This is a genomic window from Vibrio sp. T9 (assembly GCF_003123985.1).
Lineage (GTDB): Bacteria > Pseudomonadota > Gammaproteobacteria > Enterobacterales > Vibrionaceae > Vibrio > Vibrio diabolicus.
Genome location: NZ_NIGY01000016.1, coordinates 1 through 54,773 on the forward strand (window position 1 = coordinate 1; position 54,773 = coordinate 54,773).

General features: G+C 45.9%; 53 protein-coding genes, 1 tRNA gene, 3 rRNA genes, 1 pseudogene and 1 riboswitch. Of the genes and pseudogenes, 40 read left to right on the forward strand and 18 right to left on the reverse strand.

The window, feature by feature from the left end:
- From CBX98_RS22985 to CBX98_RS22995, 3 genes are all read left to right on the forward strand, one after another.
- A 23S ribosomal RNA gene (locus CBX98_RS22985) occupies window positions 1-95 on the forward strand; the annotation flags it as partial.
- Between the two features lie 91 nt (window positions 96-186).
- Window positions 187-303: ribosomal RNA gene (gene rrf, locus CBX98_RS22990) — 5S ribosomal RNA — on the forward strand.
- Window positions 304-373: 70 nt separating this feature from the next.
- A tRNA-Ser gene (locus CBX98_RS22995) sits at window positions 374-464 on the forward strand.
- 811 nt (window positions 465-1,275) lie between these two features.
- Here the strand turns inward: CBX98_RS22995 and CBX98_RS23000 are convergent.
- From CBX98_RS23000 to hemC, 4 genes are read right to left on the reverse strand one after another with little or no spacing between them, the layout of a single operon-like run.
- Window positions 1,276-2,457 carry a heme biosynthesis HemY N-terminal domain-containing protein gene (locus CBX98_RS23000; protein WP_109170337.1) on the reverse strand — a complete coding sequence of 394 codons (1,182 nt, stop codon included), beginning with the start codon at window positions 2,455-2,457 and terminating at the stop codon, window positions 1,276-1,278.
- Window positions 2,457-3,668 (reverse strand): uroporphyrinogen-III C-methyltransferase, encoded by a 1,212-nt coding sequence (locus CBX98_RS23005; RefSeq protein ID WP_074190036.1) that lies wholly within the window; start codon window positions 3,666-3,668, stop codon window positions 2,457-2,459. The genes CBX98_RS23000 and CBX98_RS23005 overlap by 1 nt, the downstream gene beginning before the upstream one ends.
- Window positions 3,669-3,685: 17 nt before the next feature.
- Window positions 3,686-4,414: a uroporphyrinogen-III synthase gene (locus tag CBX98_RS23010; RefSeq protein WP_074190035.1), complete on the reverse strand. Its 729-nt coding sequence runs from the start codon at window positions 4,412-4,414 to the stop codon at window positions 3,686-3,688.
- A 2-nt stretch (window positions 4,415-4,416) separates the two neighbouring features.
- Entirely contained in the window at window positions 4,417-5,355 is a 939-nt protein-coding gene (gene hemC, locus CBX98_RS23015; RefSeq protein WP_005393847.1) for a hydroxymethylbilane synthase, read from the reverse strand.
- A 346-nt stretch (window positions 5,356-5,701) separates the two neighbouring features.
- Between hemC and CBX98_RS23020 the strand changes: the two genes are divergently transcribed.
- A complete protein-coding gene (locus CBX98_RS23020) occupies window positions 5,702-8,230 on the forward strand; it encodes a class I adenylate cyclase (RefSeq protein ID WP_005393844.1) in 2,529 nt (842 codons plus the stop codon).
- Between the two features lie 67 nt (window positions 8,231-8,297).
- On the opposite strand, the gene cyaY is transcribed toward CBX98_RS23020, so the two are convergent.
- Entirely contained in the window at window positions 8,298-8,612 is a 315-nt protein-coding gene (cyaY, locus tag CBX98_RS23025; RefSeq protein ID WP_012841286.1) for an iron donor protein CyaY, read from the reverse strand.
- Between cyaY and CBX98_RS23030 the strand changes: the two are divergent.
- The 7 genes and pseudogenes from CBX98_RS23030 (at window position 8,592) to CBX98_RS23060 (ending at window position 15,932) form a co-directional block, all read left to right on the forward strand.
- Window positions 8,592-8,803, forward strand: a pseudogene (locus CBX98_RS23030) (lipoprotein). The gene cyaY and the pseudogene CBX98_RS23030 overlap by 21 nt on opposite strands.
- Before the next feature lie 61 nt (window positions 8,804-8,864).
- The gene (gene lysA, locus CBX98_RS23035; protein ID WP_006743007.1) at window positions 8,865-10,118 is read left to right on the forward strand and encodes a diaminopimelate decarboxylase; all 1,254 of its coding nucleotides are present in this window, start codon (window positions 8,865-8,867) and stop codon (window positions 10,116-10,118) included.
- 10 nt (window positions 10,119-10,128) lie between these two features.
- Window positions 10,129-10,959, forward strand: a complete 831-nt coding sequence (gene dapF / locus CBX98_RS23040; protein ID WP_006743008.1) for a diaminopimelate epimerase — start codon at window positions 10,129-10,131, stop codon at window positions 10,957-10,959.
- On the forward strand, window positions 10,953-11,684 hold the full coding sequence (locus CBX98_RS23045) for a DUF484 family protein (RefSeq protein WP_006743009.1): 732 nt from the start codon (window positions 10,953-10,955) through the stop codon (window positions 11,682-11,684). The genes dapF and CBX98_RS23045 overlap by 7 nt, the downstream gene beginning before the upstream one ends.
- A complete protein-coding gene (gene xerC / locus CBX98_RS23050) occupies window positions 11,650-12,582 on the forward strand; it encodes a tyrosine recombinase XerC (protein WP_012841287.1) in 933 nt (310 codons plus the stop codon). Before CBX98_RS23045 ends, xerC begins: the two co-directional genes overlap by 35 nt.
- An 8-nt stretch (window positions 12,583-12,590) precedes the next feature.
- Entirely contained in the window at window positions 12,591-13,307 is a 717-nt protein-coding gene (gene yigB, locus CBX98_RS23055) for a 5-amino-6-(5-phospho-D-ribitylamino)uracil phosphatase YigB (protein WP_104969949.1), read from the forward strand.
- 138 nt (window positions 13,308-13,445) lie between these two features.
- Window positions 13,446-15,932, forward strand: a complete 2,487-nt coding sequence (locus tag CBX98_RS23060) for an EAL domain-containing protein (protein ID WP_109170338.1) — start codon at window positions 13,446-13,448, stop codon at window positions 15,930-15,932.
- Between the two features lie 82 nt (window positions 15,933-16,014).
- On the opposite strand, the gene CBX98_RS23065 is transcribed toward CBX98_RS23060, so the two are convergent.
- Together CBX98_RS23065 and CBX98_RS23070 are read right to left on the reverse strand one after the other, a co-directional pair.
- Window positions 16,015-16,620 carry a tRNA-uridine aminocarboxypropyltransferase gene (locus CBX98_RS23065; RefSeq protein WP_109170339.1) on the reverse strand — a complete coding sequence of 202 codons (606 nt, stop codon included), beginning with the start codon at window positions 16,618-16,620 and terminating at the stop codon, window positions 16,015-16,017.
- On the reverse strand, window positions 16,620-18,170 hold the full coding sequence (locus CBX98_RS23070; protein ID WP_109170340.1) for a hypothetical protein: 1,551 nt from the start codon (window positions 18,168-18,170) through the stop codon (window positions 16,620-16,622). Before CBX98_RS23070 ends, CBX98_RS23065 begins: the two co-directional genes overlap by 1 nt.
- 47 nt (window positions 18,171-18,217) lie before the next feature.
- Here CBX98_RS23070 and CBX98_RS23075 point away from each other — a divergent pair, with 47 nt between their 5' ends.
- Window positions 18,218-18,688, forward strand: coding sequence for an EVE domain-containing protein (locus CBX98_RS23075; protein WP_109170341.1), 471 nt, complete (start codon window positions 18,218-18,220; stop codon window positions 18,686-18,688).
- Window positions 18,689-18,741: 53 nt separating this feature from the next.
- On the opposite strand, the gene CBX98_RS23080 is transcribed toward CBX98_RS23075, so the two are convergent.
- Both CBX98_RS23080 and CBX98_RS23085 read right to left on the reverse strand, forming a co-directional pair.
- The gene (locus CBX98_RS23080) at window positions 18,742-19,566 is read right to left on the reverse strand and encodes a Cof-type HAD-IIB family hydrolase (protein WP_005393831.1); all 825 of its coding nucleotides are present in this window, start codon (window positions 19,564-19,566) and stop codon (window positions 18,742-18,744) included.
- A 236-nt stretch (window positions 19,567-19,802) separates the two neighbouring features.
- Complete coding sequence (locus CBX98_RS23085) at window positions 19,803-20,810, reverse strand: alpha/beta fold hydrolase (RefSeq protein WP_109170342.1); 1,008 nt, start codon at window positions 20,808-20,810, stop codon at window positions 19,803-19,805.
- Between the two features lie 65 nt (window positions 20,811-20,875).
- On the opposite strand from CBX98_RS23085, the gene rhtB reads away from it, so the two are divergent.
- From rhtB to CBX98_RS23120, 7 genes are all read left to right on the forward strand, one after another.
- Entirely contained in the window at window positions 20,876-21,493 is a 618-nt protein-coding gene (rhtB, locus tag CBX98_RS23090; RefSeq protein ID WP_109170343.1) for a homoserine/homoserine lactone efflux protein, read from the forward strand.
- Window positions 21,494-21,518: 25 nt separating this feature from the next.
- Window positions 21,519-22,742, forward strand: coding sequence for an EAL and HDOD domain-containing protein (locus tag CBX98_RS23095; protein WP_005393827.1), 1,224 nt, complete (start codon window positions 21,519-21,521; stop codon window positions 22,740-22,742).
- A gap of 155 nt (window positions 22,743-22,897) precedes the next feature.
- Window positions 22,898-23,233 carry a metalloregulator ArsR/SmtB family transcription factor gene (locus CBX98_RS23100; RefSeq protein ID WP_005393826.1) on the forward strand — a complete coding sequence of 112 codons (336 nt, stop codon included), beginning with the start codon at window positions 22,898-22,900 and terminating at the stop codon, window positions 23,231-23,233.
- A gap of 42 nt (window positions 23,234-23,275) precedes the next feature.
- Entirely contained in the window at window positions 23,276-24,277 is a 1,002-nt protein-coding gene (locus CBX98_RS23105) for an ArsJ-associated glyceraldehyde-3-phosphate dehydrogenase (RefSeq protein ID WP_109170344.1), read from the forward strand.
- Between the two features lie 12 nt (window positions 24,278-24,289).
- Complete coding sequence (locus tag CBX98_RS23110; RefSeq protein WP_046874388.1) at window positions 24,290-24,784, forward strand: cyclin-dependent kinase inhibitor 3 family protein; 495 nt, start codon at window positions 24,290-24,292, stop codon at window positions 24,782-24,784.
- Between the two features lie 257 nt (window positions 24,785-25,041).
- Window positions 25,042-26,259, forward strand: a complete 1,218-nt coding sequence (arsJ, locus tag CBX98_RS23115) for an organoarsenical effux MFS transporter ArsJ (protein ID WP_109170345.1) — start codon at window positions 25,042-25,044, stop codon at window positions 26,257-26,259.
- Window positions 26,260-26,534: 275 nt separating this feature from the next.
- Window positions 26,535-27,548 carry an acyltransferase family protein gene (locus CBX98_RS23120; RefSeq protein WP_005393819.1) on the forward strand — a complete coding sequence of 338 codons (1,014 nt, stop codon included), beginning with the start codon at window positions 26,535-26,537 and terminating at the stop codon, window positions 27,546-27,548.
- Here the strand turns inward: CBX98_RS23120 and CBX98_RS23125 are convergent.
- Window positions 27,545-27,874 carry a DUF2500 domain-containing protein gene (locus CBX98_RS23125; protein ID WP_012841295.1) on the reverse strand — a complete coding sequence of 110 codons (330 nt, stop codon included), beginning with the start codon at window positions 27,872-27,874 and terminating at the stop codon, window positions 27,545-27,547. The two genes, CBX98_RS23120 and CBX98_RS23125, sit on opposite strands and share 4 nt — an antisense overlap.
- 328 nt (window positions 27,875-28,202) lie before the next feature.
- On the opposite strand from CBX98_RS23125, the gene CBX98_RS23130 reads away from it, so the two are divergent.
- The 4 genes from CBX98_RS23130 to CBX98_RS23155 all read left to right on the forward strand — a co-directional run bounded on the left by CBX98_RS23130 (window position 28,203) and on the right by CBX98_RS23155 (window position 31,257).
- The gene (locus tag CBX98_RS23130; protein ID WP_005393815.1) at window positions 28,203-28,571 is read left to right on the forward strand and encodes a hypothetical protein; all 369 of its coding nucleotides are present in this window, start codon (window positions 28,203-28,205) and stop codon (window positions 28,569-28,571) included.
- Window positions 28,572-29,653: 1,082 nt separating this feature from the next.
- Entirely contained in the window at window positions 29,654-30,274 is a 621-nt protein-coding gene (locus CBX98_RS23145) for a lysoplasmalogenase (protein ID WP_005393811.1), read from the forward strand.
- 69 nt (window positions 30,275-30,343) lie between these two features.
- Window positions 30,344-30,565 (forward strand): YecH family metal-binding protein, encoded by a 222-nt coding sequence (locus CBX98_RS23150; RefSeq protein ID WP_172606017.1) that lies wholly within the window; start codon window positions 30,344-30,346, stop codon window positions 30,563-30,565.
- A gap of 107 nt (window positions 30,566-30,672) precedes the next feature.
- Window positions 30,673-31,257 carry a YhgN family NAAT transporter gene (locus CBX98_RS23155; protein ID WP_109170347.1) on the forward strand — a complete coding sequence of 195 codons (585 nt, stop codon included), beginning with the start codon at window positions 30,673-30,675 and terminating at the stop codon, window positions 31,255-31,257.
- Between the two features lie 57 nt (window positions 31,258-31,314).
- Here CBX98_RS23155 and CBX98_RS23160 read toward each other — a convergent pair whose 3' ends face one another.
- Window positions 31,315-31,581, reverse strand: coding sequence for a DUF1145 domain-containing protein (locus tag CBX98_RS23160; protein ID WP_005393805.1), 267 nt, complete (start codon window positions 31,579-31,581; stop codon window positions 31,315-31,317).
- A 25-nt stretch (window positions 31,582-31,606) separates the two neighbouring features.
- The gene (gene rsmD / locus CBX98_RS23165; RefSeq protein WP_012841297.1) at window positions 31,607-32,206 is read right to left on the reverse strand and encodes a 16S rRNA (guanine(966)-N(2))-methyltransferase RsmD; all 600 of its coding nucleotides are present in this window, start codon (window positions 32,204-32,206) and stop codon (window positions 31,607-31,609) included.
- Window positions 32,207-32,436: 230 nt separating this feature from the next.
- Here rsmD and ftsY point away from each other — a divergent pair, with 230 nt between their 5' ends.
- From ftsY to glpG, 6 genes are all read left to right on the forward strand, one after another.
- On the forward strand, window positions 32,437-33,663 hold the full coding sequence (gene ftsY, locus CBX98_RS23170; protein ID WP_109170348.1) for a signal recognition particle-docking protein FtsY: 1,227 nt from the start codon (window positions 32,437-32,439) through the stop codon (window positions 33,661-33,663).
- 22 nt (window positions 33,664-33,685) lie between these two features.
- A complete protein-coding gene (gene ftsE / locus CBX98_RS23175; RefSeq protein WP_005393800.1) occupies window positions 33,686-34,360 on the forward strand; it encodes a cell division ATP-binding protein FtsE in 675 nt (224 codons plus the stop codon).
- Complete coding sequence (gene ftsX / locus CBX98_RS23180) at window positions 34,350-35,318, forward strand: permease-like cell division protein FtsX (protein WP_005393793.1); 969 nt, start codon at window positions 34,350-34,352, stop codon at window positions 35,316-35,318. The genes ftsE and ftsX overlap by 11 nt, the downstream gene beginning before the upstream one ends.
- A gap of 177 nt (window positions 35,319-35,495) precedes the next feature.
- Window positions 35,496-36,353: an RNA polymerase sigma factor RpoH gene (rpoH, locus tag CBX98_RS23185; protein WP_005378693.1), complete on the forward strand. Its 858-nt coding sequence runs from the start codon at window positions 35,496-35,498 to the stop codon at window positions 36,351-36,353.
- Between the two features lie 493 nt (window positions 36,354-36,846).
- Window positions 36,847-37,167: a thiosulfate sulfurtransferase GlpE gene (gene glpE / locus CBX98_RS23195; protein ID WP_005378691.1), complete on the forward strand. Its 321-nt coding sequence runs from the start codon at window positions 36,847-36,849 to the stop codon at window positions 37,165-37,167.
- Window positions 37,167-38,009, forward strand: coding sequence for a rhomboid family intramembrane serine protease GlpG (glpG, locus tag CBX98_RS23200; protein ID WP_047010236.1), 843 nt, complete (start codon window positions 37,167-37,169; stop codon window positions 38,007-38,009). The genes glpE and glpG overlap by 1 nt, the downstream gene beginning before the upstream one ends.
- A 58-nt stretch (window positions 38,010-38,067) precedes the next feature.
- Here glpG and CBX98_RS23205 read toward each other — a convergent pair whose 3' ends face one another.
- Window positions 38,068-38,478: a flagellar basal body-associated protein FliL gene (locus tag CBX98_RS23205; RefSeq protein WP_046874381.1), complete on the reverse strand. Its 411-nt coding sequence runs from the start codon at window positions 38,476-38,478 to the stop codon at window positions 38,068-38,070.
- A gap of 161 nt (window positions 38,479-38,639) precedes the next feature.
- Here CBX98_RS23205 and CBX98_RS23210 point away from each other — a divergent pair, with 161 nt between their 5' ends.
- Together CBX98_RS23210 and ubiA are read left to right on the forward strand one after the other, a co-directional pair.
- Window positions 38,640-39,179 carry a chorismate lyase gene (locus CBX98_RS23210; RefSeq protein ID WP_080955994.1) on the forward strand — a complete coding sequence of 180 codons (540 nt, stop codon included), beginning with the start codon at window positions 38,640-38,642 and terminating at the stop codon, window positions 39,177-39,179.
- A complete protein-coding gene (gene ubiA / locus CBX98_RS23215) occupies window positions 39,180-40,034 on the forward strand; it encodes a 4-hydroxybenzoate octaprenyltransferase (protein WP_005393780.1) in 855 nt (284 codons plus the stop codon).
- A gap of 67 nt (window positions 40,035-40,101) precedes the next feature.
- Here ubiA and plsB read toward each other — a convergent pair whose 3' ends face one another.
- Window positions 40,102-42,528, reverse strand: coding sequence for a glycerol-3-phosphate 1-O-acyltransferase PlsB (gene plsB / locus CBX98_RS23220; RefSeq protein ID WP_053807606.1), 2,427 nt, complete (start codon window positions 42,526-42,528; stop codon window positions 40,102-40,104).
- A 368-nt stretch (window positions 42,529-42,896) separates the two neighbouring features.
- Between plsB and lexA the strand changes: the two genes are divergently transcribed.
- Window positions 42,897-43,520: a transcriptional repressor LexA gene (gene lexA / locus CBX98_RS23230; RefSeq protein WP_005393778.1), complete on the forward strand. Its 624-nt coding sequence runs from the start codon at window positions 42,897-42,899 to the stop codon at window positions 43,518-43,520.
- A 7-nt stretch (window positions 43,521-43,527) separates the two neighbouring features.
- Here the strand turns inward: lexA and CBX98_RS23235 are convergent, their stop codons facing one another.
- Entirely contained in the window at window positions 43,528-43,728 is a 201-nt protein-coding gene (locus tag CBX98_RS23235; RefSeq protein ID WP_109170349.1) for a hypothetical protein, read from the reverse strand.
- Here CBX98_RS23235 and CBX98_RS23240 point away from each other — a divergent pair.
- Both CBX98_RS23240 and dinF read left to right on the forward strand, forming a co-directional pair.
- The gene (locus CBX98_RS23240; protein ID WP_005393777.1) at window positions 43,711-44,505 is read left to right on the forward strand and encodes a class I SAM-dependent methyltransferase; all 795 of its coding nucleotides are present in this window, start codon (window positions 43,711-43,713) and stop codon (window positions 44,503-44,505) included. The genes CBX98_RS23235 and CBX98_RS23240 overlap by 18 nt on opposite strands.
- 55 nt (window positions 44,506-44,560) lie before the next feature.
- Window positions 44,561-45,910, forward strand: a complete 1,350-nt coding sequence (dinF, locus tag CBX98_RS23245; protein ID WP_172606018.1) for an MATE family efflux transporter DinF — start codon at window positions 44,561-44,563, stop codon at window positions 45,908-45,910.
- Window positions 45,911-45,967: 57 nt separating this feature from the next.
- Here dinF and sthA read toward each other — a convergent pair whose 3' ends face one another.
- Window positions 45,968-47,398: a Si-specific NAD(P)(+) transhydrogenase gene (gene sthA / locus CBX98_RS23250; protein WP_005389689.1), complete on the reverse strand. Its 1,431-nt coding sequence runs from the start codon at window positions 47,396-47,398 to the stop codon at window positions 45,968-45,970.
- A 263-nt stretch (window positions 47,399-47,661) separates the two neighbouring features.
- On the opposite strand from sthA, the gene fabR reads away from it, so the two are divergent.
- A complete protein-coding gene (gene fabR / locus CBX98_RS23255; RefSeq protein WP_005378632.1) occupies window positions 47,662-48,303 on the forward strand; it encodes an HTH-type transcriptional repressor FabR in 642 nt (213 codons plus the stop codon).
- Window positions 48,303-48,668 (forward strand): YijD family membrane protein, encoded by a 366-nt coding sequence (locus tag CBX98_RS23260; RefSeq protein ID WP_005378634.1) that lies wholly within the window; start codon window positions 48,303-48,305, stop codon window positions 48,666-48,668. Before fabR ends, CBX98_RS23260 begins: the two co-directional genes overlap by 1 nt.
- Window positions 48,669-48,735: 67 nt before the next feature.
- Here the strand turns inward: CBX98_RS23260 and trmA are convergent, their stop codons facing one another.
- Complete coding sequence (gene trmA, locus CBX98_RS23265) at window positions 48,736-49,845, reverse strand: tRNA (uridine(54)-C5)-methyltransferase TrmA (protein WP_033907263.1); 1,110 nt, start codon at window positions 49,843-49,845, stop codon at window positions 48,736-48,738.
- A 184-nt stretch (window positions 49,846-50,029) separates the two neighbouring features.
- A riboswitch (cobalamin riboswitch) is annotated at window positions 50,030-50,230 on the forward strand.
- 55 nt (window positions 50,231-50,285) lie between these two features.
- Here trmA and btuB point away from each other — a divergent pair.
- Genes btuB through murI form a run of 3 tightly spaced genes read left to right on the forward strand, consistent with a single transcriptional unit; the run spans window position 50,286 to window position 53,708 of the window.
- Window positions 50,286-52,121: a TonB-dependent vitamin B12 receptor gene (gene btuB, locus CBX98_RS23270; protein WP_005393711.1), complete on the forward strand. Its 1,836-nt coding sequence runs from the start codon at window positions 50,286-50,288 to the stop codon at window positions 52,119-52,121.
- A 59-nt stretch (window positions 52,122-52,180) separates the two neighbouring features.
- A complete protein-coding gene (locus CBX98_RS23275) occupies window positions 52,181-52,864 on the forward strand; it encodes an ATPase (protein WP_005393709.1) in 684 nt (227 codons plus the stop codon).
- 40 nt (window positions 52,865-52,904) lie between these two features.
- Window positions 52,905-53,708, forward strand: a complete 804-nt coding sequence (murI, locus tag CBX98_RS23280) for a glutamate racemase (protein WP_109170351.1) — start codon at window positions 52,905-52,907, stop codon at window positions 53,706-53,708.
- Here the strand turns inward: murI and CBX98_RS23285 are convergent.
- Entirely contained in the window at window positions 53,671-54,126 is a 456-nt protein-coding gene (locus tag CBX98_RS23285) for an RNA-binding protein (protein ID WP_031780357.1), read from the reverse strand. The two genes, murI and CBX98_RS23285, sit on opposite strands and share 38 nt — an antisense overlap.
- 554 nt (window positions 54,127-54,680) lie before the next feature.
- Here CBX98_RS23285 and CBX98_RS23290 point away from each other — a divergent pair.
- A 16S ribosomal RNA gene (locus CBX98_RS23290) occupies window positions 54,681-54,773 on the forward strand; the annotation flags it as partial.

The window sequence follows — 54,773 nt, forward strand, 5'->3', positions numbered from 1 at the left end:
AGGGTTGTCGTAGACTACGACGTTGATAGGCAGGGTGTGTAAGCGTTGTGAGGCGTTGAGCTAACCTGTACTAATTGCCCGTGAGGCTTAACCATACAACACCCAAGGGGTTTTGATGGACTCAATGTAAGAACATTGAATGTGTATAAATAGAACTTAAAACAGCTTTCCAGATTAAAGAATTTGCTTGGCGACCATAGCGATTTGGACCCACCTGACTTCCATTCCGAACTCAGAAGTGAAACGAATTAGCGCCGATGGTAGTGTGGGGCTTCCCCATGTGAGAGTAGGACATCGCCAGGCTTTAAATATCGTTACCTGTATAAACAAGTAACAACATCACCAGTGTACTAATCTGTTGATGACAATTTGTGGAGAGATGGCTGAGTGGTTGAAAGCACCGGTCTTGAAAACCGGCATACGTTAATAGCGTATCTAGGGTTCAAATCCCTATCTCTCCGCCACTATTAAGAAGCCTCGCTAGAAATAGCGAGGCTTTTTTCATTTCTGACGTTTGATAATTAGACGGGATTTTCATTAAGTTCCAGTTAGTCACAACCCTAGGCTAGGCATCCCCGAACTGGGTCACTACATAGAAATCCCGCTGAAAAATCAGCGGGCTTTCGTCGTTTCTGATGCTTGGGAAGTAGCTTTGAGGCATCTGAATCAACCTCCCAACCGAACACGCTCCAAACTAAGCGCCTTTACTCTTCGTCTATTGAGAAGTCTTGTGCTAAGCGTACCTGAGGCTTTCTGCCATCTTCGCCTCGTAGGGTTATAGAAACTGCTCTCCAGCGAAAGTGATTGAGCTTTCTCCTCGCCATTCCTATCCCTATCCTCTCAACAAAAGAGAGTTTCTACTCGCTGTAGTATTCAATTGTATTAGAGCGTCTGAGCACCTTTTAATACTTACTACCGATGAACATGACTCTTTGCTTTAGCTTTTATAACAAACGCTATCCAAGCGCTGTATGGGGCCTGTTACTTCTTTGGCTATCACTATGCTTTACTGTGCCTCTGAAGGAGTAACCATTTAGAACCAATCGCCCTGTCTTGCATGAAGTGAGCGCAGTTGTTTTACGTGGTTCTTAGTGACACGAAGAAGAGCAGCTTGGAATGAACGACAGAAGCTTTAAAGCTTATTTCTAATCAGGTGTAGGCAGTAGAGGGGTCTCTGCTCTTGGGGGAGCCAGTTGGTTCGATGATAGGGCATGAGGAATTGCAGGCAATAAAAAAGCCGACAGTAAACTGCCGGCTTTCTATTTTCTGAATCGCTTAGTTGTTTTGAACTAGCGTTAGCGCTTTACGAGAGACTTCGTGAGCGGCTTTAGTTAGATTCTGCTTCTCTAGTGTATCTGCTAGGAATGCATAGTCAGAGACGTCAGAGCGAAGCTTTAAGGCGATCTCGAAGTGGTCTTGGGCTTCTTGCCACTTCTCTTGACGGAAATAGAAGTGCGCTAATGCGCTATGCGCAGCGGCGTTATCTGGCTCTTTCTTTACTACTCCCTCTAAGAAAACCACGACAGGGTGGATATCTGGCAGGTTTAGATCTGGCAGTAGTTGATAAAGCTCAGGAGCCGGTTGTTTTTTCAATGCTTCTTTTAGCACAGTAAAGGCTTCAGCATCTGCTTTCCGGGCTATCAACTCACGAGCAAAACAGGCGACTAGGTGTGTGTCTTGTTTTACTTTGCGTGCAAGGCCATTCCAATGAGAGATAAGCCCTTCGCTACCTTGCTGCTGTGCTACTTCATGGAGTAAGCCGCATTGCGCCTTTTGAATCAGCTCTGCGTGTTCTTCTTCCGTGATGAGTTTTGCTTTGGTTAATTGTGGCAAGAGGTCAATAAGAGGTTGCCACAACTTTAGCTGCATGTACGTTGTTTTCAGCAAGTTCAATACAATCGAATTACTCGCATACTGACCTTTTAACGATTGCAAAGTATCGAAAGCAGCCTCGAACTCGTTATCGCGAATAAACTGTTTAGCACGAGTTAGCTCTACTGCAAGATGAGCATTCTCTTGCTGGCTTGCTAGCTCCAGGTAGTGATCACGTTTTGCTTTATCACCTTGACCTTGTGCAGCTTCAGATGCGACTAAGTAACAAAGTAGCGGCATATCGTGATGATTCGCCCAACGAGTCACTTTTTTCTCGGCACCTTTCCAGTCTCCTTCAAGGAGTTTAATAATGCCTTCATTGGTGTATCGACGGGAATGGCGCATTTTGCGCACACTGAAGTAGTTCCATGTTGTAGAACTTGCGTAAACTAGCTTTTTAATTAGGTACTCAAGTAGAAAAAGACCTGCGAGTGCTGCGATAACGAATACGACCAATGTCGTTACGCTCATCTCGATCGTTTTCTCAGCGATGGAGATGAGTACATAGCCTTGCTGACCAGAAAATTGAGTGCCAACAAATAGTCCTGCACCTAGTACAACAAATAGGAAAATAAGACGAAACATTACTTATCCTCCATACCTGTCATCGTTGTGACTTCGCGACGTAGGCGCTCACGGATGACATCTGATAGTTGAGACTGACTTTGCAGTTTCGTTGGGTATTCCACTTGAATGTTTTGCTGGCTTAACTGGTTAACAGTTTTGTTGAACTCTTTAACGGAATTATCGTCTTGGTTGAAGAAAGCTAATGCCCATTTGTCGGCCGTTTTTAGAGACGTGGTGTAAATTTCACCTTGCTCTTGGTACACCGCTTTTATTGCGGTCTCCAATTTGGCTTTGATGTTTTCTTTTAGGTAAAAGTGTTGCTCAGGAGAAAGCAGTGGAATGACGTTACCATCGCGCGTGCGGAAGGTAATGAAGTTTTCTGAAAAGTCTTTCAGAGATGTCATTAAGTTATCTTGCCAGTTTGCAATATCTTCTGACACTTCCGTGTTCTCTACGGCTTCTGCTTCTGGGAGTAGTGCATTGGCGAGAGGTAGCTTGTCTACTTGCTGTTGCAGAGCAGTTAAGCGTAGTACCAATCCATCACGGTCAATCAGCGGGATAGTACGAAGTTTGGTGATATCGTTCGCCATTGCTTTGCGTAGTTTGACGAGGCTAGGGTCATTCAGTGCTGCAATGCGTTGATCAGCACTTTCCATTAGTTGAGTTGCGCTTTCTACGTCATGCTCTAAGAACAGTTTACGACCTGCTAATTTGACGAGGTAATCGGCTTCAGCAAGTAGCCAGTCGTTTGGTCGGCGACCTTTCACATCGGCAACGGCAAGCTGTAAGCTTTCAATGCTCTTCTGTTGCTGTCCAAGTACCACTTCCGCTTTGTGTGTCACGGTCGTTGCTTTCTCGATGGTTTCTTCTTGTACCCGGCTGAGCTCTTGCTTCATGGAAGCTTGAGTGCTTTCTAGCTGACTTTTTAGTTGGGCGATCTGCGCTTGGTAATCGGCTTGCTGCTGATGCAGCTTGTATGCGAGGCCACCGCCAAAAATAATCGATAAGATGATAGCGACCGTGCCTAGTTTAACTCCGCGCTTGCCTTGTTTTTCTTCAAATTCGACTTTGGCTGGCTCGGCTGTTTTTGGGGGCTCGGCCACTTTTGGCTGTTCTTTTTTAGGGGCCGCATCCTGCTGCGATGTGCTTTTTTCGGCTATCGGTGCCGATGAGGTTTCTTCGGAAAGGTTTTTATCGTTATTTTTTTGGTCGTTATTTTTACTTGTCATGCCTATATCCTGTGTAGCTAGGGCTGGAGAGCCGCCAGTAATTCTTGGTTGGATGCGCTTCCCGTGCATCTCACCCGAGTGAACCCCCTTTGAAGTGCGATGTCAGCGATACGCTGACTGGGGATATACAACTCTTGTTGATTAAGCCAAGTCAATTGCTCTGACGTCAATTGGCTGCACAAATAATCCAGTTGCTCACCACTGGTGACGATGATCTGGTCAATTTGTAGGGTTTTCCATAGTGAGACACAGCTTACTGGATCGAATGGGATGAATTCTCTCTTGTAAGTCTCACTATAGTGAACTTTTGCGCCACGTCTCACCAATGCATCTTTGATCAGCTCTCTTCCACCGTTCCCACGAAGGATAAGAACCTGTTGTTGGGCCACATTATTGAGCTCTGGCAGTCGCAATAAATGTTCACTATCACTGACTTGGGGATAGTGTACTTTCTGTTGGGTACATTTGCTTAAATAGTGTGCTGTTTTTTGACCAACGGCAAGGTAAATGGCTTGTTTCGGCCATGATGTCTCGTTGCTGGCTAAGATTTGCTGTGCACATTGCACGGCATGTCGACTAACAGCGATAACAATTTGAGCTTGATGTAGGTGTTTAGAGAGGTGCGTGTCCGTGAGATCGGCGACAATGTCGATCAGAGGATGGTGATATGCAGAAATGCCGTGCCTTTCGAGCAGAGAGCAAAGCGCGCTGCCTTGCTCTCCCGGCCGAGTGACCAACACTGCCATGATTATTCGTGATCTGCGTACAGCTTAGTTAGGATTTCACGAGCGCCGTTATCCAGTAGTTCATTGGCTAACTGCACTCCTAACGTTTCGCCGTCTTTACGATGACCACGGATTTCACCACGAACAATTTCGCTGCCATCTGGTTCGCCAACTAATGCGCGTAGCCAAATATTATCGCCATCTAGCAGGGCATAGCTGCCGATAGGTACCTGACAGCCGCCTTCTAGCGTCAGGTTCATTGCGCGCTCACACAAAACGCGGTCTACGGTGTCTTGGTGGTTAAGTGGCTCAAGTAGTTTAAGCAGCCTTTCATCGTCAAGGCGGCACTCAATACCGACAGCACCTTGGCCTACCGCAGGTAATGATTGCTCTGGCTCGATAAAGCTACGAATGCGTTCTTCAAGCTTCAATCGTTTAAGGCCAGCCGCAGCAAGAATGATCGCATCGTATTCACCCGCATCTAGTTTACCAAGGCGAGTACCCACATTACCGCGAAGCTCTTTAATGATGATGTCTGGACGATATTCTTTCAGTTGGCATTGACGGCGCAAACTGCAAGTACCAACCACTGCACCTTGAGGGAGTTCATCAATGTTGCTATAGGTATTGGAGACGAAAGCATCACGAGGGTCTTCACGTTCACAAATGGTCACGAGGCCAAGACCTTCCGGGAAATCGACGGGCACGTCCTTCATTGAATGAACGGCAAGGTCTGCACGGCCTTCTAGCATTGCGACTTCAAGCTCTTTTACGAATAAGCCTTTGCCGCCAACTTTTGCTAGCGGTGTATCTAAAATCACGTCACCTTTGGTCACCATGGTTACTAACTCGACTTCCAAACCAGGGTGAGCGGCTTGAAGGGCGTCTTTGACAAAGTAAGCTTGCCATAAAGCAAGAGGGCTTTTTCGAGTTGCAATGCGAATAGGTGTGGATTGTGTCATGATCTTCTCAATGCTGTTTGGATTTGGGTTTATCCTACCATTCTCATCAAGAAATGCTTACTGTTAGTTCGTTATCTCTGAAGGCTATGAATGGAATTACATGACGTTATGAAAATAGTGTGACTGGATTCTCAATTAGACTAAGGACTATTATTAGTAATAGGTAATAAGAGCGACACTACCGCGCGATTAATTTTGTGACTAAAGTATGGTTTTGCATCCTGAGTGGTGCGTGGGCGTGAAACTTTACCCGCACCAATAAAAGTGTTAAATTGATCACGTTTTTAGGCCATTTTGGTTTAAAACGTCAGCAGATTTTCGTGATTGTTCAACCAAGGAATTCCCCTTGCAGGCTTACACCCAAAAAATCATTCAGCGACTAGATAATTTGAATCAGCAGCGAGTTGATCGCGCGCTGGCGCTTATGGATTCGCAAAGCCAGCAAGTCTTCCACTTGATTCCTGCCTTGTTGAACTACAACCACCCTGTGATTCCTGGCTATTACGATGCCGATGTCCCGTTTGGTGTGCATGGGCTGGCGCTAAATAGCATTCAGCAGCAATTCATTGATGACATTCAACTCGCGATTGGTCAGCCACTTAAGACGGCAGAGAAGCCGGCTATCTTGGGCTTATACACCATGGGTAGTACCTCATCAATTGGTCAAAGTACTTCTAGTGATTTAGATATTTGGGTGTGTATTTCGCCAGATATGGATTGTGACGAGCGAGAATTACTGACCAATAAATGCTTGCTGATCACCGACTGGGCACAAAGCCAAGGGGTGGAGGCGAACTTCTTCTTAATGGATGAAGAACGCTTTAGAAGCAACCATTCTGAAGAGATGACGGGTGATAACTGTGGCTCATCTCAGCACTTACTTTTGCTTGATGAATTCTATCGCAGCGCGGTGCGTATTGCTGGACAGCGTTTATTATGGCAAATAGTGCCGCCAGAAATGGAAGAGTGTTACGACGAGTACGTTTCTCAATTGTGCAGTGAAGGTTACATTGACTGTAGTGAATGGATCGACTTTGGCAAATTGAACCGCATTCCTGCTGAAGAGTACTTCGGCTCGAACTTGTGGCAGCTATACAAAAGTATCGATTCTCCCTACAAATCGGTATTAAAAGCCATTCTGCTTGAAGCTTATTCGTGGGAATACCCGCATACGCAACTGCTAAGCATCGACACCAAACGTCGTTTCTTTGCCCATGAGCCAGACCTCTATGGCATGGATGCGTACTACTTAATGCTGGAAAAAGTGACTCGCTATTTAGAGCGAATCCAAGACGACACTCGTTTGGATTTGGTGCGCCGTTGCTTCTATCTCAAAACCCATGAAAAGTTGTCGCGTGAACCGGATGTCGGTTCAGTGGCTTGGCGCCGTGAAGCGCTGAGCGACATGATTGCAAAATGGGATTGGGATGCCAGCGTTGTTGCTGAGCTTGATGATCGCCGCAACTGGAAAGTTGAACAGGTAAAAGTGGTGCATCATGCGTTGCTGGATGCGTTGATGCAGAGCTACCGTAATTTGATTCAATTTGCGCGTCGCAACGACATTACCTCCGCTATCAGCCCGCAAGACATCAGTATTTTGGCTCGTAAGCTTTACGCCGCTTTTGAAGTATTGCCGGGCAAAGTGACGTTGCTCAACCCGCAGATTTCCCCTGATTTGCATGAACCGGATTTAAGCTTCATCGAAGTGAAAGATGGCGGTGTGAACAAGTCTGGTTGGTATCTCTATAAACAACCTCTGATCGCGCACCGCATTTTGGGGCAGCCATACTTAGAACATCATGAATACTTGAGCAAGCTAGTCTCTTGGGCATTCTTTAATGGTTTAATCACCGAGTCGACTCGTTTGCACGCGGTGGTGCGTGAAGCGCAGCTGGATATCGATAAGTTCTACCAAATGGTGAGCGACTTACGAAATACCTTTGCGCTGCGTAAGCGCCGTCCGACGATGCAGGCATTAGCGAGCCCATGTGAAATAAGCCAGCTAGCGATGTTCATCAACTTTGAAAACGATCCTACGTCAGAGCTTTCGGGCCGTTCACTGAAAGTGGATGTAAAAAATACCGATATCTTCAGTTTTGGTCCGGAACATAAAAACTTAGTCGGCAGTGTCGACTTGGTTTACCGTAACTCCTGGCATGAAGTGCGTACGCTGCATTTCAAAGGGGAAACGGCGATGCTGGACGCACTGAAAACCATTCTGGGCAAAATGCACCAAGACGCGTTGCCACCAGAATCGGTGGATGTGTTCTGTTATGCGAAGAACATGCGTGGTGTGATGCGTAATATGGTCTACCAGCTTTTAGCGGAATGTATCGACTTACGCTTGAAGCCAGTAGAGCAAGAAAAACGCCGCCGCTTTAAAGCGATGCGCCTTGGTAACCAAACTTACGGGTTGTTCTTTGAACGTCGTGGTGTGTCGGTGCAGAAGTTAGAAAACTCAATTGATTTCTATCGCAGCATTTCTACTAACAAACTTAAAGGCTCGCCGCTATTAATGCTCGATCGTGAGCAAGAGTATCAAATGCCAGAAGCGGTGGATGGTTTTGCCAGTGAAGGTCTGGTGCAGTTCTTCTTTGAAGATAATGAAGATGGCTTCAATATTTATGTGTTGGATGAGTCAAACCAAGTTGAAGTGTATCACCAATTCAGTGGCTCCAAAGACGAGATGATTTCGTCCGTGAACAGCTTTTACACATCAGTAAAAGACGACAGTCGTGTTGCGTCGAAATTTATCAACTTTAACCTGCCGCAGTACTACCAGATTATCCATCCTGAAGAGGGCAATGCTTATATCATCCCTTATCGCAATGATGGTTGCTCGCCGCATCGTCCGACGAAAGCGGTGAACGCGTAATTAAACCCGTATCAATAAACAAAAGAGCACTTCGGTGCTCTTTTGTTTTGGTGACGATTGACCAGCATTATGCCCAATCAATGGCTTCGCCCGCGTGCTTTTCACACTCTTGCTTCACCATTTCAAATAGCTCCATGCCCGTTTTTGAGCAGGTCCATTTATCTTCAATAAGTTTGAAGTGGAAACCACCAGATTTGGACGCTAGCCAGATCTCATGCATCGGCTCTTGGCGGTTAATGATGATTTGGCTGCGGTCTTCAAATTCCAATGTCATTACGTTGCCAGTGACTTCGTAATCAATGTCTGCGCCTGAATCATCGATGGATTCTTCGATGATTTGCATCTGCGCATCCACCAGTTGATGAAATTCAGTATCGTTCATCCGTCTATCCTATTGCTTTTCCTGAGTGTGGTGCGATTATAGGGGGCATTGATTCAATAATCACGATATGCGAAATGAAAAAATTAGTTACTGTGTTGTTTGTGATGGTTGCCGCGACGTTAGCGGGATGTGGCCAGTCTGGCTCACTATACATTCCAGATGACACTCAACAGAATGAGCAATCACAATAAATAACCGCGCCTTAGGGTGAAATTAGGGTTCAGCAGTCGAATAAAATAAGGGAAGCGAATTTTGGATTACTTCAACTATCAGGATGATGGCCAGCTTTGGGCCGAAGACGTCCCACTTCAAGCTCTTGCAGAGCAATATGGCACTCCTCTTTACGTATATTCTCGAGCCACGCTAGAGCGCCACTGGAAGGCGTTTGATAGTGCTGTGGGTCAACATCCTCATCTAGTTTGCTACGCGGTGAAAGCGAACTCAAACCTAGGCGTATTGAACGCACTGGCGCGTTTGGGTTCGGGCTTTGATATCGTATCAGGTGGTGAACTTGAGCGTGTGATTGCCGCAGGCGGTGATCCGAAGAAAGTCGTCTTCTCTGGTGTTGGGAAAACACCTGCAGAAATGAAGCGTGCTCTTGAGCTGGGTATCAAATGTTTCAACGTTGAATCTGAGCCCGAGCTAGAACGTTTGAATAAGGTTGCGGGTGAGCTTGGTGTGATTGCGCCAATTTCTCTGCGTATCAATCCAGATGTCGACGCGAAAACACACCCTTACATTTCGACTGGTCTTCGCGACAATAAATTCGGCATTGCATTTGATCGTGCGCCAGATGTTTATAAATTCGCGCAAAGCCTGCCGAACTTGAATGTGCAAGGCATCGACTGCCACATTGGTTCTCAGCTGACCAATATCGACCCATTTATCGACGCGACAGACCGTTTATTAGCTCTGATTGATGATTTAAAAGCGCAAGGCATTAACATTCGTCACCTTGATGTCGGCGGTGGTTTGGGTGTGGTCTATCGTGATGAGTTACCACCACAGCCTTCAGATTACGCCAAAGCGTTACTAGGTCGTCTTGAAAATCACCAAGACTTGGAGCTGATTTTTGAGCCGGGCCGAGCAATTGCTGCGAATGCAGGTATCTTGCTAACGCGTGTTGAGTTTTTAAAACATACTGAGCACAAGAACTTTGCCATCATCGATGCGGCAATGAACGACTTGATGCGTCCTGCACTATACCAAGCATGGCAAGATATCGTGCCAGTTTCGCCGCGCACGGGTGAAGCACAGACTTACGATTTGGTTGGCCCTATTTGTGAAACCGGCGACTTCTTGGGTAAAGATCGCGCACTCGTTTTGCAAGAAGGTGATCTACTCGCGGTTCGTTCAGCAGGTGCCTATGGTTTTGTGATGTCTTCGAACTACAATACTCGTACCCGAGCGGCAGAAGTAATGGTGGATGGTAAACAAAGCCACTTAGTTCGCCAGCGTGAGGAGCTGACCAGTTTGTGGCAGCTGGAACAGATTCTACCGGAGTAACACACAACAAATGCATTTCCACTTTTCCAAAATGCACGGTTTGGGCAACGACTTCATGGTCGTCGACTGTATTACCCAGAACGTGTTTTTCTCGCAAGACCTGATCCGCCGTTTGGCGGATCGTCATACCGGCGTTGGTTTTGACCAATTGCTCGTGGTAGAAGCCCCTTACGACCCTGAAACTGATTTCCATTATCGGATTTTCAATGCCGATGGTAGTGAAGTCGAGCAGTGCGGGAATGGCGCGCGCTGCTTCGCGCGCTTTGTTCGCTTGAAAGGGTTGACCAATAAATACAGTATCAGCGTGAGCACCAAAAAAGGAAAGATGATTCTCAACATCGAAGATGATGGAGAAGTGACGGTCAACATGGGTGTGCCAGAGTTTGAGCCGAACAAAATTCCTTTCAAAGCCAAGCAAAAAGAGAAAACCTATATCATGCGCGCTGGTGAAAAAACGCTGTTCTGTGGCGCGGTAAGCATGGGTAACCCGCATGTGGTGACGGTGGTCGATGACGTGGATACTGCTGATGTCGATACATTAGGCCCGCTGCTTGAGTCGCACGAGCGTTTTCCAGAGCGCGTCAACGCTGGCTTTATGCAGGTGGTGAGTCGTGACCATATTCGTCTTCGAGTTTACGAGCGAGGCGCAGGTGAAACACAGGCTTGTGGTAGTGGCGCATGCGCGGCGGTAGCGGTAGGGATTCTTCAGGGTCTGTTGGATGAAAACGTTAAGGTTTCTCTACCAGGTGGTGAACTGCGAATTGCGTGGCAAGGTCCGGGTAAGCCGTTGTTTATGACCGGACCTACAACGCATGTATTTGATGGTCAATTGTCTTGCTAGTAGAAGAAAAAGGAAACGGTTTGTCTCAAGTAGAAGCAGATGCCTTAACGGCTGAAGTGGTGGCCGAGTACCTCAAAGATCATCCCGATTTTTTTGTGCAGCGTCCAGAGCTTGTGGATCGTCTATCTTTCCCACACTCAGACTTGGGTGCGGTGTCTTTGGTGCACATACAAATGAATCGCCAACGTCAGCGCATTGAAGAGTTAGAGGAAGAGATCACCACACTGATGTCGCTTGCGGCGAACAACGATCGCACCTTTTACGAATTTATGGATTTGCAGGGGCAGATTCTAAAGTGTGGTGACTTTAAACAAGTCATTCATTCTATTGAAGAGAAAGCTAAAGCACTTGGCTTACGCGCGTTTGTTCGATTGTTTAGTCAATGCGACGCATCGATTCAATTGAGTAAGGAAAGTTATCAACGTTTTGCGACCACTCACTTAAATGGCAAAGATGCGTACTTAGGGCGTCTGAGAAAAGTGGATCGTGAAGCTTTGTTTGGCAATATGGATGTGCCGGAAATGGGGTCCTATGTGGTACTACCGCTCGTGAAACAGCAAACACTGGGCGTGCTTGCGTTCTCTAGTGAGGATGGCGGTCATTTTCAACCAGATATGGATACCTTGTTTTTGCGTCACCTATCATTAGTAGTGGCACATCTCGCTCAAACATTGGTATGGCAAAGTTACGATGACGACAACTCCCAACACTCCTCTGCCAAATAGTCTGCAAAAGCCTCTTGAGCGCTTCTATGAATTCTTACGAAGCGAAAAGGGGCTCAGCCTACATACTCAACGCAATTACAAACAGCAGCTAGAAACCATGGCGCAGCACTTGGCTGAAATGGGACTTAAAGATTGGTCTCAAGTGGATGCAGGCTGGGTGCGCCAATTAGCAGGTAAGGGCATGCGGGAAGGCATGAAAGCCAGCAGTTTGGCGACGCGCCTCTCATCGCTGCGTAGCTTTTTCGATTTCCTTATTCTGCGTGGCGAGATGTCAGCTAACCCTGCCAAAGGGGTTTCAGCGCCACGTAAAAAGCGCCCGTTGCCGAAAAACCTCGATGTTGATGAAGTGAGCCAACTGCTTGAGGTCAACGAAGACGACCCGTTGGCTGTGCGTGATCGCGCCATGATGGAGCTGATGTACGGTGCAGGCTTGCGTTTGGCTGAGTTGGTGAGTGTGGATGTACGTGATGTACAACTGCGCAGTGGCGAGCTTCGTGTTATCGGTAAAGGCGATAAAGAACGTAAAGTACCATTCTCTGGCATGGCAACTGAATGGGTTGCCAAGTGGCTGAAAGTCAGGGGCGACCTTGCTGCGCCAGGTGAACCCGCCTTGTTTGTGTCTAAACTCGGAACGCGTATTTCGCACCGTAGCGTGCAAAAACGTATGGCAGAATGGGGACAGAAACAGTCTGTGGCGAGCCATATTAGTCCGCATAAATTGCGTCACTCGTTTGCGACACATATGCTCGAATCCAGCAATAACTTACGTGCGGTGCAAGAGCTTTTAGGGCACGAGAACATTTCGACGACCCAAATCTACACGCACTTGGATTTCCAACATTTAGCGCAAGCCTACGACCAAGCCCACCCACGCGCACGTAAAAAGAACGGGGAGTGAGCCGAAGTATGAAATTTTATCGCCGTATCGAGCCTATTAAGGCCATGACCTTCGATCTTGATGACACGCTGTATGACAATTACCCGGTGATTATCCGTATGGAGCGTGAGTTGTTGGCTTGGTTGCAGCAAACACATCCTGCCGTGGCGCACATGGATAAGGCTGATTGGATGCAGGTAAAAAAACATGTGCTCCAGCAGAGACCGGATCTCAGAAGCGATGTGACGCTTTGGCGTTTAGTGCAGCTAAAGCATGGTTTTCTTTCAGTTGGCTATGATGAAGCGCAAGCTCAAGCCGCAGCTGAAGAGGGTGTGCAGCTCGCTTTGGATTGGCGCAGTCAGTTTGAAGTGCCCCAATCAAGCTTAGATGTTTTGACCCAACTGGGAGAGCGAGTTCCGCTCGTGGCGATCACAAACGGCAACGTCGATGTAGATAAAATTGGCTTAACGCCGTATTTTCAATGTGTACTCAAAGCGGGGCCAGATGGGTTAGCGAAACCCGCCACCGATATGTTTACTAAGGCGAAACGGTTCTTGGATATTCCAGCAGAGAATATTCTGCATGTCGGTGATCACCTAACCACGGATGTGCATGGTGCAAAGTCGGCTGGTTTTGCGGCTTGTTGGTTCAATGATATGAATAAAAATGTCATTAACCATTCAAAAACACGTACTTTACCTGATATTGAAATCAATAGTTTGCAGCCGTTACTCACACTTTTTTAATTGCTTTCGCATTAATCCATTCTAATCTCATTTTGTGTCTAGAAAATCAGCGTAAAGCCACGTAAATTATTCACTATTAAGTAAAAAGAGTAACGCCACACGTCGTGGTGAAGATAGTGTTACGGCAGTGGTAGGCGCATGCGAGCTTTTTCAAAACTGGTTTATGATGTCAGTCAGTTAAATGACTTTTTAGTCACTTCTCAGTTCTCTTCAAGTAAACAATATTTGGTGCAAATATTGTCGACTCAATCACGCGACTTTACGACCACACTTGCGGACGCTGTTTTATTGTTGCTGCCGAATGCTCATGTCATGGGGCATAGTACGCGTAATGTCATTCTGGAGGGGGAGATATTTACCTCTGGCTGCCTGATCAGTGTGACTGAGTTCGAACAAACCACGCTTACTTCTGCCGTCCAAACCTACTCTTACTCCCCCGATATTGATGGTGGAGAGCTCAAACGCTCGCTTCTGTTGCAGCACAATTCGCAAGTGATCCTCAGCTTTGCTGTGCAAATTGAACGACGTGACTATCCCTTGTTTCAAACGTTCGCTAGTGAAGAAGTCGTGATCTCTGGAGGGTTGGCACAGAGTATTGATGATGGCTGTTGGGTGCTATATCAAAACCGAGTTTACGATAATGCCGTGGTCGCCGTAGCTTTGCACAGCGATACCTTGAAGCTATGGACGGATGCGTATTCGGAATGGAACCCGATTGGCATGCCACATAAAGTCACCCATGCAAAAGGAACGCGCTTGTATTGCTTAGGTGAACAGAAAGCATTGGACGTATACAAGCGTTATTTGGCGGATGGCCATGATGTGACGCTGAGTCAGTTGCTCAGCTTTCCTTTGTATCGAGAAAGTTTGGGGCGCAAGGAAGTTTGTACGGTAACGGAGCTACACGCTGATGGCAGTATGAGTTTCGACAGGCCTTGGTGTCTTGGTGACGAAGTACAATTTTGCTATAACCACCCCTCATTAACGCTCGAACAGGTGCGACATGGTGTGGTTGAGTTAGCCATGCACCAACCTGAAGTCGTGATGATTTTTAACTGCGCGTCACGGTTAGACTTTATTGACAGCAGCGACGAAGTCCAAGCCTTCAAAGATATCGCGACGACGTTTGGTAGTTATTGTATGGGGGAACTGCATGGCGGTATTGGACAGCCAGAAATTCTTCATCACAGTCTGACGTATTTAGCGATGCGAGAGGGAGACGAAGTACAAGCATTGAACTTGCCTAAGTCGCCCGTTAGCTCCTCTATTTCACCATTGTTTAGCTTGATTCGAAATGCGATTGGCGACCTCAACCATATGAACGCGCATATGGGGTATCAACTCGATCGCCAAACGCGCAAGTTACAAGAAAGCTATCGGCGAGATAGTCGCACTGGATTACAAAACCGAGTCGCGCTGCAAGAGCGGCTGAGTAGCATTGATTTGGATGAGCACTTGCTGACTCTAAAGCTACTTAACTTCAGCCATATCAATGAAAAATACGGTTATAGAGTAGGGGATCAGCTACTTAAAGACCTCTCAATGCATTTTACAAATCGACTGCGAAAGCGTTTTGGCATGCCAACGGCTTTACAGCTCTATAGTATTGGGGTAGGTGAGTGGGCATTCATATTTAAAGCTGACCAAAGCAGCGAAACCATAAAACAGCACTTTACTCGTTTTGCCGACGCGGTGGAGCAAACTAATTTTGAGCCAATTGGTCTGCGCGAAATAGATTATCTTTCTATCTCGCTGTGCGGTGGCTTAGTGAGTCGTCGAGATTTTCCATCAGCTTCTGCGGATGAGCTATTGCTCAAAGGCATTGAAGCGAGGCGTTCCGGTGTGCGCAGTAATACCCATATCTGCAATGCGAAAGACATCGAAGTCAGTGAGGATGTACGTAAAGAGCAACTTGGATGGTTGAGTTGCGTCAGTAAAGCCATTCTCAAACAGAACATCATCACTTATAGCCAGCCGATAGTGCATGCGGATAGCCATAAATTGGCTAGCCAAGAATGTTTGGTTCGCATTTTGGAGGAGGATGGAACGGTGATTGCGCCAGGGCGCTTCCTGCCTATTATTTCCGATACGCATCTTTATACTCGATTGAGTCGGCACATGATCCATTCTACGTTACATTACATGCGAGATAGGCAAGGTGACTTTTCTATTAACTTATCGCCGCAAGATTTGCTTAGTGATAAAACTTTAATGCTTTTAGAGCATGAAATTTGTCAGCTCAATGACCCTAGGCGAATTGGTTTGGAAGTGTTGGAATCTGAGCAAATCAAAGACTACGGTCGGATGATCGAAGTATGCAGTCATTTTAGAAGCTTAGGAGCGCGTATCATTGTTGATGATTTTGGCTCAGGTTATTCCAATATTGATGAAATCCTAAAGCTGGAGCCGGAAGTCATAAAGCTCGATGGCAGCTTGATCCGTGATATCGATAAAGACTTAAAGCAGCGCAAAATAGCTTCCCAGTTGGTACGTTTATGTCAGGTGTTTAATGCGGAGACGGTGGCGGAGTTTGTCCACAATCGAGAGGTGTGCAAAATCGCGCAGGATATGGGCGTCGACTATCTGCAAGGCTACTACTTGGGTGAACCTACGCGTTTGTTTTAGTTGTGTTTCACGTGAAACAATTCCAATAAAAAACGCAGCCTTGGCTGCGTTTTTTATTTTGAGCCATTCGGTTTTAGTTGAGTTAGCTCGGTGATTGCTTGAGAGCGTGTCCACTTTTTTCGGCTTGAAATAGTGCAAGGTAGTGAGCAAAGAATGTGAGCATTTTTTGCTGGTTATTTTGCTCGCCTAGTTGTCCGAGTAAATGTGCGGCGACTTCAAACGTGCACAAATTGCCTTGTTGTTGGTTGCGTCGCAGCTGATATTGCGAGTCCGCCGATGCAGACAGCGCCATAGTAGGGATACTTTCTAACCAACGGCTCTTGTTGATCATCTTGCGCGCCTCTTGCCAGGTAGCGTCCAAAATAATAAACAGCGGATTTTTGGTTTGTTGCTGGCTTTGGAGCGCCACATGTTCGAGTGTGACGCTTTCTTCACTTGGGAATAGAAGCACTGGATACAGCGACGGATCAGCTAATCGAGCGAGCAAGTCTGCTGGTGGTTGTTTTCGATCCCAGATTACTCGCTCAATATTGAGTTGGCACTGCTCTAGTAGCTGGCCGGTATTAGTATCACGCGTCAGTTCATTCGGATGCATCAACAGCAAGATGTTGTGCTCGCTGGTAAGTTTCGGCACCAGTGAGCACATACAGTTGAATTGAAAACCACAATTTGGACACGGTTGCGACATTACAGACGAACTCCTTCGCGCACAGGGCTAACCCCATCCGAGAACAGACGCACGCCACTGATTTGGTTTGGCGTTGCCGTTGGTGCCATGCTTGGGTTGAGTGGGTAGCTAACCCCACTGTATTGCATCACGTGTTGGGCTGCCTTAGATCCGCCACCGCTGACATTAAAAATAAGATCTCGCCAGCCATGAGAGGTTTGTTGGCCGAGCATAATCGGGCTTTGTACCAGTGTGATGCGGCTATTGAAGCGCCACTCTTTTTCGTGATGTTCAAATATCAGCAATGTACAGCCACCGGAACCACACCAATCCAGCTGTACTAATAGCTCTTCGTTACCATCGCCGTTGAGGTCGTAAGTTAGCCAACGGTATTGGTTGTTGTTGGGGTTAGTTTGGTGAATGAAGAAGTAGTTGCGCACGGCGGCATCTACTTTGGAGTCAAACTCCGCACTAGAAGGTACGTCTGCACTGCTGATGGGCTTGTTGGCGCGTTTCTCGGCTGGTTGCATCATGCCCTCATCACGAACGGTGGCAGGGTAAAGCACTAAACCACCATCGGCGATTGGGTATACCAAGTTTCCGACTTTTTCTTTGGTCGCTTTGAGCTGATTGCCTTCTCGCGTAAACAGTCGCTCTGACATCAGTCTTTGTTGTTGATGATGCGTCATGACGACTTGAACCTGAGACGGACTTAATTGTTGCCAGTACCCACGCTCAATTAACGGTGCCTGCCCATTGGCGTAACTGTATTTTGTTGTGGCGCTGTGGTCTGGGTTTAAGGTCATTTGCACCTCAAAACCTTGTGATTGGGTTGAAGTCGCGACATAGGTATTGGCCCAGCTAAGCGTAGCGTCCACGTTTGCAGCCGTACCGCAACCTTGATAAGTGTCGCCATCATGTTTTAGCGTCGCTTTCCAGCCATACAAAGAATCACTCATCGTATCTGAGCAGAGGTTTTCTGTTAGGAGAAGCTCACCATCTTGTAGTTGATATGTGCGCTGGCGAGGTTGAAGTTGACTGCTCTTAATCGCTAATTTTTTGGTTTGTTTGCCGATTTGCTGGAATGTCAGTCCATTAGCCTCAAAGCTTGCCGACCAAGAAGGCTCATTACCAAACACGCGAGTTGGTTTGTTTGGTTGCTGACAACGGTTTGGGTTTTCCGTTGTCAGGAAGTTCACTTGTTCCACGACAAAGTTAGCATCGAAATCGGCAGAAAACCCATCGATGCCCGGTGGGTTGAGATGGCCGATAACCTCTCCATACATGGTCTGGTAAGGCTCGTTATTTAACTGAATTGCTCGTTGCATTTGCTGTGGTGACAGTTGTAACCAATATTGCTTGTCGCTGCCACAAGGCATGATGTATTGGCTCTCGTGACCGACGATCACTTTTCCACGTAGCATAAAGGTTTGAGGTTGAATGGTGTCAGGCTTATCTAAGGTGGCTGGTGGAGAAGCTGGGTCGGCAGCGCCAGATTGTGGCGGCTGCGAACTACATGCTTGCAGAACCAGCAGAGTGGCAAGCGCCACTGGGTTTTTCAAAGCCTTCATGTTATATCTTCCTCATTATTGTTACTCAATCGGCATCGGATGGCATTATGGCATATTGGTTATTTAAAACTGAACCAGATACCTTTTCTATTGACACGCTTCGAACCCAAAAGGTTTCATGTTGGGAGGGAGTTCGTAATTATCAGGCGCGCAATATGATGCGTGACCAAGTGAAGGTGGGCGATTTAGTCCTGATTTATCACTCTTCTTGCAAGAATGTTGGCGTTGCCGGTATTGCTAAAGTCGTGAGAGAAGCCTATCCCGATCATTTCCAGTTCGATCCTGAAAGTGATTATTTCGACCCAAAGTCAGACCCAGACAACCCGCGTTGGATTATGGTGGATGTCGAATTCGTGCGTAAAACGGCGCGAGTGATTCCGTTATCGGTGATGAAAGCGATGCCAGAACTTGAGAACATGCCATTGGTGAAACGTGGAAATCGCTTGTCGATCATGCCAGTGACAGAAGAAGAGTGGGAAGCGATCCTTGGCAAAGAGAAGTTGCCAAGTCAGCGATAAAAGAAAAGGGCTGCGAATGTGCAGCCCTTTTTTATTGTTTGGAGTATTGCAGCTTACAGCAAGTGATCTTGTAGGTAGTGTGCAACCGCATCTTCTGCATTGCTGCCAATCACTTCGTTATTTGGCAATGCTTTCATCACTTTCTCGTGTGATGTACCCATGACCAATCCTTTACCTGCCATCGACAGCATTTCTACGTCATTCATGCCATCACCAAATGCCACGCAATTTTCTAACGTGAGGCCGAGTTTTTTCGCTACCGCTTCAAGAGCATGGCCTTTAGACACACCTGCACTCATTACTTCCAAGCACCATGGTGTTGAAAACGCAATATTCAGCTTATCGCCAAATTGTTCACGTAGTTTGTTTTCAAACACCACCAAGCGTTCGTGGTCTTGTGCTGGATGGGTGAAGAAGATTTTCGCAATACCGTCAGTTGGCGCTTGGTCTTCATCGAATAAGACGTATGTGAATTCGTCATGGAAATCACGCAATGTTTCGTCGTCTTTGTTCATCAACCAACTGTCATTTTGATACATGTGGATAAGTATTTCTTGATCGTGCTTGATCGTGTCGATCACGCCTTGAACCAGTTCTGCAGGGACATTCTCGCTGTACATCAGCTGATCTTCCTGGTCATGCACACGGGCACCGTTCGAGGTGATCATGTAAGCCGGAATTCCGACCTGACGACGGATGCTCGCAACGTCTACGTGGTGACGGCCTGTTGCAAAGACAAAGGTGTAACCCTTTTCATGCAGCGCTTTTAGCGTCTCTTTTGAGTAAGCACTGAGCTGATGGTTTGGTGCGAGTAACGTGCCATCCAGATCAGAGGCAACGATTTTAGTGATCTCTTTGCAAGGTAGCGATGTGCTCATGAAGTCCTCGTAAACGGTTTGGATAGTGTGGAACAGGTGATTGCAAACGGAGTACAGCAGACTGACTAGATCATGCTGCTCCGAATGCGGGGGAACTTTGGTCGGTTGCATCTGCATGGTTCAACGCAGCCAGACCCAAGCAGTGTACGTCAAAATGAGGATGAAAAAGAGGGTAAATCAATGTGCAGACATTTCCTCTTTAATCATGGCCGTGAAATGGTCGCCTAGAGTTCTTATTATGTTTTTTCGTTTGGCGATGATTTCGGGTCATTCATAAAGCGGAAGATTGCATCGAGTGCTTGATTACGATACTGGTCGGTCTCGAATAAGATCTCATGCTGAGCGTCTTCGATAGAAAGTAGCTCCGCATGTGGGTTGGTTTTACGCAATTTATCGATAAAACGTTTTTGTGCCAGATTGCTGACAATACGATCGTTCCCAGCTTGAATCAGGAGCACCGGTACTTTTACTTGGCGAGTCAATAAAAAGCATTGTTTTGCTGCCATTAGCCCTTGCCATACCCATCGTGTGCTCGGTCCACCGACTTGCAGTTCCGGTTTTTCCGTATAGAGATTTCGGAACCATTGGTAGCGACCATAGCTTTGGCTGAGCGGGTTATCTTCAAAGGGCTTAGGAAAGTAGGCCTGATGTCCTGGCGCATAACGTGGCAAAGTCGATACCGCTGACATAATCTGTGTCACTGGAATCGCTATTGGCGATAAGTACCATGGCAGATTAATACCAAACATAGGCGCACTGAGAATCAAACCAGTAAAGGGATGTTCTGGGTGAGTTTGCAGATAACGTGTAGCGATTGCGCCGCCCATGGAGTGGGCAATGATGAAACATTGTTGATAGTCGCTAAGGTCGTGTTTGTTTACGACCACGTCCATATCGTCAATATAATCAGTAAAGTCATAGACGTGACCCATATCTGAGTCAGACAATAGACGATCTGATAAACCTTGTCCGCGGTGGTCAAAGGAATAGACGTCGAAGCCTTGGCGATAGAGATCGTAAAACAGTTCTTGGTATTTCCAGGAAGACTCAATGCGCCCATTAACGATGAGCACGGCTTTTTTATGTTCTGGGTTGGTCAGTTTGCACCAGTAAATGTTCTTTTTCTCAGTTCCTTTAACAAAGCCTTCTTGGCGAGTTTGCCAAAGTGCCGCGATCGGACCACCAATTGCTTGCTCAAATAATGACTCTTGAGTATAAGTCAAAGGTGAATGGTTAGTAGCCATTAGTCGATTACCTGAAGATACGTTGTTTACGCGATGTATCATCGAAGAATTAGTGAGGAAATGCAATGGATACCCACGTCTGGTTAGCTTATGTAGTAACTGCAATCGTTTTTAGTTTGGCTCCGGGGTCTGGCACGGTGAACTCAATCAGCAATGGTTTGAGTTACGGTACTCGCAAATCTTTGGGGGCTGTGATCGGTCTCCAAATTGGTTTGGCTATTCACATTGCGTTAGTTGGGGCAGGAATTGGTGCGCTAGTCGCACAATCGGCAACTGCATTTTCTGTCATTAAATGGGTTGGCGCGGCTTATTTGGTTTGGTTGGGTATCCAGAAATGGCGAGACACTTCCAGCTTGGTGGCGGCTGAGAGCCACAAAGACATGTCTGGCATGGCACTCTTGTACAAAGCTATTTTGATTAACCTGACGAACCCTAAATCGATTGTTTTTCTGGTGGCGTTGTTTCCACAGTTTATTGACCCGGCACAAGACCAACTGACGCAACTGTTGGTGCTTGGTATTACGACTGTTGTGATCGACGCGTGTGTGATGTTGGGTTACACCACCTTGGCGGCGCAAATGGGACGTTTTATTCGCTCCGATAAAATCATGGGGAAAATAAACAAAGTCTTCGGTTCAATGTTTATGGGTTGTGGTGCATTATTAGCAGCTGCAAAGTCATAAGCCATTTAATAGGTCCTTCTTTAGCATGAATACAACGTATGTTGCTCGCCAGCCGATCTTTAACCGCAAAAGACAGACGCTGGGTTATGAATTGTTGTTTCGAGATGGGGAGAGTAACGCATACCCTTCGCATATTGAGTCAAACCGAGCAACATACCGATTAATTGTCGAGAATTTCCTATCACTGGGCACTAACCCAGTGATTGCTTCTTCGCGATGCTTTATTAATTTTCCTCATCAAAGCTTGGTGCGCCGCTTACCGCGCAGCTTGCCAAAAAACAAAATCGTCGTCGAAGTCCTGGAAACTTGCCAGCCGACCGATGATCTTCTCGATGCGATTCGCGAGTTGTATCGAGAAGGTTATTTGATCGCGCTGGATGATTTCACCTTAACGCCGGAGTGGCGTCGCTTCTTACCTTACGTGCACATCGTTAAACTCGATATCATGGCAATGGGGCTGGAAAAAGCGTGTGCGTTGGTCAAAGCTCACCTTGCTAAACGCGTCAAGTACCACTTTTTGGCGGAACGTGTTGAAACCGCAGAAGAGTTTGAGCAAGCCAAAGCGGCTGGCTTTAAGTTTTTCCAAGGCTACTTTTTTAGTAAGCCATTAGTTTCGCAAACAAAATACGTGAGCCCTGAGCAAGTGTTAGCGCTACAGCTTTTTCGTGAAGTCTGCTCACCAGAGCCAGACTTTACTCGTATTGAAACCATCATTACGCAAGATGTCGCGTTGTCGTACAAATTATTGCGCTTTGTAAATACGCAAGCGCCAAACCTCGCTGTCGAAATCAGCTCGTTTCGTCAGGCCTTGATCTACCTTGGTCAGGATAATCTTAAGCAGTTTGTCTCCTTGGTCGTGGCGTCGTATATCTCTAGTAACAAGCCTCGAGAGCTGTATCACCTTTCATTACAACGAGCGCAGTTCTGCCAATTAATGTCGCGTTATCAGCCATTTTCCCACCTCAACGAACAAGGGTTTATGGTCGGTTTATTATCGATTTTAGATGCGATGCTCGATTTGTCGGTGGAATCTTTAGTCAAGCAATTGCCACTTAGCGAATCCGTACAACAAGCCTTATTACATCGCAAGGGAGTTTATGGTGCGCTGATTTCTCTCGAAGAGTGTTACGAGCGTGCCGACTGGTCAGGCGTTGAAAAAATCACGACGCAGTTGGGATTGTCTTTGGAAGAGGTCAAGCTTTCGTTAGGCGAAGCGGTTCGCTGGAGTCAAAACGTCGCAACTGCGTAAATTTCTGCCGTATCTTTATTCTCTCTAACCGTTCTTCTCTCAATCTTTATTGGCTGTTTCGATGTGAAACTTTTATGACGATGATGGGATCACTCTTGACGACATTTCAGAGTTAAATAAATATATACGCATATCCATATATAGGTATGTTTATTATGCTTCCACATCAGTTTTTCAAGCTGTTATCTGATGAAACGCGCGTACGTTGTTTAATGCTGGTGGCCCGTGAAGGCGAAACTTGCGTGGGTGATTTGGCGTTTGCGTTGCAAGAGAGTCAGCCGAAAGTTTCTCGTCATCTTGCTCAGTTACGCTCCAGTGGCATCTTGGTGGATAAACGCCGAGGGCAATGGGTGTACTACGAGTTATCGCAGCAACTACCAGGTTGGATGCGTAAGCTGATTGAAGACTTAGTGGCATCAAACTGTTTGAAGCAAGAGTACCAAGACGACATCACACGCTTGCACGATAAAAGTCGTGAGGCTTGCTGTTAATAGCAAACAGAGATTCAAGGTAGAAGATTAAAGGGTAAAACTATGACAATTAAAGTAGGCATTAATGGCTTTGGCCGAATTGGTCGTTTAGCACTGCGAGCGGCATTCGACTGGCCAGAGTTAGAGTTTGTGCAAATCAACGATGTCGCAGGTGATGCAGCGACGCTTGGCCACTTATTAGAGTTCGATTCAGTGCAAGGTCGTTGGCACCATGAAGTGCAGGTTGAGGGCAATGAAATCGTCATCAATGGCAAGCGCATCGCCACGACTCAGCAACGTGATATCGACGCTGTGAACTGGTCTGGCTGCGATGTTGTGATTGAAGCGACAGGTGTACACCGCAAAACCTCGTACCTAGACCAATACCTCGATCAAGGTGTGAAGCGCGTGGTGGTGAGTGCACCAGTGAAAGAAGAAGGTATTGCGAACATTGTAGTTGGTGTGAATGACCACATCTTCGATCCTGAAAAACATCGTATCGTGACAGCCGCTTCGTGCACAACAAACTGTATAGCGCCTGTGGTGAAAGTTATTCATGAGAAGTTGGGCATTGAGCAATCCTCTTTCACGACAATTCACGATTTGACCAATACGCAAACCATTTTGGATGCGCCACATAAAGACCTGCGTCGTGCTCGTGCGTGCGGCATGAGTCTTATCCCGACCACTACCGGCAGTGCGACAGCAATTGTGGAAATTTTCCCAGATTTAAAAGGCAAGATTAACGGCCACGCGGTACGTGTACCATTGGCGAATGCGTCATTGACCGACATCATCTTCGATGTAAAACGCGATACCACAGCAGAAGAAGTGAATGCTTTGCTGAAAGAGGCGTCGGAAGGGGAGCTAAAAGGCATTCTTGGCTTTGAGGAACGTCCGTTAGTGTCGATCGATTACAAAGGCGACCAACGCTCAACCATCGTTGATGCACAATCCACCATGGTGGTTGGCTCACGAATGGTGAAGATTTACGCCTGGTACGACAATGAAATGGGTTACGCAACGCGCACCGCAGAATTGGTTCGTAACGTTGGTCTGGCATAACAGGAGCTCACAATGTCTCATCCTACATGGCAATTAGATTTGGACTCTGGTGCATTAGTCCTAACACCGTGCCCGGGTACCAAAGGCGTCGAGTTGAAAGCGTCGTTGGAACAGTTGAAGGAGCAGGGGGTTCAAGCGGTCGTTACTGCATTGGACGATAGCGAGTTAGCAGCGAAAGACGTTGCGGCTTTGGGTGACACCACTCAGCAACTGGGCATGAAATGGTTCCAGATCGAGATTGAAGATGACTGCGCACCAAGTGAAGAATTTGCGGCGAAGTGGCACCAAGCCAGTCCGGAACTGCATGCGATTCTTGCTCAAGGTGGCAAAGTCGCGATGCACTGCATGGGCGGCTCGGGTCGCACAGGTTTGTTTGCGGCTCACTTGCTGCTAGAGAAGAAATGGCAGTTAGAAGATATCGTGCGAGAAGTGCAGGCTCTTCGCCCTGGTGCGTTTACAAAACCGGTGCAGCTTGAGTACATCGAACGCGTGGCGCAAGACGCTTGATCAGCTTAAATAGCTTTTGGAACATCATGATCCAAAAGCTATGTTCCAGTTTATATAATGGAAAATAGGTCAGCAGTAAAACTAAAAAGTTCAATTTAAGTTTTTGTTTTTTATTGGTTATCTTTGTCCATTTGTAAATTTCGGTGTGTTTGTTAATTCGAACTAAGGTTGTATCGCCTTATGGTTGGTGTACATGTTAATAAGCATTTGGCACATGATGATCTAAATGCTTCTATCGCTGTACATAAGAGGTCAATATGATTTCTCAATTGAGCAAAAGTATTCGTCAGCACATGTTAGTGACGTTTAACTATTGGAACTTTACCGTGACCGACGGAGCGCTGCGTATGCTGGTGGTGCTCTATTTTCACGACTTGGGTTATTCCACGTTAGCTATTGCCTCACTGTTCCTTTTCTATGAATTTTTTGGTGTGGTGACCAATTTGATTGGTGGTTGGTTGGGCGCAAGGTTAGGCCTGAACAAAACCATGAATATTGGTTTAGCGATGCAAGTGTTTGCGTTGTTGATGCTGGCAGTACCCAACGCATGGCTGACGATTCCTTGGGTGATGGCGGCGCAAGCTTTGTCGGGGATTGCCAAAGACCTCAACAAGATGAGTGCTAAGAGTGCGATTAAAACGCTAGTGCCAGACGAGCAGCAAGGCGCGCTTTACAAATGGGTGGCCATTTTGACGGGCTCGAAGAACGCGCTCAAAGGAGCGGGTTTCTTTGTCGGTGGCTTGTTGTTGTCTTGGGTGGGTTTCCAAAACTCGATGTTTATTATGGCGAGTGTGCTTGCATTGGTGTTTGTTTGCAGCATGATCTGGCTAGAAGCTGACATGGGTAAAGCAAAGAGCAAACCTAAGTTTCGCCAAATTTTCTCCAAATCCGAATCTATAAATATTTTATCTGCGGCACGTATGTTCTTGTTTGGGGCACGTGATGTGTGGTTTGTGGTCGCTCTGCCTATTTATCTCGGCAGCGTGTTTGGTTGGGATCACTTGTGGGTCGGTGGCTTTTTAGCCGCATGGGTCATTGCTTATGGGTTTGTGCAAGGCTTTGCGCCGCGTATTACTGGTAAAGCGCAAGGTCGCGTGCCTGATGGTAGTGCAGCATTAGTATGGGCAGGAATTCTTGCGTTAATTACGGGCGGTATTGCTTATGGTGTGCAAATCGGTTGGCAGCCTGAGTTGGTGATTGTTGTGGGGTTAATGATTTTTGGCGCTGTGTTTGCCATTAACTCTTCACTTCATTCGTATCTGATTGTGAGCTATGCCAAAGGCGATGGTGTGTCTCTCGATGTTGGCTTCTATTACATGGCCAATGCGATGGGACGTTTGATTGGCACGGTATTATCGGGTTGGATCTACCAAGAGGCTGGTCTTGCGGCGTGCTTATGGGTCTCCTTTGCTTTCTTGGCGCTGACGACGTTGATTTCGATTAAGTTGCCAAAAGCTAACGTTGCTACTGCGTAACTATTCCCAGTATTGCTATCTGTAGATGGTATAAATGGCTCCAAATCGGAGCCATTTTTGTTTCTTATGCGCCGTTGATGTAATCAAACTGTGTGGGTTTGGCATCGAGAGTGAATGCTGATGTTTGGTTCTCGTTAATTGATTAGAGTGGTGATGAAATCCCCGTTGTAGGTCATTGTTGCGTTAAAAATAAGCAAAAACAGATTGTTAACCATTTCACTGGCTGAGATTTACCCTATGCTATAAACGATAAGCGACTCAAAGTAGGGAAAGGTATGAGAGAAAGGGTTCTGTTTTTTGATTTATTGCGCTGCTTTGCTGCGGTGGCAGTGATCGCCATTCACGTCTTGGCCCCTTATCGAAATGAGTTAGGAGTGATCCCGTTTGACCAATGGTTGACGGCGGTAGGCGTTAATAGCGTTACCCGCTGGGCGGTGCCAGTTTTCATTCTGATCACCGGAGCGTTGATGCTCAGTGACACTCGACCATTTGACGGTAAGTATTATATCAAAAGGCGTTTAGGCAAAGTCTTAGTCCCATTTCTTATTTGGTCGATGTTTTATGCATACCTCTCTGGCTGGACGGCTCAAGGGTTTGACTTTGAAACCGTAAAAGAGGTATTGAGCAATAGCCCATTCCACGCGACGTATTACCACCTAGGGTTCTTCTATTACTTTATACCGCTGTATTTTGTGATTCCGTTGTTCCAATGGATGGTACGCAACGTTGATGACAATGTATTGTATACCTATCTCGCATTTTGGCTTTTCACCAGCACGCTGTTTTTGTTCAAGATTGATGGTCCGTGGAGTAACCAAATGTGGCTCTACATGGGTTACCTTCCTCTGGGTTATGTTCTATTTCAAAAAGTGCCTTTGAACCGCTCTATGGTGACCTTATTTACAGGGTTTGGCCTCGTCGCGTTGGCTGTGACATTTACTATGGTCGTGACGAACAGTTTAGAGGCGGAGAAGTACACGGTTGGACGCTGGCTTTCTTACAAAACACTGAATGTCATTCTAGCGGCTTCGATGATTTTCATGATCGGTCGTTACTTTGGGGAAGGCTTGTCACCAAAAGTACAAAAAGTGGTGAGTGTGATCAGTCAGCACAGCTTGGGGATTTACTTACTTCACCCAATTTTCTTATGGCCGATGAAAGCGTTTGGTTGGTACACCGGACATCCCGCATGGGTGATTCCAGTCTGGATCATTATCAGTGGAGCTGGAGCCTTGGCGATGAGCTATCTCTTTTCTCGCTCTGCCAAGACTCGTTGGTTACTGCCTTAACGTTTGATGGCGAAGTGAAGGAATTTGTTACCACGATAGGTTAGCGTTCCTTTATCTCCAGGGTTGAGTGCATGGTAGTAGTGCACTCCAATTTGGAACTCTCGTTTAGGGCCAATAGAACCGCGTTGGACATAAATCCAATATTCTTGGTCGTCTTGGCCTGGTGGTGCATCTGGGACGTCGATAGCTTGCTTATCTAAAATAGTTACCTGTGCACTTTGTTCTGGAGCGTCTTCGCCCACATAGTGCTTGCTATAGAAACGAAAAAATACCCATGCGCCCAAAGCAATAAGGGCGAACAGGGCGACAATAAGTGAGATTGGCATGTTAACCTCCGATGTTTCATTGAGCTCTATTCTACAGAACTCACTGATGAAACGATGAGTTGAGATAACTTATTCATAATCTAATGAAAGGGACATGAATTTTATTCGGCGCACTTCACGGTTTACCTCAATGGGCGCGCGATGAAATCGTTGCTTCATCTGCAAGCTACGTCACTAAAGCTGAACTAAGCAGCTTTCACTTGTCTGGCTATATGCGCTCAAGGGCACAAATTGAAAGTAAAATTGCACTTAACGGCTCGAAAAAGCTCTAAATTTATAGAAGAATAAAAATAACGAACACGGGAAGGGTCTGGTAAGGAGGGTTACGATGTCAGATATTGAAAAAGTAGTCATGCGTACCCGAACGATCGAAAAACTTTTGCGTACTCAGTACCATGCAGAAGGGAAAGGGTTACACCAACTTATTAATAGTTGTGAAGAACGTTTACCACATGACGTGATAGCGAAGCTTCGTTTTATCGCTACTGTGCGTAATAAAGTGGTTCACGAAGACGATTATAAGCTGGATGATCGGAAAGGCTTTATGGCGGCATGTGACGCTTGTGAAAAAGAGCTAACGCCAAGAAGCTCTCGTTTTATTTGGCGTGCAGCAATTTTGCTAATGACGTTGATTACGCTCGCCGCTCTTGGTTTCTACTATATGCATTGGGATATCTTGTCCAAACACATACAGTAGAAAAATACAGATAAATAAAAAAGGACGCATTTGCGTCCTTTTTTATTTTTAATCAGTAGGTTAGTACATCATTGGCAGTGTCATTAAACCCACAACCACTGCAATCATTACCAGCCCTTGTTTTTGAGAAGATGAAATCATAACACTACCCCTTAATCTTTGATGAACTCGATGAATTTAATATAGCACTGTTTTTGGGGTTTGATCAACATATGCTCGATAATCTTTTCAAAAAATACACTTAACTTGTCTTTTTTTACGTGTTTTTGACTAATGAAACTGTGTTTTTTGTGTTGTATTTAAAATGCTCGCATTGTGTGATTGTTGTTCGTATTTTGTTTAAGTGTATGATTTTAAAGTGTCAATCTTGGTTTGTTGTTGGCTTGGAAATTGTTTTTTGTTTCGGTTGGTATGTTGATTGCCGATTTTGTCTGTGTTTCTCAAAAATTGAGAAAATAAAAAGATGTGCTATGGAGGTGCATCATTGAGTTGAGGTGTGGAAGGGGAATTTTCTTATCTAATGAGAAAATATGGGCTTAAAAAGTGTTTAGTGATTTGATGGTTTATGAAGTCGGTGTTTTCGATGGTTATTGAGAATGTGGCTTTATTTATCATTAGCTTACGTTCGTTATTTGATGTTTTTGTTATTGAGTTAAGTTTGATTTTTCATGTTGTTCTAATCTGTTCATCGGTGGTTTCTACTATCTTAGCTCGCTACCAAGACGATTTTCTGTTTTGTGTCTGTTATTTATTCTTGTTGCCTGTGATGTATACAGTCTGATGGTTTAGTCATCAGTTTTTGACGTGATGGGTTACCAAGGCCATTGGGCTGCTTTTTAGTTAAATGGCCTGACTAAGCGCGGGTTATTGTGCCGTGTGATTTGATGAACTTGGCTCATGGGATAGGGCTCTGCCCCATATTTATGGCCGTCATTAAGGCTCATCGACTTAATTGTTGTGCAGACTGAGGGTTACAAAATGTTTCGAATCGCTAGCGAGATCCAACTTTCGCAGATTGTGTCTTTACATCAAAACTGGTCTACCTAGACTAGCGGCGAGTTTAAGTAAAAGGTGTATACGGCATGTGGAGTTGGCTGGCGATAGGGCTATCAGGTGTGTATTCCGTGTTGGGAGCAAAACAAGCTAACCCGACACAATCCCTCGTGTTTAAAATCTTTACTCTGCTACTTCTTCTTGTGTTGGTGTTAACTCAAGGCGCATCCGCAACATATACCTACTGGATTGCGGGTGGGCTTATTGTGTCTATGGTGGCAGATACGCTGCACTCGTTTAAAACTCGCAAGCTAATTTACTTTGCTGCGTATTTGCTTGCTCAGGTGTGCTACAGCAAGTCATTTTGGGTACAGCTTAATGGTGAGATTGTCTGGTGGCTGTTGGCCCTACTGCTCGCAGCGAGTATCGTGGCGTTCTTTTTGTTGCTACCTCAACTCGACTCTCTGGTGTTTCCCGTTGTGATCATGGGGATGATGCTGGTTCAGCTTGCTTGGGCGGCGGGTGAAGTTTGGTTGCAGGCCCCGAGCTATGCCAATGCTATCGGTTTCAGCGGAACCCTAGTTTTGATCTATTCGGCGTTGGCGTATGCGATACACGGTTACCGAAAACCGATGAAACACGCCTATCTGTGGGTAAGTGGCAGCTACTTCTTTGCCCACGCCCTCATTGTTGCCTCTATCATTTACTAATTTAAGTCAAAGCAGCTCACGAAGATTTCAGTAAACTGGACGTATTGTTCTTGATGACTGGAGTCAATAATGAGTGAAATCCATGCCCACGAGCTGCTAAAGCTACTTCGAGAAACGCCAATGGATCGCGAAGCGCTGGCACAGCACTTTGGCAACACCGTTCGCTTTCACACCTGTAAACTGAATGATCTAGACTTAGATGCATTGCTAGCATTTTTGCTCAAGCGCGACAAAATCCGTGAGCTTGAAGGTAAGTTTGTGGTCAATATGGCGCGTGTCTGCAATCACTAAGCGGCGGCTATGATGCGAGGGTGAATATGCTGTTTTCGCCCTCAACCATGTACTCACGTTGTCAGTTTGCTATACACTGGCCGCCATTTTTTAGGTGAGGCCAGAATATGGACATTCTTTCTGCAGCGACCATGCTGTTTCTAATCATGGACCCTCTCGGTAATTTGCCGATTGTGTTGTCTATTCTCAAGCACATCGATCCTAAGCGTCGCCGTAAGGTATTGATTCGTGAACTACTGTTTGCCTTACTGATCTTGATGTTGTTTCTGTTTGCAGGACAAAGCATCTTAAGTTTTTTGCATGTCCAGCCAGAAACGCTCAGCATCTCAGGTGGCATTATTCTCTTCATTATCGCGATTAAGATGATCTTTCCGAGCGCTGGCAGTATCACTGGACTGGCGGCAGGGGAGGAGCCCTTTATTGTTCCGATGGCCATTCCTATGATCGCGGGCCCTTCAGTGATTGCAGCATTGCTTTTGCTATCTTCACAGCATCCAGAAAAAGTGTTGGAAATGTCCGCATCAGTTGTGATTGCGTGGGGCGCAACATTTTTTATTCTAATGTTTTATGGCTTCTTTAATCGTTTGTTGGGCGAGCGTGGTCTAAAAGCGGTAGAGCGTTTAATGGGCTTGTTGCTGGTGATGATCTCCACTCAAATGTTTTTGGATGGTGTTAAGAGTTATCTTGGGTGACGGAATAAACGCAATAAAAAAGCCGCTCTTGAGAGCGGCTTTTTAGTATTTGGGCGATTACATCATGTGTTTACGACGAATATCGAGCAGGGCAAAAATACCAAAGATCAGGATGGAATATTTTTCCCAACTGCTCATTTTAATTTTGTCGCCAAATGCGCCAATGAAGATGGCCATTTGTAAACCGTGCATGATGAACAAAAAAGCGGTCATGATGTACAGCGCAATCGCGGCATTACCGGGAAACGGCATAAAGATATTGAGGATCAATACTAACCAAACAAAGGCGATAGCCGCTTTGGCCAGCAGAATTAATGCTTTCATTTAAGTGTCCTTTTAAATCGAGGCGTTATGCGGAGGTACGTTCATACAGACGGTAACTCACTTGGCCTGCTGTTTTTTCTCGATGTAACTGCCAGTTTTCTGGTAAGTCGGCAATATTGAGTTCTTTTTCTGTTTCAATATAAATCATCGCGTCTTCCGCGAGCCAGCCATTTTGTTCTAGCAGAGCCACGGTTTCATCCAATAGTCCCTTACGAAACGGTGGGTCAATAAACACCACATGGTGCGCAGTACCCGGCTGTTTTAAAAAGCTCAGTGCGTCGGTATTCACTACTTGGATGTTGTTCGCGTTGAGAGACGCCACATTCTTCTGTAACTGTTGGAAAGCTTGTGGGTTCAGCTCGACCATGGTCACTTGCTCTGCTTGGCGCGAAGCCGACTCAAAGCCTAAGCCGCCGGAGCCGGCAAATAAGTCGAGACATTTTGCTTGCGGCACATCTTGAGCCAGCCAGTTAAATAGCGTTTCTTTGACGCGATCGGTCGTTGGGCGTAAGCCTTCAGCATCGTGTACAGGAAGTTTTCTGCCTCTCCATAAGCCACTAATAATGCGAACAAAGCCCGTTGTTGGCTTTTTTTGTGATGAGTTTTGCTGGCGACGTCTTACCATAGATTTTTTGACCGCTAATAAAGTGATACTATATCTAATCGCCCAAGCCGTGAGCTTGGAGCTTGGATACAGCCCAGAATATTCAAGATGACAGAGTGTAACACTAATAAGATTAGAATTACCTAATCGGAAAGTTTTCACAACTTTGTCATTAGCCTTTTTTAGACAGATAATAATCTTGTCAAAAAAGAGTCATTAATAGATAAAAGAACAATCTAGGATAGCCCCAGATGACGGAAAAAAAGAAGCGCGGATTACTTTCGTGGCTAGGTTTTGGTGACGAAGAACAAAGCCCAAAGCCAAAAACTGAAGAAACAGTAAAAGAAGAAGCAGTGGAAGCGCCTTCTGAAGAGCAGCAAACCGACGCGGCTGCTGAGCAAGCGGAAGCAACGCCAGAACTTGAAGAAGAATCGAAAAAAGCGGAGGCTGCAGAAGCAGAAGCAGAAGCAGAAGCAGAAGCAGAAGCAGAAGCAGAAGCAGAAGCAGAAGCAGAAGAGCCTGCTGCACCTCGCGTTCAAGAACAAGAAAAGCCAACAGAGAGCTTTTTTGCTCGCCTCAAACGCAGCCTAAGCCGCACAAAAGCAAACATCGGCGCTGGCTTCTTCGGTCTGTTCAGCGGTAAGAAAATCGATGAAGACTTGTTTGAAGAGCTAGAAGAGCAACTGCTTATTGCTGATGTGGGCATGAATACCACAACAAAAATTATCAACAACCTGACAGAAAAAGCCACACGTGGCGATCTGAAAGACGGCGAAGCCCTTTATGGTTTGTTGAAAGAAGAAATGGCTGAGATTCTTTCTAAAGTCGAGCAGCCACTAGAAATCGATAGCAACAAAACGCCTTACGTTATCTTAATGGTGGGTGTAAATGGCGTGGGTAAAACCACGACCATCGGTAAGCTTGCCAAGCAGTTCCAAACTCAAGGCAAAAAAGTGATGCTAGCGGCGGGCGATACCTTCCGTGCGGCGGCGGTTGAACAGCTACAGGTATGGGGTGAGCGTAACAACGTTCCTGTGATTGCCCAGCATACTGGTGCAGACAGTGCTTCTGTTATTTATGATGCGATTGAAGCGGCAAAAGCACGTGGTGTGGATGTTGTGATTGCCGATACCGCGGGTCGTTTACAGAACAAAGCGAACCTAATGGAAGAGCTGCGTAAGATTGTACGTGTGATGAAGAAAATTGATGACTCTGCACCACACGAGATCATGCTGACGCTAGACGCAGGTACAGGGCAAAATGCCATTAGCCAAGCGAAACTTTTCAGTGATGTTGCCCCTCTAACCGGGATTACCTTGACTAAGCTGGATGGTACAGCCAAGGGCGGCGTAATTTTCGCTATTGCTGACCAGTTTGGTATTCCAATTCGTTACATCGGTGTGGGTGAAGGTATCGAAGACTTGCGTCCATTTGAAACTCAAGAGTTTATTGACGCACTGTTTAGTCGTGAAGAATAAAAAGAGTTAGAGGAAATCAACGGTGATCAAATTTCAGCAAGTGAGCAAAGCTTACCGAGGTGGTCGACAAGCACTGCAAAAAGTCGATTTTCACCTGAGGCGCGGTGAAATGGCGTTTTTAGGCGGGCATTCCGGGGCTGGTAAAAGTACCTTGCTGAAATTGATTTGTGCGATAGAGCGCCCGACCGATGGAAAAATCCATTTTAATGGTCACGATATCACGCGCATTCCAAGCAAAGACATCCCTTTTTTGCGCCGCAATATTGGCATTGTTTTTCAAGACCATCGTCTATTGATGGATCGCAGCGTATACGACAATGTTGCTCTGCCGATGCGTATCGAATCGATTTCTGAAAACGAAATCAAACGCCGTGTTTCTGCGGCGTTAGATAAAACAGGCTTACTCGATAAAGCTCGTTGTCTACCTAGTCAACTCTCTGGTGGTGAGCAACAACGCGTCGGTATTGCCCGTGCTGTGGTCAATCGACCAACGTTGCTGGTGGCTGATGAGCCGACAGGTAACCTTGACCCAGAATTATCCAACCGTGTGTTGCGTCTATTCGAAGAGTTTAACCGTGCGGGCGTGACAATCTTACTTGCCACGCACGATGTGGGGTTAGTAAACACTCGCCCACAGTATCGTCATTTTGAATTGAACCAAGGCTTCCTAAGTGAGGTAGAAGACTATGGCAGGTAACAAGCACTCCCAAAAGAAGGGGAAAGGCCGCAGTGCCAAGCGTGCAAATACCGATGGTTTTTTCTCTGTCCACGCAAAACAAGCAAAATCCTCTTTTAGCGCCTTATGGCAACGACCACTAGGCAACATTCTGACCCTAGCGGTGATCTCCATGGCACTTGCCATGCCAGCTTGTTTGTATCTACTGGGCAAAAACGTCGCGGGTGCCGCGGAAGATGTGGCATCTCCCTCGCAAGTTAGTGCTTACTTAGTAGAAGGCATGCCGGATGCACGTGTGATGGTTCTCAAAGATCAAATTGAAACTTGGCCTTTGGTAAAAGAGGTGGAATATATTTCACCGCAACAAGGTCTATCTGATTTAAGCCAATATGCAGGATTCGATCAGGCTATCAGCCTTTTAAGTGGCTATGCGCTACCCGGTGTGTTGGTGATTACGCCAGCCTCGGAGCTAAAAAGTGATATTCAGTCATTAGCCAAAGACGTTCGAGAGCAACAAGACGTGACCGATGTGAGACTTGACGAAGACTGGCTGGCGCGTCTTGATGCGATCAAAACTCTCGCGAGTATTATTGTCATTACTCTGACAGTGTTGATGCTCGGTGCGGTATTTTTAATCGTTGGCAACACGTTGCGATTTAATGTGCTGGCGAATAAAGAAGAGATTCAAACCATGAAACTGATCGGTGCAACGGACAGTTTTATTCTGCGCCCTTATTTGTACACGGGGATGTGGTTTGGCGTATTAGGTGCCACCATCGCGTGGTTGGTAACGGCTTTAGTGACCATTGTTATGAATAGTGCGGTGGAAGATCTTGCTGCATTGTACGACAGCCAGTTTCGCCTGATTGGTCTAAGCTGGGATGAATCTTTGCTATTAATCATCATTGGTAGTCTTTTGGGATGCATTGCGGCGCGCTTTTCGGCGCAACGACATTTAAAAGAAATTGAACCAGTTTAAGTGATGAAGGTCTTACTACTTGGATTTTATTAGCACTAGCTAATCTGGATCCCTTGTTTAGACCGAATGTTTATGGATAATTGCTTCCCCTTCTTGAAACTTGTTCATTTTGAGTTCAAGATATCGAAGCTAAATTTGCAATGTAATGCTCCAGATCAGAGATTGATGAGGAATTGAATGACAAAAGAAGCGTATCCGATGGCTCTAGTCACGCAAGATAGCCTTGATAGCTATATTCGCTCAGTAAACAGCTACCCAATGCTGACTGCAGACGAAGAGCGTGAGCTGGCAGAACGATTACACTACAAAGGTGAGATTGAGGCTGCAAAAGGTCTAATTCTTTCGCACCTACGATTCGTTGTTCACGTTGCTCGTGGTTACTCTGGCTACGGTTTGCCAATGGCGGACCTTGTGCAAGAGGGTAACATCGGTCTAATGAAAGCCGTTAAGCGTTTTAACCCAGAAGTAGGGGTTCGCTTGGTGTCTTTTGCTGTCCACTGGATCAAAGCAGAGATCCACGAATACGTGCTACGTAACTGGCGTATCGTGAAAATTGCGACCACTAAAGCGCAACGTAAGTTGTTCTTCAATTTGCGTAAGTCGAAAAAGCGCTTGGGTTGGTTTAACAACGGTGAAGTCGAAACCGTTGCGCGTGAGTTAGGTGTTGAGCCTTCTGAAGTTCGCGAGATGGAATCACGCTTAGCGGCGGTGGATTCAACCTTTGATATGCCAACTGATGAAGACGACAGCTCAAACGCTTACACAGCGCCGATGCTGTACCTAGAAGACAAATCGTCTGATGTGGCTGACAACATCGAAGCTGCAAACTGGGAAATGCACACCAACAACCGCTTGGGTCATGCATTAGCGAGTTTGGATGAGCGTAGTCAGCGCATCGTGCGTTCTCGTTGGTTAGATGATGAGAAAGCAACATTGCAAGACTTAGCTGATGAGTTTGGTGTTTCTGCCGAGCGTATTCGTCAGCTAGAAAAAAACGCAATGAAGAAACTAAAATTGGCTGTGGGTGAATTTTAAGTTCTACTGCTAATTGAAAGTAAGATTTTCATAGAAAGCCGAGATCATGTGATCTCGGCTTTTTTATTGTCGATCGAAAATCGATAGCGTTTGCGATCCATATTTTATGTGCTACCTGTGTATAACTCTGTGAAGTAATTATTTATCAATTGTTCGAAACCCGGGCAAAATAAGGGATTCAAGCACTTTTTCATCTGGGGATAGTTATAGATATACACACAGTTAGATCAGGATCATCACTACATATTGTGGATCAAAAGATCCAAATACACTTTATCAACGCAATTCACAGCTTTATCCACAAATGGTTGGAATGTGTACACTTTTGAAAACCCTGATTATCCATGTGTCTAAGTTTGCCGTTGGATAGGTTACAATAGCGGCAGTATACCCAAGCAGCTTCAAATATGGATTTTATGCTGTACCACGGGTGCTGATTAGTACGTTAGGTTCGAGGTTGCTTGGGTATATTAATAAGACAATGAGAAAGTAAATGGATCAGTTTAAGCATATCGATGTACAAGGTGCGCAAGCGCTGCTCGAGCAGGGTGATGCGAAGCTTGTAGATATCCGTGACCCTCAATCGTTTGCCGTTGCGCATGCGGAGTCCGCGTATCATTTAACTAACGATACGATCGTTGCGTTTATGGATGAAGTGGAGTTCGAACAACCTATTCTAGTGATGTGTTACCACGGCATTAGTAGCCAAGGTGCGGCGCAATATTTGGTTAACCAAGGCTTTGAACAGGTGTACAGTGTGGATGGTGGCTTTGAAGCCTGGCATCGAGCAGAACTACCGATAGTGAGAAGTTAATGAAGAGATTGGTAACGTTAAATAATCCACGTATGGCGCAAGCCTTTATTGATTATATGGCCTCTCGCCAAATTGACATCGAAATGATGCCAGAAGGAGATGGGCAGTTTGCGCTGTGGCTGACTGATAGCCAGCATGAAATAGAAGCGGAAGCCGAACTTAAGCAGTTCCTTGCTAATCCGTCTGATTCAAAATACAGCGCCGCCTCGTGGGACGTTGCCGATACTCGTAAGAGCACATTTCATTATTCCAGCCCGAGTATCATGAGCATGGTCAAAGCGAAAGCTGGCCCCATAACTTTGCTGATCATGACAGTCTGTATCATCCTCTACTTGTTACAAATGTTTGGCTTTGGCAATGGCGTGTTTAAGTTGTTGCACTTCCCGGCTTTTGAGGGGCAACAATGGCAAGTGTGGCGATGGCTAAGTCATGCGTTACTGCACTTTTCAGTGACTCACATCGTGTTCAACTTACTATGGTGGTGGCAGTTGGGGGGCGACATCGAACGTCGTCTCGGTTCCGGTAAGCTATTGCAACTCTTTGTAGTATCAGCAGCGCTTTCTGGGGCTGGCCAATTCTATGTTGAAGGGGCAAACTTCGGTGGCTTGTCTGGCGTGGTCTATGCACTGCTTGGCTATTTGTGGATATTGGGTTACCGCTTGCCACATTTAGGCCTTACGCTACCCAAGCCAATCATCGTTTTTATGTTGGTATGGTTAGTTCTTGGTTTTGTGCAGCCGTTCATGGCGATTGCAAACACCGCTCACTTAGTGGGTTTACTATCGGGGATGGCGATTGCGCTGTTTGATTCAGGCAAGATGAAGTACCAACAGCAAGCCTAAATCTGAAATGAAAAGACCGCTCAAGAGCGGTCTTTTTTATGTTCAAAACGATTTGGGTTTATTGGTAAAGGTATTTTGTAAACAACAAATCGGCAATGATGGTTTTACCTGTTTCGGGCAAAAGTGTTTCGTTGAGGGTCGTCACTAAGGTTTTGCGCAGATCTTCTCGGCCAGAAAGGGACTTAATAGTATCTTCTGTTTGCTTACCCAGTAATTCAATTACTGCATCGCGAATCAAAGGTTGGTGATGCTCAACAATCGATAAATCTTGTTGGCTCATTACCATGATATCGATGCGCACTTGCACATAACCTAACTTTTTGCCTTTGGTGTAAAAGTTAGTCGTGAGATCAGGCTCAAGGGTAAAGTATGCCAACTTAGGTCCAGCTTCTTCCGTTTCAGCCCAACTTGGTGCGGCGAACAGTATGGTTAACGCAAAAATAATTTGGGCTATATAACGTTTGTACATATTTCTAACTTTTCTTTCTCTGGATCGCGATATTCGAATCGCTTCAGTCTTGATACAATGGGCCGTCTATAACAAATAACGGAACTTACGGTTACATACATTACTATGGACGGTAAGTTGTTGCTTTATTGTACGCATAAAGCCTCCAATTGAATACTAGTATGAATCAGCCAACATCACTCTATCTTGCTTCTTTATTGGAAGTAGAGTGGCAAAACCCCGACGAATTCGAATTTCCAAATGAATTTGCCAAGCACTGGCTTGAAGAGCAAGGGTCTTTGTCACGTCGTTTAAAGCAACACTGCCAAGCATTAACGGTAGAATTGCTACAAAATCAGATCGTCACTGCGGCGACGTTAAAACAGGACGAAAGCCAGTTATTGTCCGAACAAGATTGCTTACTGCGAGAGGTAATTTTGTGTGGTGACAATGATAACTGGGTTATCGGACGGACATTGATTCCTCGCTCAACCTTAGTTGATCAGCAGTATGATTTGGCTCAACAAGGGGATATCCCATTAGGACTAACAGTGTTCAGCGCAGACAACGTTGAGCGAGATTCTTTGCAAATGGGATGGGTAGCCGTACCAGAAGGACGTTTGTTAGCGCGACGCTCAAGGTTGTGGATGAATCACAAACCGATGCTGGTCGCCGAGTTATTCTTATCTAATTCACCAGTTTACGCTAAGGAGACAGTGTAAATGTCCGCAGAAAAAGCCAAAGCATATTGGCAACTGATGCGCATGGATCGCCCGATTGGTTCACTGTTACTGATGTGGCCAACGATTTGGGCGCTGATTATCTCAGCCCAAGGGATGCCGAGTTGGGATGTATTTATCGTGTTTGTATTGGGTGTATTCCTAATGCGTAGCGCGGGGTGCGTGATTAATGATTTTGCTGACCGCAAAGTCGACGGCCATGTAAAACGTACCAAACAACGCCCACTGCCATCAGGGAAAGTGACAGCAAAAGAAGCGATTGGATTATTTTTGGTTTTGGGTATCAGCTCATTCTTGTTAGTGCTGACCATGAACCCGTTGACGATTCAGCTATCCTTCGCTGGCATCGTGTTGGCGTTCATTTATCCATTTATGAAGCGTTATACTCATATTCCACAACTCTTTTTAGGCTTAGCTTTTAGCTGGGCAATTCCAATGGCGTGGGCTGCACAAACCGGGGAGCTACCACTGATAGTTTGGTTTGTGTTTCTGATTAACGCTTTATGGACCATTGCTTATGATACTCAGTATGCGATGGTCGATCGCGATGATGATTTAAAGATTGGCATTAAATCGACGGCAATTTTGTTTGGTCGTCATGACAAACTCATCATTGGGGTATTGCAACTGATTACGCTCGCGATGTTGGTTTGGTTAGGGCAGTTCTACCAATTGGGACAAAGTTACTACTGGACCCTTTTGATTGCAGCGTCGTTGTTTGTTTATCAGCAGCACTTAATTCGTCACCGTGAGCGGGAGTTGTGCTTTAAGGCTTTCCTCAACAACAACTATGTTGGCATGGTGATAGCGATAGGGTTATTGGTCGCATTTTGGTAAGCGAAGAAATAGAAAAAAGGCATCCGATTGGATGCCTTTTTTCTTATTTTGGAAGAAGGTAAAACGGTTACGACTGAAGTTGATGAATACTCTCTTCGATCGTCAGTTTCACTTCTGGATAAAGCAGAGTGAACAGTAGTCGTGCAAATTGCTGCGTTTTCTTTGTGTCACAGTTACCATCGTTATCGAGGTATTTTTGCTGTTTGAGCGTATTGAACATAGCAGTAAACACACCTTTATCGAAGAATTCTGGCGCATTAATACCGTGTAAGCGTCCTAAACGTTGAGCAATATCTTGGCTCTTCTGTTCTAGGTCCGATTTACCGAGCTCAGGGTAAGCAACAAGCAAGTTCATCGCGATAGAGTAGCGCTGCAGTGTTTCCGTGATTGTACGACCTAACAGAACCAAAGGCTGGTTGTTCGACTGATTGATCTCTAGCTTATCACCATCGAGGCTAATCATTTTCTGATCGGCAAACTCATGCAGTGTTTTAACGACCAATTCATCCAACTCGTCTTCTTGATAGCTTAAGAACAACTCTTTCTTCAAGAATGGGTAGATTTGCGCCACATTCGCTTGAATCTTTTCTACCGAAAGGTTGCGCTGACGAATGATCATCTGAGCAATTAATGATGGCAGAGCAAACAAGTGGATGATGTTGTTGCGGTAGTAGGTCATCAGGATCGATTGGCTACGATCCAGCGAAATGATGTCACCCATGCTATCGGTTTCAATCACGAACTTATCAAGTGAAATCGCATGATCGACCAACTCCTCGGCACTTTCGGTAGGGATAGTGGAGGTGCTTGAGTAAGGATTGTTTTTGAGTAGCTTTAAGTAACACTCGATCTGATTGATCAGCGAGTCACGAGAAAGTGCACGTTGACGAGAAGCAAGCAGTGCGGTTGCACACAAGGTCAACGCGTTTGCCGCCGCCGCATCATTGATGTGCGTCATCATCTTATTAGCAAGGTCGTTCACCACAGGATTCATCCACTGTGGTTTGTTACCACCCATGCTGTCGATGTCTTTCGTCCACTCAGGAGCATGCTCGTTCAAGTATTGGTTGAGCTGAATTGGCTCACCGAAGTTCACATAGCCCAAACCAAAGTTACGCAGTTTACGCAGAGTACGCAGTACAAGCCCTGCGTTTTCTTTCTCTTTGCGTTTGCCACGCAACTCTTTCGCGTAAGTGCCTACTTCCATTACGTGCTCGTAACCGATGTAGACCGGCACTAGTGTTACTGGGCGGTTTAGACCACGTAGCATTGCTTGGATGGTCATAGCCAGCATACCCGTTTTCGCTTGCAGTAAGCGACCTGTACGTGAACGACCACCCTCACTGAAGTACTCGACTGAATAGCCTTTGGCAAACAGCTCAGCTAGATACTCGCGGAAAATGGTTGAGTACAGTTTGTTACCTTTAAAGCTACGACGAATAAAGAACGCCCCACCGCGACGGAAAAGAGGACCTGCCGGGAAGAAGTTCAGGTTAATGCCTGCCGCAATGTGCGGAGGCACCATGCCTTCATGGTATAAAACGTAAGACAACAGTAGGTAGTCCATGTGACTACGGTGACACGGAACGTACACAATTTCGTGGCCGTCTTGCGCTAAACGACGCACAGTCGAGGCGTTATTGATGTGCAACCCTTGGTACAGCTTTGTCCATAGCCAACTCAGGATGCGGTCGCCGTTTTTCACTAGACCGTAGGAGAAGTCGGCGGCGATTTCATCCATGATGTCGTGGGCTTCTTTACGTGCCTTATCAATCGAGATATTTTTGCTCTTGGCTTCGTCAGCGATCGCCAGTTCAATAGCTGGAGATTTTAATAAACGAGCAAACAACACTTGGCGTTGTGGCAGGTTTGGGCCTGAAGCCGCAAGTTTTTGGCGAGAGAAGTGGATACGCGCCACGCGAGCCAATTTGTGCGCAATTGCGCTGTCGGTACCGTGAGAGTCTGCCATATAACGCAGAGATACCACGGGACTAAAGCGAACCAAGCAGTCGCGTCCTGCTGCTATTACCGCTTTCGCCTTTTGCGGGCCATTCATTGGCTGAAGGTAAGGCTTTTGGTTTTCTTCTTTACCTGGTTTACGACCCCAAAGCACGGTTGCAGGGATCATTTGAACGTCCAACTCACTATCCAGCTTATGCAGTTCCAGTAAGTCAGAGAACAGAGAGACAGAGTCGGTTGGGACATCATTATCGTTGTTCATCACAGTTGGACGCGCAGCGATAAAGACGAAACGGTTCAGCGTTTTGCCATTGATTTCCAGCGGACTGAGCGGGTCAGGCAGACCAAGGCTCATGGCTTGTTTTTGCAGTGTCAGCAAATCCACGTTCGAGCGGAACGGTAGGGCATATACAATCGGCTTAGCGAGGTCGATATTCAGATCTTCAATCGGGTTCGACGGGATTGTGGTGCCCTTTACCAGTACCGATAAAGGTAGTTTTAGTAATGAACGTGAAAATGATTGTCCAGAAGACATAAAGTTCACAGCCTCAATAGGTATTCAAACAGGCCTAACCTTATTTCAGTGTCCGCTTTGCATGTCTTCTATAGAAAAAGAAATGAGTACGGCAAAAGAAATAAGCCTAGGCGATAAAATTTAAGCGCAGCAAGGATACCAGAAACTGGTCAAACCTTTTAATTTTATTGGCTGTAAATTAGTCGAACTCCTAAGTTGTTGCTTTACTTTGATTAACTGAAAAGGCGATGTTTTAAACGCATGAATAATGAACTTGGGCAGCAAACGAAGTGCACTCCACAAATAAATTAAAAAACAACCAATTGGGTTTTCATTTGAGCATTTACTGGATATACTCACAGTTAACTGTATAAAAAGACAGGTGAGACATGAAGCCGTTAACGCCACGCCAACAACAAGTCTTCGATTTGATCAAAAGTAAAATCGATGACACCGGAATGCCACCAACTCGTGCAGAGATTGCGCGTGAGCTTGGCTTCCGCTCTGCGAATGCCGCAGAGGAACACCTAAAAGCGCTTGCTCGTAAGCAAGCAATTGAAATTATCCCAGGTGCATCGCGTGGGATTCGTATCCTACTTGATGACTCTGCCGCTAATGACGAACAGGGCTTGCCTTTGATTGGTCAAGTTGCTGCGGGTGAGCCCATATTGGCTCAGGAACACGTAGAAGCGCATTACCAAGTCGATCCTGCGATGTTCAAACCGCAAGCGGATTTCTTACTTCGTGTAAATGGCGAAAGTATGAAAGACATCGGGATTATGGATGGTGATTTGCTCGCGGTGCATAAGACCCAAGACGTGAGAGATGGTCAAGTTGTCGTTGCGCGTGTTGATGATGATGTGACTGTGAAGCGTTTGGAGCGCAAAGGTTCAACCATATTACTGCATGCTGAGAATGAAGAGTTTGCCCCAATTCAAGTGGACTTAACGTCTCAGCACCTTACGATTGAAGGCTTAGCCGTTGGTATTATTCGCAATACCGATTGGATGTAAGTGTGTTTTAGCAGCCCAGTTCTTCTGGGCTGTTTTGTCTTTTCTCTTCTCTTTGTTCTACTTCCTCCAAAAGCTTGCTTATCATCTTGACCTTGTTTGTTTTGAGCAATTTATAAGCTTGATAATGTAATTGATATTCATTATCATCTTTATTAATGTCTATGTTTTCTCTCTGGCGCAGGAAATGCCCATGTCTCAGTCTAAACATCAAGTTCCTAACCATTTATTAAAGCCACTGTTATTGCGTAGCCGTGAAAGCATGGTCGACAATGGCTTGGTGTACGATCCGATAGCTGCTAAAGCGTGTTTGAGCTGTAAAATGGCGCCGGATTGTTTGAGTGGTGATATTGCGCAGAAGCAATTGCTGCACGTGACGCTGACCCAGCTTTGTGACCAGCAGGTTAGTCACTTCTTACAGCAGTATCCCGATGCTTGGATTATCAATGTCGGAGCTGGGCTGGATACCCGCTTTTATCGTTTGGATAATGGACGCTGCCATTGGATAGAGCTGGATGTGACGGAAAATTTGGTATGGCGTCAGCGCTTGTTCCACAAAAATGAACGCTATGAACATCGCTGTGGCAGTGTGGATGAAATGTCGTGGCTAGAGACGTTAGCCATTCCAGAGCAAGCACCGGTACTCATTTTATGTGAAATGGCACTGCTCGATTGCACAGAGCGTCAAGTCGCGAAATTTATTCAAACCTTGGGTCGACATTTTGTCTCTGCTGAACTGTGTATGGTGCTGGCAGGAGATTTAACGGAAACCAAGTGGGGACAAAAGCTTGGTTCTGATCGTTATGCTCATGGCTTTGAAGCGCCTGCAGAACAGATATTGCAATGGTTACCATGGGCACAGTGGGTGAAAGCTTTCTCGCCATTCGATAGATTCTGTTCTCGTTGGAAAGCTTGGCAGCGTTGGCTTAATAAGATTCCAATGTTGAAGCATCGCCTCACGCCAGTACTCGTTCATATCAAGTGGTAATTGGCTAGTCGTTAAGCGCTCAGGTACACTCGTCGATCTTACTGATGAGGTGCCTGTGACAAATTCAATCTTCTCTCCTTTATCTAACCCAAAAGTTCATCGCCAAGTCTTAGCTTTAGCGATACCTATGGTGCTGTCGAATATTACTGTTCCATTGCTCGGTTTGGTCGATGCTGCGGTGATTGGTCATCTAGACCACGCTTGGTATTTGGGCGGTGTTGCGTTGGGCAGTACCATGATCAGCGTGACATTTTGGCTGCTTGGTTTTTTGCGTATGTCGACTACTGGGTTGGCGGCGCAGTCCTATGGCGGTGAAGACCGAAAGCAACTTGCCTTGGTGTTCATGCAAGGCTCACTCATGGCGCTGCTGTTTGCGTTAGTCTTTCTTATTGCCCATAACCCGATTGCTGATTTGATCTTTGGTTGGAGTGACGCCAGTGCTGAAGTGAAGCACTACGGCATGCAATATTTCTCTATCCGAGTATGGAGTGCCCCCGCTGCGCTAATGAACTTTGTGTTGTTGGGGTGGTTGCTCGGAACGCAAAATTCCAAAGCACCAATGTGGATGGTGATCATCACCAACGTGACTAATATTGCCCTCGATTTGTTGTTTGTGATGGGTTTGGGGTGGAAAGTAGAAGGCGCTGCGCTGGCATCGGTGATTGCTGACTACTCAGGCATGGGTTTTGGTCTCATGTGTGTCTGGAAAACCTGGCGAGAGAGGCAATTACCATCACCTCAAAAGCTGCTAGCCAGCACTCAACATGGGTTCGGACGCTTCGTGAAATTGAATCGCGATATTTTCTTACGCTCTTTGTGTCTGCAAGCGGCTTTTAGCTTTATGACGTTCCAAGGCGCAAGCTTTGGTGATGAGGTTGTCGCTGCAAATGCGGTACTGATGAGCTTCCTGATGATTATCTCGTATGGCATGGATGGCTTTGCTTATGCAATGGAGGCCATGGTCGGGAAGGCGATTGGCGCCAAAGATAGGCAACAATTGAGTGCATCACTTGTCGGTACTTTTTTTTGGAGTTTGGTTATTTGCTTAGGACTGACCGCGCTCTTTGGTTTGGCGGGATCGCAGTTGATCGCCATGATCACTTCAATTGAGGCTGTACAACAGCAAGCAGCGGTGTATCTACCTTGGCTGGTGGTGATGCCACTTGCGTCGATGTGGTGCTTTCTATTGGATGGCATTTTTGTCGGTGCAACCAAAGGCAAAGACATGCGCAATAGTATGTTTGTCGCGACCAGCAGTTTCTTCGTTGTCTTTTACTTGTTCGCCGAGTGGGAAAATCACGCTCTGTGGTTTGCAATGTCGAGCTTTATGTTAATGCGGGGTATTGGTTTAGGGGTTATCTTTCTCTACCAATGGCGCAAGGATACCTTCCTCGCACAATGTTGATATAAAAACAGCAGGTCAGAGCCTGCTGTTTTTCTGTTTGCTATCAAGAAGCATAGATTAGAACAAGCGGTTCAAACCATTCAACGCAGCGACACGATACGCTTCGGCCATCGTCGGATAGTTGAAGGTGGTATTGACGAAATACTCGATGGTATTCGCTGAGCCTTTTTGCTCCATAATGGCTTGACCGATGTGGATAATTTCCGCGGCACGTTCGCCAAAGCAGTGAATCCCTAAAATTTCTTTGGTTTCACGATGGAACAATATCTTCAAGCTACCGATGTCTTTCCCTGCGATCTGTGCACGAGCTAGATGCTTGAACGAAGAGCGTCCTACTTCATACGGTACTTTCGCAGCTGTTAGCTCTTGCTCGGTTTTACCCACAGAGCTAATCTCTGGGATGGTGTAGATACCCGTTGGAATATCATCAATCAGATAGTTTTCTGCCTGACCTTTCGTAATGGCTTGTGCGACAAATCGCCCTTGGTCATAAGCGGCGCTTGCAAGGCTAGGGTAACCGATGACATCGCCTACAGCGTAAATGTGCTCAATATCGGTTTGGTAGTTACGGTTTACTTTTAGTTGTCCGCGAGAGTCCGCTTCCAGACCCACAGCACCCAAATTCAATTTATCGGTGTTACCTGTTCGGCCATTCGCATACAACAAGCAGTCCGCCTTCATCTTCTTGCCAGATTGTAGGTGAATAATCACGCCATCTTCTGTGCCTTCGATTTTTTCATAGGTCTCATCATTACGAATTACCACACCGCTGTTCCAGAAGTGGTAAGACAGCGCATCTGACACTTCGTTATCCAAAAACTCCAACAAGCGGTCTCGGGTATTGATAAGGTCGGTTTTCACTCCAAGTCCGCGGAAGATAGAAGCGTATTCACAACCGATAACGCCTGCACCGTAAATGATGATATGGCGAGGGTCGTGTTTCAGGCTCAAAATGGAATCACTGTCGTAGATGCGCTCATGCAAGAAATCAACGTCGTTAGGCTGATACGGACGAGAACCCGTCGCGATGACAAACTTATCCGCAGAATAGATTTCTTCTGTACCGTCGCTTTGCATCACTGCAATAGAGTAGTTATCGATAAATCGCGCGGTTCCGAACAAAAGTGTGCATGAGTTACGGTCATAAAAGCCCTGACGAAGTCGAGTTTGCTTATCAATGACCGATTTAGCATGACCTAAAATGTCAGAAAATGTTGCATGAACGCTGGTGTTGTTTCGACAAAATAGCGGGTTGCTATTAAATTCGATGATGCGGCTAACGGCATGACGCAGTGCTTTTGATGGAATGGTACCCCAGTGAGTACAACCGCCGCCGACACTGCTTTCTTTCTCGACAATGGCAACATTCAGTCCCGCTTTGGTTAATCCCATTGCAGCCCCTTCTCCGCCAGGGCCACTACCGATTACGATCACGTCATAGTGATTAACATGCGCCATGATGCCTTCCTTGTTATATTTGCTTAACATTGCTTTAGCGCGATTTTAACTCATTTACTCTATTGGTACACGTAATGCCTGTTAGAGAGTGGAAGTGATCACGCAGAATCGACCAAAAGGATGATTTGGTATGTTGTATGTCTATAAATTGCATCGAGAACATTGCAATTAGATGCATGCCAATAGTAACGTTCTCGGCGCTCAGAGCGAGCGAAGCAACATATCTTTCTCCGTAGGAGCAAATTGCGTTATATTGAGGCTCTTGTACCCTACAGAAAAAGAGCAAGTTAAGAATGAAATCGATGGGAATCCGCGCACAGCAAAAAGAGAAGACACGTCGATCATTGATCGATGCGGCATTTAGTCAATTAAGTGCGGATCGCAGCTTTTCCAGCCTTAGCTTGCGAGAAGTCGCCCGAGAGGCAGGGATTGCACCGACTTCTTTTTACCGTCACTTCAAAGATATGGATGAGCTAGGCTTAACCATGGTTGATGAAGGCGGTTTGCTACTACGTCAACTGATGCGTCAGGCGCGTCAACGTATTGTGAAAGAAGGTAGCGTAATTCGTACCTCGGTCGAAACCTTTATGGAATTCATTGAAAGTAGTCCGAACGTCTTTCGTTTGTTGTTGCGTGAGCGCTCCGGCACTTCTGCTGAATTTCGTACCGCTGTTGCTCGAGAAATCCAGCATTTTGCGGCAGAATTAACCGAGTATTTAATGAGCACCGGCGTGACCAGAGAAGAGGCGTATACTCAAGCAGAAGCGTCTGTGACTTTGGTTTTCAGTTCGGGGGCTGAAGCTTTAGATTTAGATCGACGTGAGCGCGATGAACTCGCCGAGCGATTGATCATGCAATTGCGAATGATAGCCAAAGGGGCCTATTGGTATCGCAAAGAACGTGAACGTAACCGATTAAAAGGCGGGATAGAATAATGTCGAATGGAAATAAATCTGAAAAGAAAACGCTGATTTTGGCACTGGTTGCAGGTATGTGTGGTGATGCTTTGTTGTCATGGTTGACCATGAGTGAAGTATCGTTTTCAATCTTCCCATTGATTGCACTCGTACTAGCTGTACAAGCTCTTTACCAAGAGTACCTAAATAATCCGGTATCAGAAGATATCCCATTAGTTGGCTTGGCGTGTTTCTTCGTAGGTGCGTTTGGTCACTCTGCGTTTATTAAAGCGCAATACCCAGAAGCAGGATCAAACTTCTTTGCGATCATGGTTTCAATGATCTTACTCGCATGGATTGGTAAGAAGCTAGGTTTTGTCAGCAAGAAGACTTCTGCGGAATAAACAAAACGAATCAAATTAAAAAAAGCGAGCCATTGAGCTCGCTTTTTTTTGTATTTGACGCGGTGGGTTACGCTTTGCGCTCCAATAGCACGCCCGCTTCCATATGGTGGGTATAAGGGAATTGGTCAAACAGAGCAAAACGCGTCACGTTGTGTGTTTCGCATAGAATGTCCAAGTTCTCTTTTAGAGTCTCAGGGTTACAAGAGATGTACATGATGCGCTCGTAACCTTGCACCATTTTACAAGTATCGACATCCATCCCAGCACGTGGTGGGTCGACAAAAATCGTGTTGCAGTTGTAGCTCTTCAGATCCACACCTGCATCTTGTAGACGACGGAATTCACGCTTACCCTCGATCGCTTGAGTAAATTCCTCTGCTGATAGACGTAAGATTTGTACGTTATCAATCTTATTGGCCGCGATGTTGTACTGTGCAGATACAACCGATGGCTTAGCTAGCTCAGTTGCCAGGACGCGGTCGAAATTCTGTGCTAACGCCAGCGAGAAGTTACCGTTACCACAGTAAAGTTCTAGTAGGTCACCAGTGCTTTCTTGGGTACAGTCGACCGCCCATTCCAGCATCTTCTCTGCGACTTTGCCGTTCGGCTGAGTGAAGCTGTTCTCCACTTGTTGGTAGATGTAGCTTTGACCATTTACATCGAGCTTCTCGATCACGTAGTCGCGGTCTAGGACAATCTTCATCTTACGAGCACGACCAATGATGTTTAGATTGAAGCCTTCATCATTTAAACGCTGTTTAAGGGCTTTCGCGTTTTCAATCCACTCTTCATCAAGTTGGCGATGGTAAAGCAGTGAAACCAGAATCTCACCACTTAGCGTCGATAGGAAATCCACCTGGAACAGTTTACGACGTAGCGAGTCGTTGTCTTTCATCGCTTCAACCAATAGCGGCATCAGGTCGTTGATCAGACGGCTTGCTGCAGGAAATTGGTCAACACGGTATTTCTCACGAGTTTCTTGGTTGAACATGATGTAGTAAAGATCTTCGCCTTCATGCCAAACACGGAACTCAGCACGCATGCGGTAGTGCTGCTCTGGTGATTCAAACACTTCCAGTTCTGGCATGTTGTATGGCGCGAACATATCCGTGAGACGTTCGACTTTTTCAGCCAGTTGTTCTTGGTAGCGTTGTGGGTTTACATCAAGAGTAGCCATGATCTTACCTTTTATGGTGCATTCAATTTAAGAGCGCAGATTTTATTCAATCTCAATAGGATGTCCAGTTTTGTACTGGAATTGATTTAAAGATAGTGCGTACAGACAGAGTAGAAAGCAAAATCAATCAAAACGTTACAACTTGTAAGGGCAATATTGGCTGGACAAATAATCAATAGCTGAATAATATTTGCCTCAAGTTGGTGCTATCTAGCAATCTAGATGGCTGAAATGGGAATCTGGTGTGAATCCAGAACTGACGCGCAGCGGTAAAAGAGAACGAACGCTCATCAGACACTGCATTAGTTTATGTGGGAAGTCGAGCAAGTAGGCGGTACACCCGTGCTCTTGAGTCCGAATACCTGCCAACAACTGAGCCATAGCACTGGACTGTCATGATGACAGGGCTCGGAAGGAATTACGCGATTTAGGACAATACAATGAGAAAATCCGCACTGGCGATCACTTTGGCATCGCTGCTTTCACCTGTCTCTTATCTACAGGCCCAAGAAACCTCCACTGACGAAACCATCGTTGTTACTGCAAACCGTTTTGAGCAAGCCGAAAGCCGTACGTTGGCAGATGTCGAAGTAGTTACTCGACAAGACATCGATCGCATTCAGGCGAAAACCCTACCAGATGTATTGCGTCGTCTTACTGGGATTCAAGTTTCACAAAATGGTGGTCGTGGTCAGTTAGCGTCTTTATTTGTTCGTGGAACCAGTTCCGACCAAGTTTTAGTACTGGTTGATGGCGTACGTTTTGCACGAGCAGCGAAGGGCGCTGTGGACTTTAACCAAATCCCACTTACTTACGTTCAACGGATTGAGTACGTGCGTGGTGCGCGTGCGTCACTTTATGGCTCAGAAGCGATTGGTGGCGTGATCAATATCATCACCATTGCACGTGCTGACGAAGAAGGAACGAAGTTAAGCGCAGGTTTAGGTAGCTTAGATTACCAAGAATTGAGTGTGGCATCTGGCATTAAAGTCACAGAGAGCGGCCAGCTGAATATCGCGCTTGGTAGTGAAAGTGATGATGGTTATAACGTTCGTCCTGTACCTGGAGTTAATGACGGCGATCGCCATGGCTTTGATACAAAGAATGGTCTGCTAGGTTACGTGCATAACTTCAATGACCAGTGGTCTGTATTTGGTAACCTACGTGCTTACGAAAATGTTTATCAATATGACAGCAGCTACGGCAGTCGCGGTTATTACGAAGCAGAAAAAGACGACCTTTCTGCCACTCTGGGCGGTAAATATCAGTCTGGTAACGTGATGTCAGAACTACAAGTAACGGCACAGAAACAGAAGTCTTGGAACTATGAGCAAGCAAAAGGCAAACACTCAGGTACTGAAGATGAACTTGAGCAGCAAAATGTCCAGTGGACCAACAGTTACTTGCTAAACAATAATACGACGTTTGCTGGTGGTATTGATTGGCGCAACGAATCTTACAAAGACAAGAGTGCGAATAAAACGTTTGATCGTACCAATGGCGCTCTGTTTGGTATGGCAACCACTAGTATTGATAAAGCAATGCTTGAGGGCAGTGCTCGCTTGGATGATAACGAAGAATACGGTAGTGAGTTCACTTACAGCTTAGCGGCTGGTTACCAGTTTGTGCCAGAGTTTGGGGTTAAAGCTTCTTTTGGTACTGCGTTTAAGGCTCCAAACCTATATCAACAGTATGACCCAACATACGGTGAGAAAGATCTGAAGCCGGAAGAGTCAGATGCTTGGGAACTAGCATTTAGCGGTGATGTACAAGGCGTTTTTTGGTCCGTCACGGGTTATGACTATAAAATCACGAATCTTATCGATTACCATCCAACCACATACAAATATTTGAATGTCGATGGTGAAACACGTATCCAAGGTGTGGAGCTTGTTGCTGAGTTTGATACAGGGATTGTGCAACACCAGTTGAGTGCAGATTACAAAGATGCTGAAGACGATAAAGGGCATCAGTTGCAGCGCCGCGCTAAAGAAATGTATAAGTGGAACGCTTTAGTTAGCTTCGATAAAGTGGACTGGTCGGTTAGCTATCAGTACGTAGGTAAGCGTCCAGATGTGGATTACAGCACTTGGCCTTCACAAGATATCACGCTTTCTTCTTACTCGTTGGTTGATACGGCTGTGACTTACTATCCGAATGAGTCGACCTCTATTAGCGCTCGTATCGATAATCTATTTGATGAAGAGTATGAGATGGCAAAAGGTTACCCTGCCGCTGAGCGAGCGTACTATCTAAACGTTGGCTACGAATTCTAATCGTGAATGAACACAAACCGCCTTCGGGCGGTTTTTAATATTTTGTGGTGGAAAATCGAATGAAGAAACCCAAGCAAGTGGTGATCAGTTGGTCCAGCGGTAAAGATTCGACATTAACGCTTGAGCGCCTTAACGAGAATCCAAATTATCAAGTTGTCGGTTTGTACACGACTTACGTAGGGAAAGAAGTCCCTTTCCAAGCAACTCCGCTTGAAGTCGTACAAATGCAAGCCGACTTACTTGCGCTTCCGCTCATTACTATCGAGCTACCTGAAGTCTTTCCAAGTAACGACATTTATCAATCGACCATCGTTAATGCATTACAAAGTAGTGGTCTGAATATAGAAGCTGTCGCATTTGGCGATATGTTTTGCAATGGCATTGCCGAGTATCGACGCAGCTATATTGAACCTGCTGGTTGGGAGTGCGTCTTTCCTCTATTAGGGGAGAGCAGCGAAAAGCTAGCGATGGAAATCATAGAGCGTGGTATTCAAACTATGTTGATCACCATCGACGGAAGTGTTCTCCCTCCAGAGTGGTGTGGTAGCTGGTATGACAAAGTCCTAATAGAGTCATTACCAAGTCAAATTGATCCCTGTGGGGAAAATGGTGAATTTCACACATTGGTCACGTCTTCGCCGTCTTTTCAAGGGCATATCGAGCTAACGAAGCGAGATGTAGAATCTGGAGATAGATTCAGCCATCAAAGATACCATGCTAAAGCATTGCCAAAACAAATCTAAGCAGTATGATCGCAACGTTTCTGTTCTTTAGGTAAGGCTCGTGCGAGTAGCAAGTAAGAAAAAAGTCCTAGTTTTTGACTCCGGTGTTGGTGGTCTTTCTGTATTCCAAGAGATACATCGCCTATTGCCGCAGCTTGACTACTTATACTTATTCGATAATCAGGCTTACCCTTATGGTGAACTCGATCAGGCGGTACTCATTTCACGAGTTAACCAACTGGTCTCTTCATTAGTCGAAGAACACCAAGTCGACATTGTTGTCATTGCTTGTAATACGGCAAGCACCATAGTGCTTCCTTCCTTACGTGAAAATCTATCGATTCCCGTTGTTGGTGTTGTCCCTGCGATTAAACCCGCATCGCTTTTGGCATCAAAAGGGGTAGGGCTGATCGCCACTCCGGCGACAGTAACACGCCAATATACTCACGAGTTAATACGAGACTTTGCGCAAGGCAAACCAGTTGAGCTGTTGGGATCAACTCGCTTGGTGGATATGGCCGAAGAGAAGTTGCGAGGCAACAGCGTTTCTCTAGACGAATTGACAAAAATCCTGCTTCCGCTTCGCGATAAAGTAGACGTTGCGGTGCTCGGTTGTACTCACTTCCCTTTAATCAAAGAGGAAATTCATCAAGCTTTGGGTGGGGACGTTACTTTAATTGATTCGGGTGCAGCCATTGCACGTCGAGTAAAAGCATTACTATTAAGTGATGAAATTGAGGATACGGAAGAGGGAAGTAAGTCGATTTATGCCAGTGCAACTCCTTGGCAGGAAGATGCACTGAACATTTGTTTAAAGAAGCTAGGTTTTAATCCTGTTCTGGTTTACCACCATCCGGGTGTTTAGGATCGTTCGCAATTCTCACTTTTAGCGTTCTTTCCATATATTCCTTTTCATTAAGTTTAGCGATAGCTGGCTTGGCATCTGCCGCAGCCATCACGACAAAACCAAACCCTCTTCTTTTTCCAGTGCGCTTATCTTTCATTAAGCGTACTGCATAGACCTGTCCATATTCAGCAAACAAATCGCGAACGTGACTCTCATTGGCCTTATAAGGAAGGTTGCCGACATACAGAGTTTTAGTCGATGGATCCGAGTCCGTTGATTGAATAGAAGGTGTCTGGCTAGAAAATGAAAATAAAAAAGCAGTAGCGATAACACCAATGAGAAAACTCAAGGCTGGTGGGATGGTGACTTGAGAGAAGACGATTCCCCCAACGACGGCCAGCCCAGCACATAAAATCAGATTTTTTTTAGACGTCATTTTAATTACTACACATAGTGATAAAGAGATCGATTGTCCATTAACAGAATAGACACATGAATCTTACGTATATGGTTGGTGTTTTTCCAACCAATTGCTGTGATATGTCTCAAATGTGACGAAGAAATATGCAAATATCACGCTTTTGGCTAACTAATGACCTGTTGAAAGTTTTTTTGCAAAAAACGCTTGTACTAATTTCTCAACTCCCTATACTGCGCATCCACCGACACGGAGTGAGACGAAAGTCACACAGCGAGTCGGAAGTGAGAGAAAAAGAAATTTGAAAAAATGCTTGACTCTCTCACGGTGCGGAGTAAGATACGCACCCCTAACGACGAGCAACTAAGTTGCTGGATAAGTTAGAAAAGCTCTTTAAAAATATAAACCTATCAATCTGTGTGGGCACTCGTTGATGATAATCCAATTAGAAACTTCGGTTTCAAATTAGGTTTCAATGAAACGAAGTGACCATTGAATCTTCGGATTCAGCACAGTCAATTCAAACATTACTTTATGTAATGTTCAGTATTCATTGAGCCGAACAAAATCTTAAATTGAAGAGTTTGATCATGGCTCAGATTGAACGCTGGCGGCAGGCCTAACACATGCAAGTCGAGCGGAAACGAGTTATCTGAACCTTCGGG

Bases quoted from the DNA above. Each gene is read 5' to 3' on its own strand.
- CBX98_RS23000 (WP_109170337.1), bottom strand. From the start codon at position 2,457: ATGTTTCGTCTTATTTTCCTATTTGTTGTACTAGGTGCAGGACTATTT.
- CBX98_RS23005 (WP_074190036.1), bottom strand. From the start codon at position 3,668: ATGACAAGTAAAAATAACGACCAAAAAAATAACGATAAAAACCTTTCC.
- CBX98_RS23010 (WP_074190035.1), bottom strand. From the start codon at position 4,414: ATGGCAGTGTTGGTCACTCGGCCGGGAGAGCAAGGCAGCGCGCTTTGC.
- hemC (WP_005393847.1), bottom strand. From the start codon at position 5,355: ATGACACAATCCACACCTATTCGCATTGCAACTCGAAAAAGCCCTCTT.
- cyaY (WP_012841286.1), bottom strand. From the start codon at position 8,612: ATGAACGATACTGAATTTCATCAACTGGTGGATGCGCAGATGCAAATC.
- dapF (WP_006743008.1), top strand. From the start codon at position 10,129: ATGCATTTCCACTTTTCCAAAATGCACGGTTTGGGCAACGACTTCATG.
- xerC (WP_012841287.1), top strand. From the start codon at position 11,650: ATGACGACAACTCCCAACACTCCTCTGCCAAATAGTCTGCAAAAGCCT.
- yigB (WP_104969949.1), top strand. From the start codon at position 12,591: ATGAAATTTTATCGCCGTATCGAGCCTATTAAGGCCATGACCTTCGAT.
- CBX98_RS23060 (WP_109170338.1), top strand. From the start codon at position 13,446: ATGCGAGCTTTTTCAAAACTGGTTTATGATGTCAGTCAGTTAAATGAC.
- CBX98_RS23065 (WP_109170339.1), bottom strand. From the start codon at position 16,620: ATGTCGCAACCGTGTCCAAATTGTGGTTTTCAATTCAACTGTATGTGC.
- CBX98_RS23070 (WP_109170340.1), bottom strand. From the start codon at position 18,170: ATGAAGGCTTTGAAAAACCCAGTGGCGCTTGCCACTCTGCTGGTTCTG.
- CBX98_RS23075 (WP_109170341.1), top strand. From the start codon at position 18,218: ATGGCATATTGGTTATTTAAAACTGAACCAGATACCTTTTCTATTGAC.
- CBX98_RS23080 (WP_005393831.1), bottom strand. From the start codon at position 19,566: ATGAGCACATCGCTACCTTGCAAAGAGATCACTAAAATCGTTGCCTCT.
- CBX98_RS23085 (WP_109170342.1), bottom strand. From the start codon at position 20,810: ATGGCTACTAACCATTCACCTTTGACTTATACTCAAGAGTCATTATTT.
- rhtB (WP_109170343.1), top strand. From the start codon at position 20,876: ATGGATACCCACGTCTGGTTAGCTTATGTAGTAACTGCAATCGTTTTT.
- CBX98_RS23095 (WP_005393827.1), top strand. From the start codon at position 21,519: ATGAATACAACGTATGTTGCTCGCCAGCCGATCTTTAACCGCAAAAGA.
- CBX98_RS23100 (WP_005393826.1), top strand. From the start codon at position 22,898: ATGCTTCCACATCAGTTTTTCAAGCTGTTATCTGATGAAACGCGCGTA.
- CBX98_RS23105 (WP_109170344.1), top strand. From the start codon at position 23,276: ATGACAATTAAAGTAGGCATTAATGGCTTTGGCCGAATTGGTCGTTTA.
- CBX98_RS23110 (WP_046874388.1), top strand. From the start codon at position 24,290: ATGTCTCATCCTACATGGCAATTAGATTTGGACTCTGGTGCATTAGTC.
- arsJ (WP_109170345.1), top strand. From the start codon at position 25,042: ATGATTTCTCAATTGAGCAAAAGTATTCGTCAGCACATGTTAGTGACG.
- CBX98_RS23120 (WP_005393819.1), top strand. From the start codon at position 26,535: ATGAGAGAAAGGGTTCTGTTTTTTGATTTATTGCGCTGCTTTGCTGCG.
- CBX98_RS23125 (WP_012841295.1), bottom strand. From the start codon at position 27,874: ATGCCAATCTCACTTATTGTCGCCCTGTTCGCCCTTATTGCTTTGGGC.
- CBX98_RS23130 (WP_005393815.1), top strand. From the start codon at position 28,203: ATGTCAGATATTGAAAAAGTAGTCATGCGTACCCGAACGATCGAAAAA.
- CBX98_RS23145 (WP_005393811.1), top strand. From the start codon at position 29,654: ATGTGGAGTTGGCTGGCGATAGGGCTATCAGGTGTGTATTCCGTGTTG.
- CBX98_RS23150 (WP_172606017.1), top strand. From the start codon at position 30,344: ATGAGTGAAATCCATGCCCACGAGCTGCTAAAGCTACTTCGAGAAACG.
- CBX98_RS23155 (WP_109170347.1), top strand. From the start codon at position 30,673: ATGGACATTCTTTCTGCAGCGACCATGCTGTTTCTAATCATGGACCCT.
- CBX98_RS23160 (WP_005393805.1), bottom strand. From the start codon at position 31,581: ATGAAAGCATTAATTCTGCTGGCCAAAGCGGCTATCGCCTTTGTTTGG.
- rsmD (WP_012841297.1), bottom strand. From the start codon at position 32,206: ATGGTAAGACGTCGCCAGCAAAACTCATCACAAAAAAAGCCAACAACG.
- ftsY (WP_109170348.1), top strand. From the start codon at position 32,437: ATGACGGAAAAAAAGAAGCGCGGATTACTTTCGTGGCTAGGTTTTGGT.
- ftsX (WP_005393793.1), top strand. From the start codon at position 34,350: ATGGCAGGTAACAAGCACTCCCAAAAGAAGGGGAAAGGCCGCAGTGCC.
- rpoH (WP_005378693.1), top strand. From the start codon at position 35,496: ATGACAAAAGAAGCGTATCCGATGGCTCTAGTCACGCAAGATAGCCTT.
- glpE (WP_005378691.1), top strand. From the start codon at position 36,847: ATGGATCAGTTTAAGCATATCGATGTACAAGGTGCGCAAGCGCTGCTC.
- glpG (WP_047010236.1), top strand. From the start codon at position 37,167: ATGAAGAGATTGGTAACGTTAAATAATCCACGTATGGCGCAAGCCTTT.
- CBX98_RS23205 (WP_046874381.1), bottom strand. From the start codon at position 38,478: ATGTACAAACGTTATATAGCCCAAATTATTTTTGCGTTAACCATACTG.
- CBX98_RS23210 (WP_080955994.1), top strand. From the start codon at position 38,640: ATGAATCAGCCAACATCACTCTATCTTGCTTCTTTATTGGAAGTAGAG.
- ubiA (WP_005393780.1), top strand. From the start codon at position 39,180: ATGTCCGCAGAAAAAGCCAAAGCATATTGGCAACTGATGCGCATGGAT.
- plsB (WP_053807606.1), bottom strand. From the start codon at position 42,528: ATGTCTTCTGGACAATCATTTTCACGTTCATTACTAAAACTACCTTTA.
- lexA (WP_005393778.1), top strand. From the start codon at position 42,897: ATGAAGCCGTTAACGCCACGCCAACAACAAGTCTTCGATTTGATCAAA.
- CBX98_RS23240 (WP_005393777.1), top strand. From the start codon at position 43,711: ATGTCTCAGTCTAAACATCAAGTTCCTAACCATTTATTAAAGCCACTG.
- CBX98_RS23235 (WP_109170349.1), bottom strand. From the start codon at position 43,728: ATGTTTAGACTGAGACATGGGCATTTCCTGCGCCAGAGAGAAAACATA.
- sthA (WP_005389689.1), bottom strand. From the start codon at position 47,398: ATGTTAAGCAAATATAACAAGGAAGGCATCATGGCGCATGTTAATCAC.
- fabR (WP_005378632.1), top strand. From the start codon at position 47,662: ATGAAATCGATGGGAATCCGCGCACAGCAAAAAGAGAAGACACGTCGA.
- CBX98_RS23260 (WP_005378634.1), top strand. From the start codon at position 48,303: ATGTCGAATGGAAATAAATCTGAAAAGAAAACGCTGATTTTGGCACTG.
- trmA (WP_033907263.1), bottom strand. From the start codon at position 49,845: ATGGCTACTCTTGATGTAAACCCACAACGCTACCAAGAACAACTGGCT.
- btuB (WP_005393711.1), top strand. From the start codon at position 50,286: ATGAGAAAATCCGCACTGGCGATCACTTTGGCATCGCTGCTTTCACCT.
- CBX98_RS23275 (WP_005393709.1), top strand. From the start codon at position 52,181: ATGAAGAAACCCAAGCAAGTGGTGATCAGTTGGTCCAGCGGTAAAGAT.
- CBX98_RS23285 (WP_031780357.1), bottom strand. From the start codon at position 54,126: ATGACGTCTAAAAAAAATCTGATTTTATGTGCTGGGCTGGCCGTCGTT.